At 70.4% G+C, this 57,671-nt stretch carries 53 protein-coding genes (1 of these 53 running past the window's edge); 28 read left to right on the forward strand and 25 right to left on the reverse strand.

The genetic code is table 11. The features are described from left to right. The 9 genes from J5X86_RS25890 to J5X86_RS25930 form a co-directional block, all read left to right on the forward strand. On the forward strand, positions 1–1,131 hold a 1,131-nt coding region (locus J5X86_RS25890), incomplete at its 5' end, for an OB-fold nucleic acid binding domain-containing protein (protein ID WP_243981452.1). A 79-nt stretch (positions 1,132–1,210) separates the two neighbouring features. After that, positions 1,211–2,209: a LacI family DNA-binding transcriptional regulator gene (locus tag J5X86_RS25895; RefSeq protein ID WP_208519123.1), complete on the forward strand. Its 999-nt coding sequence runs from the start codon at positions 1,211–1,213 to the stop codon at positions 2,207–2,209. 248 nt (positions 2,210–2,457) lie between these two features. Next, entirely contained in the window at positions 2,458–3,801 is a 1,344-nt protein-coding gene (locus tag J5X86_RS25900) for an ABC transporter substrate-binding protein (protein ID WP_208519124.1), read from the forward strand. 4 nt (positions 3,802–3,805) lie between these two features. After that, complete coding sequence (locus J5X86_RS25905; RefSeq protein ID WP_078638748.1) at positions 3,806–4,762, forward strand: carbohydrate ABC transporter permease; 957 nt, start codon at positions 3,806–3,808, stop codon at positions 4,760–4,762. After that, the gene (locus J5X86_RS25910) at positions 4,759–5,634 is read left to right on the forward strand and encodes a carbohydrate ABC transporter permease (protein WP_208519125.1); all 876 of its coding nucleotides are present in this window, start codon (positions 4,759–4,761) and stop codon (positions 5,632–5,634) included. Before J5X86_RS25905 ends, J5X86_RS25910 begins: the two co-directional genes overlap by 4 nt. A gap of 30 nt (positions 5,635–5,664) precedes the next feature. Next, positions 5,665–7,263, forward strand: coding sequence for a glycoside hydrolase family 13 protein (locus J5X86_RS25915; RefSeq protein WP_208519126.1), 1,599 nt, complete (start codon positions 5,665–5,667; stop codon positions 7,261–7,263). 53 nt (positions 7,264–7,316) lie between these two features. Continuing rightward, a complete protein-coding gene (locus tag J5X86_RS25920) occupies positions 7,317–9,503 on the forward strand; it encodes a discoidin domain-containing protein (protein WP_208519127.1) in 2,187 nt (728 codons plus the stop codon). 149 nt (positions 9,504–9,652) lie between these two features. Continuing rightward, positions 9,653–11,101, forward strand: a complete 1,449-nt coding sequence (gene argG / locus J5X86_RS25925; protein WP_208519128.1) for an argininosuccinate synthase — start codon at positions 9,653–9,655, stop codon at positions 11,099–11,101. Positions 11,102–11,459: 358 nt separating this feature from the next. Further along, on the forward strand, positions 11,460–12,494 hold the full coding sequence (locus J5X86_RS25930; RefSeq protein ID WP_208519129.1) for a non-reducing end alpha-L-arabinofuranosidase family hydrolase: 1,035 nt from the start codon (positions 11,460–11,462) through the stop codon (positions 12,492–12,494). A gap of 171 nt (positions 12,495–12,665) precedes the next feature. Here the strand turns inward: J5X86_RS25930 and J5X86_RS25935 are convergent, their stop codons facing one another. Then, complete coding sequence (locus J5X86_RS25935; protein WP_208519130.1) at positions 12,666–14,528, reverse strand: glycoside hydrolase family 9 protein; 1,863 nt, start codon at positions 14,526–14,528, stop codon at positions 12,666–12,668. Between the two features lie 237 nt (positions 14,529–14,765). Continuing rightward, entirely contained in the window at positions 14,766–16,040 is a 1,275-nt protein-coding gene (locus tag J5X86_RS25940) for a glucarate dehydratase family protein (protein WP_208519131.1), read from the reverse strand. Between the two features lie 214 nt (positions 16,041–16,254). Between J5X86_RS25940 and J5X86_RS25945 the strand changes: the two genes are divergently transcribed. Beyond that, positions 16,255–17,610 carry an MFS transporter gene (locus J5X86_RS25945; RefSeq protein WP_208519132.1) on the forward strand — a complete coding sequence of 452 codons (1,356 nt, stop codon included), beginning with the start codon at positions 16,255–16,257 and terminating at the stop codon, positions 17,608–17,610. Between the two features lie 110 nt (positions 17,611–17,720). Here J5X86_RS25945 and J5X86_RS25950 read toward each other — a convergent pair whose 3' ends face one another. Then, entirely contained in the window at positions 17,721–18,041 is a 321-nt protein-coding gene (locus J5X86_RS25950) for an NIPSNAP family protein (RefSeq protein WP_208519133.1), read from the reverse strand. A 73-nt stretch (positions 18,042–18,114) separates the two neighbouring features. Next, positions 18,115–19,068 carry an NADP-dependent oxidoreductase gene (locus tag J5X86_RS25955; RefSeq protein WP_208519296.1) on the reverse strand — a complete coding sequence of 318 codons (954 nt, stop codon included), beginning with the start codon at positions 19,066–19,068 and terminating at the stop codon, positions 18,115–18,117. A gap of 191 nt (positions 19,069–19,259) precedes the next feature. Between J5X86_RS25955 and J5X86_RS25960 the strand changes: the two genes are divergently transcribed. Continuing rightward, entirely contained in the window at positions 19,260–19,592 is a 333-nt protein-coding gene (locus J5X86_RS25960; RefSeq protein WP_228052623.1) for a helix-turn-helix domain-containing protein, read from the forward strand. A gap of 93 nt (positions 19,593–19,685) precedes the next feature. On the opposite strand, the gene J5X86_RS25965 is transcribed toward J5X86_RS25960, so the two are convergent. After that, complete coding sequence (locus J5X86_RS25965) at positions 19,686–20,342, reverse strand: YceI family protein (RefSeq protein WP_208519134.1); 657 nt, start codon at positions 20,340–20,342, stop codon at positions 19,686–19,688. A gap of 199 nt (positions 20,343–20,541) precedes the next feature. Between J5X86_RS25965 and J5X86_RS25970 the strand changes: the two genes are divergently transcribed. Further along, positions 20,542–21,360 carry a thioesterase family protein gene (locus tag J5X86_RS25970; protein ID WP_208519135.1) on the forward strand — a complete coding sequence of 273 codons (819 nt, stop codon included), beginning with the start codon at positions 20,542–20,544 and terminating at the stop codon, positions 21,358–21,360. Between the two features lie 239 nt (positions 21,361–21,599). Next, the gene (locus tag J5X86_RS25975) at positions 21,600–22,943 is read left to right on the forward strand and encodes an MFS transporter (protein WP_208519136.1); all 1,344 of its coding nucleotides are present in this window, start codon (positions 21,600–21,602) and stop codon (positions 22,941–22,943) included. A gap of 33 nt (positions 22,944–22,976) precedes the next feature. On the opposite strand, the gene J5X86_RS25980 is transcribed toward J5X86_RS25975, so the two are convergent. The 3 genes from J5X86_RS25980 to J5X86_RS25990 are packed head-to-tail and all read right to left on the reverse strand — an operon-like array spanning position 22,977 to position 25,714. Further along, positions 22,977–23,849: a hypothetical protein gene (locus J5X86_RS25980; protein WP_208519137.1), complete on the reverse strand. Its 873-nt coding sequence runs from the start codon at positions 23,847–23,849 to the stop codon at positions 22,977–22,979. Positions 23,850–23,884: 35 nt separating this feature from the next. Beyond that, complete coding sequence (locus J5X86_RS25985) at positions 23,885–24,709, reverse strand: alpha/beta fold hydrolase (protein ID WP_208519138.1); 825 nt, start codon at positions 24,707–24,709, stop codon at positions 23,885–23,887. 51 nt (positions 24,710–24,760) lie between these two features. Next, positions 24,761–25,714, reverse strand: coding sequence for a LysR family transcriptional regulator (locus tag J5X86_RS25990; protein ID WP_208519139.1), 954 nt, complete (start codon positions 25,712–25,714; stop codon positions 24,761–24,763). A 154-nt stretch (positions 25,715–25,868) separates the two neighbouring features. Between J5X86_RS25990 and J5X86_RS25995 the strand changes: the two genes are divergently transcribed. Next, positions 25,869–27,032, forward strand: a complete 1,164-nt coding sequence (locus J5X86_RS25995; protein WP_208519140.1) for an acyl-CoA dehydrogenase family protein — start codon at positions 25,869–25,871, stop codon at positions 27,030–27,032. Between the two features lie 51 nt (positions 27,033–27,083). Here J5X86_RS25995 and J5X86_RS26000 read toward each other — a convergent pair whose 3' ends face one another. Further along, positions 27,084–28,415: an FAD-binding oxidoreductase gene (locus J5X86_RS26000; RefSeq protein WP_243981467.1), complete on the reverse strand. Its 1,332-nt coding sequence runs from the start codon at positions 28,413–28,415 to the stop codon at positions 27,084–27,086. A gap of 251 nt (positions 28,416–28,666) precedes the next feature. Here J5X86_RS26000 and J5X86_RS26005 point away from each other — a divergent pair, with 251 nt between their 5' ends. The 5 genes from J5X86_RS26005 to J5X86_RS26025 all read left to right on the forward strand — a co-directional run bounded on the left by J5X86_RS26005 (position 28,667) and on the right by J5X86_RS26025 (position 32,873). Further along, positions 28,667–29,140, forward strand: coding sequence for a nuclear transport factor 2 family protein (locus tag J5X86_RS26005; RefSeq protein ID WP_208519142.1), 474 nt, complete (start codon positions 28,667–28,669; stop codon positions 29,138–29,140). A 26-nt stretch (positions 29,141–29,166) separates the two neighbouring features. After that, on the forward strand, positions 29,167–29,721 hold the full coding sequence (locus tag J5X86_RS26010) for a TetR/AcrR family transcriptional regulator (protein WP_208519143.1): 555 nt from the start codon (positions 29,167–29,169) through the stop codon (positions 29,719–29,721). A 114-nt stretch (positions 29,722–29,835) separates the two neighbouring features. Next, on the forward strand, positions 29,836–30,885 hold the full coding sequence (locus J5X86_RS26015; RefSeq protein ID WP_243981471.1) for a sensor histidine kinase: 1,050 nt from the start codon (positions 29,836–29,838) through the stop codon (positions 30,883–30,885). Continuing rightward, positions 30,882–31,592: a response regulator transcription factor gene (locus tag J5X86_RS26020; RefSeq protein WP_208519145.1), complete on the forward strand. Its 711-nt coding sequence runs from the start codon at positions 30,882–30,884 to the stop codon at positions 31,590–31,592. Before J5X86_RS26015 ends, J5X86_RS26020 begins: the two co-directional genes overlap by 4 nt. A gap of 117 nt (positions 31,593–31,709) precedes the next feature. Further along, positions 31,710–32,873: a serine hydrolase gene (locus tag J5X86_RS26025; RefSeq protein ID WP_208519146.1), complete on the forward strand. Its 1,164-nt coding sequence runs from the start codon at positions 31,710–31,712 to the stop codon at positions 32,871–32,873. 134 nt (positions 32,874–33,007) lie between these two features. Here J5X86_RS26025 and J5X86_RS26030 read toward each other — a convergent pair whose 3' ends face one another. From J5X86_RS26030 to J5X86_RS26055, 6 genes are all read right to left on the reverse strand, one after another. Further along, positions 33,008–35,539 carry an ABC transporter permease gene (locus tag J5X86_RS26030; RefSeq protein WP_208519147.1) on the reverse strand — a complete coding sequence of 844 codons (2,532 nt, stop codon included), beginning with the start codon at positions 35,537–35,539 and terminating at the stop codon, positions 33,008–33,010. A gap of 94 nt (positions 35,540–35,633) precedes the next feature. Then, positions 35,634–36,401 (reverse strand): ABC transporter ATP-binding protein, encoded by a 768-nt coding sequence (locus J5X86_RS26035; protein ID WP_208519148.1) that lies wholly within the window; start codon positions 36,399–36,401, stop codon positions 35,634–35,636. 241 nt (positions 36,402–36,642) lie between these two features. After that, on the reverse strand, positions 36,643–37,293 hold the full coding sequence (locus J5X86_RS26040) for a response regulator transcription factor (RefSeq protein ID WP_208519149.1): 651 nt from the start codon (positions 37,291–37,293) through the stop codon (positions 36,643–36,645). Then, entirely contained in the window at positions 37,290–38,585 is a 1,296-nt protein-coding gene (locus J5X86_RS26045) for a histidine kinase (RefSeq protein ID WP_208519150.1), read from the reverse strand. The genes J5X86_RS26040 and J5X86_RS26045 overlap by 4 nt, the downstream gene beginning before the upstream one ends. 18 nt (positions 38,586–38,603) lie before the next feature. Continuing rightward, on the reverse strand, positions 38,604–38,846 hold the full coding sequence (locus tag J5X86_RS26050) for a hypothetical protein (RefSeq protein WP_208519151.1): 243 nt from the start codon (positions 38,844–38,846) through the stop codon (positions 38,604–38,606). A gap of 69 nt (positions 38,847–38,915) precedes the next feature. Beyond that, a complete protein-coding gene (locus tag J5X86_RS26055; RefSeq protein WP_208519152.1) occupies positions 38,916–39,704 on the reverse strand; it encodes a serine protease in 789 nt (262 codons plus the stop codon). Between the two features lie 767 nt (positions 39,705–40,471). Between J5X86_RS26055 and J5X86_RS26060 the strand changes: the two genes are divergently transcribed. After that, positions 40,472–41,758: a cytochrome P450 gene (locus tag J5X86_RS26060; protein WP_208519153.1), complete on the forward strand. Its 1,287-nt coding sequence runs from the start codon at positions 40,472–40,474 to the stop codon at positions 41,756–41,758. Between the two features lie 54 nt (positions 41,759–41,812). On the opposite strand, the gene J5X86_RS26065 is transcribed toward J5X86_RS26060, so the two are convergent. Beyond that, positions 41,813–42,028 (reverse strand): tautomerase family protein, encoded by a 216-nt coding sequence (locus tag J5X86_RS26065; protein ID WP_208519154.1) that lies wholly within the window; start codon positions 42,026–42,028, stop codon positions 41,813–41,815. Between the two features lie 63 nt (positions 42,029–42,091). Continuing rightward, positions 42,092–42,859, reverse strand: a complete 768-nt coding sequence (locus J5X86_RS26070) for an SDR family oxidoreductase (RefSeq protein WP_208519155.1) — start codon at positions 42,857–42,859, stop codon at positions 42,092–42,094. A gap of 195 nt (positions 42,860–43,054) precedes the next feature. Between J5X86_RS26070 and J5X86_RS26075 the strand changes: the two genes are divergently transcribed. Beyond that, positions 43,055–43,918, forward strand: a complete 864-nt coding sequence (locus J5X86_RS26075) for a helix-turn-helix transcriptional regulator (protein WP_308124718.1) — start codon at positions 43,055–43,057, stop codon at positions 43,916–43,918. Between the two features lie 203 nt (positions 43,919–44,121). Further along, positions 44,122–45,003: an aldo/keto reductase gene (locus J5X86_RS26080; protein ID WP_208519157.1), complete on the forward strand. Its 882-nt coding sequence runs from the start codon at positions 44,122–44,124 to the stop codon at positions 45,001–45,003. A gap of 65 nt (positions 45,004–45,068) precedes the next feature. On the opposite strand, the gene J5X86_RS26085 is transcribed toward J5X86_RS26080, so the two are convergent. The 3 genes from J5X86_RS26085 to J5X86_RS26095 all read right to left on the reverse strand — a co-directional run bounded on the left by J5X86_RS26085 (position 45,069) and on the right by J5X86_RS26095 (position 46,926). Further along, positions 45,069–45,734 (reverse strand): SDR family NAD(P)-dependent oxidoreductase, encoded by a 666-nt coding sequence (locus tag J5X86_RS26085; protein ID WP_208519158.1) that lies wholly within the window; start codon positions 45,732–45,734, stop codon positions 45,069–45,071. 92 nt (positions 45,735–45,826) lie between these two features. After that, the gene (locus tag J5X86_RS26090; RefSeq protein WP_014058483.1) at positions 45,827–46,204 is read right to left on the reverse strand and encodes a DUF2255 family protein; all 378 of its coding nucleotides are present in this window, start codon (positions 46,202–46,204) and stop codon (positions 45,827–45,829) included. Between the two features lie 128 nt (positions 46,205–46,332). Further along, the gene (locus J5X86_RS26095) at positions 46,333–46,926 is read right to left on the reverse strand and encodes a TetR/AcrR family transcriptional regulator (RefSeq protein ID WP_308124720.1); all 594 of its coding nucleotides are present in this window, start codon (positions 46,924–46,926) and stop codon (positions 46,333–46,335) included. Positions 46,927–47,062: 136 nt separating this feature from the next. Between J5X86_RS26095 and J5X86_RS26100 the strand changes: the two genes are divergently transcribed. Next, positions 47,063–47,833: an SDR family NAD(P)-dependent oxidoreductase gene (locus J5X86_RS26100; protein ID WP_208519159.1), complete on the forward strand. Its 771-nt coding sequence runs from the start codon at positions 47,063–47,065 to the stop codon at positions 47,831–47,833. Between the two features lie 44 nt (positions 47,834–47,877). On the opposite strand, the gene J5X86_RS26105 is transcribed toward J5X86_RS26100, so the two are convergent. Then, positions 47,878–49,443, reverse strand: coding sequence for an alpha-L-arabinofuranosidase B (locus J5X86_RS26105; protein ID WP_208519160.1), 1,566 nt, complete (start codon positions 49,441–49,443; stop codon positions 47,878–47,880). 359 nt (positions 49,444–49,802) lie between these two features. On the opposite strand from J5X86_RS26105, the gene J5X86_RS26110 reads away from it, so the two are divergent. Further along, on the forward strand, positions 49,803–50,411 hold the full coding sequence (locus tag J5X86_RS26110) for a 3'-5' exonuclease (protein ID WP_208519161.1): 609 nt from the start codon (positions 49,803–49,805) through the stop codon (positions 50,409–50,411). Positions 50,412–50,537: 126 nt separating this feature from the next. After that, the gene (locus J5X86_RS26115; protein WP_208519162.1) at positions 50,538–51,293 is read left to right on the forward strand and encodes a dienelactone hydrolase family protein; all 756 of its coding nucleotides are present in this window, start codon (positions 50,538–50,540) and stop codon (positions 51,291–51,293) included. 74 nt (positions 51,294–51,367) lie between these two features. On the opposite strand, the gene J5X86_RS26120 is transcribed toward J5X86_RS26115, so the two are convergent. After that, positions 51,368–52,270 carry a serine hydrolase gene (locus J5X86_RS26120; RefSeq protein ID WP_208519163.1) on the reverse strand — a complete coding sequence of 301 codons (903 nt, stop codon included), beginning with the start codon at positions 52,268–52,270 and terminating at the stop codon, positions 51,368–51,370. Further along, positions 52,267–53,169, reverse strand: coding sequence for a LysR family transcriptional regulator (locus J5X86_RS26125; protein ID WP_208519164.1), 903 nt, complete (start codon positions 53,167–53,169; stop codon positions 52,267–52,269). Before J5X86_RS26125 ends, J5X86_RS26120 begins: the two co-directional genes overlap by 4 nt. 170 nt (positions 53,170–53,339) lie before the next feature. Between J5X86_RS26125 and bla the strand changes: the two genes are divergently transcribed. Beyond that, positions 53,340–54,299, forward strand: a complete 960-nt coding sequence (gene bla / locus J5X86_RS26130) for a class A beta-lactamase (RefSeq protein WP_208519165.1) — start codon at positions 53,340–53,342, stop codon at positions 54,297–54,299. Positions 54,300–54,346: 47 nt separating this feature from the next. On the opposite strand, the gene J5X86_RS26135 is transcribed toward bla, so the two are convergent. Continuing rightward, positions 54,347–55,099 (reverse strand): sulfite exporter TauE/SafE family protein, encoded by a 753-nt coding sequence (locus J5X86_RS26135; RefSeq protein WP_208519299.1) that lies wholly within the window; start codon positions 55,097–55,099, stop codon positions 54,347–54,349. A 93-nt stretch (positions 55,100–55,192) separates the two neighbouring features. Here J5X86_RS26135 and J5X86_RS26140 point away from each other — a divergent pair, with 93 nt between their 5' ends. Beyond that, positions 55,193–56,119, forward strand: a complete 927-nt coding sequence (locus J5X86_RS26140) for a LysR family transcriptional regulator (protein WP_208519166.1) — start codon at positions 55,193–55,195, stop codon at positions 56,117–56,119. 38 nt (positions 56,120–56,157) lie between these two features. Here J5X86_RS26140 and J5X86_RS26145 read toward each other — a convergent pair whose 3' ends face one another. Beyond that, on the reverse strand, positions 56,158–56,616 hold the full coding sequence (locus J5X86_RS26145) for an Rrf2 family transcriptional regulator (RefSeq protein WP_308124722.1): 459 nt from the start codon (positions 56,614–56,616) through the stop codon (positions 56,158–56,160). A 168-nt stretch (positions 56,617–56,784) separates the two neighbouring features. Here J5X86_RS26145 and J5X86_RS26150 point away from each other — a divergent pair, with 168 nt between their 5' ends. After that, positions 56,785–57,671, forward strand: the 5' portion of a protein-coding gene (locus J5X86_RS26150; RefSeq protein ID WP_208519167.1) for an NADH:flavin oxidoreductase. Its footprint extends 232 nt past the window's final position; the window shows 887 of its 1,119 coding nt (coding positions 1–887); the start codon lies at positions 56,785–56,787; its stop codon lies off the right edge, out of view.

Below are 57,671 nucleotides of genomic sequence, written 5' to 3' on the forward strand. Positions count from 1 at the left end.
GAGTACATGGCGGCGCTGCTCACCTCGGTGCGTGACGACAAGGACAAGTCGGCGGTCTATCTGAACGAGTGCCGTCGTATGGGCATCAAGGTGCTGCCGCCGAACGTCAATGAGTCCGAGGCCAACTTCACCGCTCAGGGTGATGATGTGATCCTCTTCGGTCTCACGGCGGTCCGCAACGTCGGTCAGAACGTGGTGGAAGCGATCATCCGTGGCCGTAAGGCCAAGGGGAAGTACGCCTCGTTCCCGGACTACCTGGACAAGGTCGAGGCGGTCGTGTGCAACAAGCGCACCACCGAATCGCTGATCAAGGCGGGCGCGTTCGACGAGATGGGCCACACCCGTAAGGGGCTCACGGCGCACTACGAGGCGCTGATCGACAATGTGGTCGCGGTCAAGCGCAAGGAGGCCGAGGGGCAGTTCGACCTCTTCGGCGGCATGGCCGGTGACGGCGGGGACGGCGAGGGGCCGGGCTTCGGCCTCGACGTCGAGTTCTCGGACATCGAATGGGAGAAGACCTATCTGCTGGCCCAGGAGCGGGAGATGCTCGGTCTCTACGTCTCCGACCACCCGCTCCTCGGTCTGGAGCAACTGCTGGCCGGCACGGCGGACGCCACCGTCGCGCAGCTCACCGGCGGTGACTTCGCGGACGGCGCGGTCGTCACGGTCGGCGGGATCATCTCCGGTCTGCAGCGCAAGATGACCAAACAGGGCAACGCCTGGGCCATCGCCACCGTGGAGGACCTGGCCGGCTCCATCGAGTGCATGTTCTTCCCGGCCACCTATCAACTGGTGTCGGCCCAACTCGTCGAGGACACGGTGGTGTTCGTCAAGGGCCGTCTCGACAGACGCGAGGACGTGCCCCGGCTGGTGGCGATGGAACTGGCGGTCCCCGACCTGAGCGCCCGCCATGCCCCGCTGTGCCTGGAGATGCTCGAAGCGCGGGTGACACCGCGCTCCGTCCAGCAGCTCAAGGAGATCCTCCAGGCCCACCCGGGACCGACCGAGGTACATCTGCGGGTGCGTGGCCGGACCAGGACCACCGTCTACCGGCTGGGCTACCGTATTGGCATCCGGCCCGAGTTCTGGGCGGATCTCAAAGCGGCGGTGGCCGTCACCCGGGCGACATGAGCCGGGCCACCACCGGGGTCACACGATCTACTCCCCCATTACGCAAGCGACTTGCAATTCTTGCGCTACGCTTGCGTGCATGACGCGACGACTTGCTGAAGTGGCGAAGAAGGTCGGTGTCAGCGAGGCCACGGTCAGCCGGGTGCTCAATGGCAAGCCCGGGGTCTCCGAAGCCACCCGGCAGGCGGTGCTGTCCGCGCTGGACGTCCTCGGCTACGAGCGGCCCACCCAGCTGCGGGGCGACCGGGCCCGGCTGGTCGGGCTGGTCCTGCCCGAGCTGCAGAACCCCATCTTCCCCGCGTTCGCCGAGGTCATCGGCGGGGCGCTGGCGCAACTGGGGCTGACTCCGGTGCTGTGCACGCAGACCAAGGGCGGGGTCTCCGAGGCCGATTACGTGGACCTGCTGCTGCAACAGCAGGTCTCCGGGGTGGTGTTCGCGGGCGGGCTGTTCGCGCAGGCCGACGCGCCGCATGACCACTACCGGCTGCTCGCCGAGCGCAACATCCCGGTGGTGCTGATCAACGCGGCCATCGAGCATCTCGGCTTCCCTGGCGTTTCCTGCGACGACGCCGTGGCCGTGGAGCAGGCGTGGCGGCATCTGGCCTCCCTCGGCCACGAGCGGATCGGGCTCGTGCTCGGCCCCGGTGACCATATGCCGTCGGCACGCAAGCTGGCCGCCGCGCGCGCGGTCGCCGGCCGGCTGCCGGAGGAGTTCGTGGCCCGGGCGATCTTCTCGATCGAGGGCGGCCACGCCGCGGCCTCCCGGCTGATCGACCGGGGGGTCACGGGCATCATCTGCGCCAGTGATCCGCTGGCCCTGGGGGCGATCCGGGCGGCGCGGCGCAAGGGGTTCGGCGTGCCGTCGCAGGTGTCCGTGGTCGGCTACGACGACTCCGCGTTCATGAACTGCACCGAGCCGCCGCTGACCACCGTCCGCCAGCCCATCGAGGCCATGGGCAGGGCGGCCGTGGAGCTGCTGAACGCACAGATCGGCGGCGCGGCCGTACCGTCCGAGGAGCTGTTGTTCGAGCCGGAGCTGGTGGTGCGCGGCTCCACCGCGCAGGCGCCACGGGAGTGAGCGCGGGGCCAGTCGAGATGCGGTCGGCAGGGCGCTCGGCAGGCGGTCGACAGGGGGTCGGCAAGTGGTCGGCAGGCGCGCGGCAGGCTCAATCCACCTGATCCACAGTCCAGTTGAATAATTACAGAATCTACGCGACATCTTGCGGCCCGTTGTCGACGGTGCTTGAGTGTGCGGCGCACTCACGGTTGTGTGCGCCCCGCTCGCGGCCGTGGGGCTTCCCTGCTCCTGTACAGAGGGGTCCACCCATGAGAAGCACCGGGTTCCGCCGTACGCTCATCGCGCTCAGCGCCTGCTCCCTCGCCCTCACCGCCTGCGGAGGGTCGAACGACGACTCGGCGGGCGGAAAGACGCGTATCACCGTCAACTGCATGCCGCCCAAGAGCGCCAAGGTCGACCGCAAGTTCTTCGAGGAGGACATCGCCTCCTTCGAGAAGCAGAACCCGGACATCGACGTCGTCGCGCATGACGCGTTCCCCTGCCAGGACCCGAAGACCTTCGACGCCAAGCTGGCCGGCGGCCAGATGGAGAACGTCTTCTACACGTACTTCACCGACGCCCGGCATGTCGTCGACATCAACCAGGCGGCCGATCTCACGCCTTACGTCAAGGAGTTGAAGAGCTACCCCACCCTCCAGAAGCAGCTACGCGACATCTACACGGTCGACGGCAAGGTCTACGGCATCCCGCGCACCGGCTACTCGATGGGCCTGATCTACAACCGCAAGCTCTTCGAGAAGGCCGGACTCGACCCCGACAAGCCGCCGATGACCTGGGAAGAGGTCCGCGCCGACGCCAAGAAGATCGCCGCGCTGGGCAATGGCACGGTCGGCTACGCGGACTACAGCGCACAGAACCAGGGCGGCTGGCACTTCACGGCGGAGCTGTACGCACAGGGCGGCGACGTCATCAGCGCCGACGGCGAGAAGGCCACCATCGACACCCCCGAGGCGCGCGCCGTCCTGCGGAATCTGCATGACATGCGCTGGGTGGACGACTCGATGGGCAGCAAGCAGCTCCTCGTCATCAACGACGCCCAGCAGATGATGGGCTCGGGCAAACTGGGCATGTACCTCGCCGCGCCCGACAACATCCCGATCCTGGTGAAGGAGAAGGGCGGCAACTACAAGGACCTCGCCATCGCCCCCATGCCCGGTGGCAAGGGCACACTCATCGGCGGCGACGGCTATATGTTCCAGAAGAAGGACACCCCCGCCCAGATCCGGGCCGGCCTCAAGTGGCTCGACCATATGTTCCTGACCCCGGGCAAGGGTTTCCTCGGCGACTACGTCCGCGCCAAGAAGAACGACGCCCCGGTGGGCCTGCCCGAGCCGCGGCTGTTCACCGGCGCCGCCGACGCCAAGGACCAGCAGGTCAAGAAGGCCAACGCCAATGTCCCCGTGGACAACTACCAGACCTTCCTGGACGGCAATCAGAAGCTGCGGATGAAGATCGAGCCGCCGCACGCCCAGCAGATCTACTCCGTGCTCGACGGAGCCGTCTCCGCCGTCCTGACCAAGAAGGACGCCGACATCGACCAGCTCATCGAGGACGCCTCCGGAAAGATCGACAGCATCCTGGCCCGGGGCTGACCCGATGACCAAGACCGCTGCGCGGCCGCCCGCCGAGGCGATCGCCGTCCACCCAGTGCAGGCGCCGCCCCCGGCGGGGGGTCGGGGGCGGCGCCGCCTCGCCGACCAGGCCCGCGCGTACGGCTTCCTCCTCGGCGGTCTCGTCTGCTTCGCGCTGTTCTCCTGGTATCCGGCGATCCGCGCGGTCGTGATCGCCTTCCAGAAGTACACGCCCGGCTCGTCCCCCGAATGGGTGGGCACCGCCAACTTCACCCGGGTCCTGCACGATCCGGAGTTCACGGCGGCGTGGCGGAACACCCTCACCTTCACGCTGCTGGCGCTGGTCATCGGCTTCGCGATCCCGTTCCTGCTCGCCCTCGTCCTCAATGAACTCCGGCACGCCAAGGCGTTCTTCCGGGTCGTGGTCTATCTGCCGGTGATGATCCCGCCGGTGGTCAGCGCCCTGCTGTGGAAGTGGTTCTACGATCCCGGCGCCGGGCTGGCCAACGAGGCGCTGCGCTTCGCGCATCTGCCCACCTCGAACTGGTCCAACGGCGCCGACACCGCCCTGGTCTCCCTCGTCATCGTCGCCACCTGGGCCAATATGGGCGGCACCGTCCTGATCTATCTGGCGGCGCTGCAGTCCATCCCCGGTGAGCTGTACGAGGCGGCCGAGCTGGACGGCGCGAGCCTGCTGCAACGCGTCCGCCATGTCACGATCCCCCAGACGCGGTTCGTCATCCTGATGCTGATGCTGCTGCAGATCATCGCGACGATGCAGGTCTTCACCGAACCCTTCGTGATCACCGGCGGCGGCCCGGAGAACGCCACGGTCACCGTCCTCTACCTCATCTACAAATACGCCTTCCTCTACAACGACTTCGGTGGCGCGTGTGCGCTGAGCGTCATGCTGCTCGTGCTGCTCGGCGCCTTCTCCGCCCTCTATCTGCGGCTGACCCGCTCCGGGGAGGACGAAGCGTGAGCACCCGGACCCTCGTCTCCCCCGCCGCCCTGGCCCGCCCCCGCGGCCGGGCCGTCTACTGGACGGTCTTCACGGCCGTGGTGGTGCTGTTCGCGATCGCCTTCCTCTTCCCCGTCTACTGGATGGTGACCGGTGCGATGAAGTCGCCGGACGAGGTGGCGCAGACCCCGCCCTCTCTCGTCCCGAAGCAGTGGCACTCCAGCGGATACACCGACGCCTGGGACCTGATGCAGCTTCCGCAGCATCTGTGGAACACGGTGGTCCAGGCGACCGGTGCCTGGCTGTTCCAGCTCGTCTTCTGTACGGCCGCCGCCTACGCCCTGTCCAAACTGAAGCCCGCCTTCGGCAAGGTGATCCTCGGTGGCATCCTCGCCACACTGATGGTCCCGGCCCAGGCGCTGGTCGTGCCGAAGTATCTGACCGTCGCCGATCTGCCGCTGATCCACACCAGCCTGCTCAACGACCCGCTCGCGATCTGGCTGCCGGCCGTGGCCAACGCCTTCAACCTCTATCTCCTCAAGCGGTTCTTCGACCAGATCCCGCGCGACGTCCTGGAGGCCGCCGAGATCGACGGCGCCGGAAAGCTGCGCACCCTGTGGTCGATCGTGCTGCCCATGTCGCGTCCGGTGCTCGGCGTCGTGTCGATCTTCGCGCTGGTCGCGGTGTGGCAGGACTTCCTGTGGCCGCTGATGGTCTTCTCCGACACCGGCAAGCAGCCGATCAGCGTCGCACTCGTCCAGCTGTCGCAGAACATCCAGCTGACCGTGCTCATCGCCGCGATGGTCATCGCCAGCATCCCGATGGTCGCGCTGTTCCTCGTCTTCCAGCGGCACATCATCGCCGGGATCAGCGCGGGCAGCACGAAGGGCTGATACCGCCCCCTCGACAGAAAGGCATCCACCGTGGCCCAGCCCACCCCTGCCCGGACGCCCCACGACTGGTGGCGCTCCGCCGTCATCTACCAGGTGTATGTGCGCAGCTTCGCCGACGGGGACGGCGACGGCACCGGCGACCTCGCGGGCGTCCGCGCCAGGCTGCCGTACCTCGCCGAACTCGGCGTCGACGCACTGTGGTTCAGCCCCTGGTACCAGTCGCCCATGAAGGACGGCGGCTATGACGTCGCCGACTACCGCGCCATCGACCCGGCCTTCGGCACCCTGGCCGAGGCGGAGAAGCTCATCGCCGAGGCCCGGGAGCAGGGCATTCGCACGATCGTCGACATCGTGCCGAACCACGTCTCCGACCAGCACCCCTGGTGGCGTGCCGCTCTCGCCGGCGGCCCCGAGCGCGAGCTGTTCCACTTCCGCCCGGGCCGCGGTGACCACGGTGAACTGCCGCCCAACGACTGGAAGTCGGAGTTCGGCGGCCCGGCGTGGACCCGGCTGCCCGACGGCCTCTGGTATCTGCATCTGTTCGCCCCCGAGCAGCCGGACCTCAACTGGGCGCACCCGGCCGTACGCCAGGAACACGAGGACATCCTGCGCTTCTGGTTCGAGCGGGGTGTCGCGGGCGTCCGCATCGACTCGGCCGCCCTCCTGGCCAAGGATCCCCGACTGCCCGACTTCGTCGAGGGCCGCGATCCGCATCCGTATGTCGACCGCGACGAACTCCATGACATCTACCGCTCCTGGCGCGGGGTGGCCGACGAGCACGGAGGTGTGTTCGTCGGCGAGGTGTGGCTGCCCGACAGCGAGCGCTTCGCCCGCTATCTGCGCCCGGACGAGCTGCACACCGCCTTCAACTTCTCCTTTCTGGCCTGCCCCTGGGAGCCCCGGCGGCTGCGGGCGTCGATCGACGAGACGCTCGCCGAACACGCTCCGGTGGGCGCGCCCGCCACGTGGGTGCTGTGCAACCACGATGTGACCCGCACAGTCACCCGCTACGGGCGCGAGGACACCGGTTTCGACTTCGCCACCAAGGTCTTCGGCACCCCCACCGACCTCGCCCTCGGCACCCGGCGGGCGCGGGCCGCCGCCCTGCTGTCGCTGGCCCTGCCCGGCGCCGTCTACGTCTACCAGGGGGAGGAACTGGGCCTGCCCGAGGCCGACATCCCCCGCGACCGCATCCAGGACCCGATGCACTTCCGCTCCGGCGGCACCGACCCGGGCCGCGACGGCTGCCGGGTGCCGCTGCCGTGGGGGGCCAAGGCGCCGTACGCCGGTTTCGGCTCGCACCAGGAGCCGTGGCTGCCGCAGCCCGCGCACTGGCCGGCGCACGCGGCCGATACGCAGGAGGCGGATCCGGGGTCGATGCTCGCCCTCTACCGCGAGGCGATCCGCATCCGCCGCGCCACCCCCGGTTTCGGCGACGGGCCGCTGACCTGGCTCCCCTCGGCCGACGGTGTCCTGGCCTTCGCCCGTGACAACGGCCTGGTCTGCATGGTCAACCTCGCGGACACCCCCGCCGAGCTGCACGGCACCTCCCGGCTGCTGCTCTCCAGCGGCCCGCTGGACGACCAGGGCCGCCTTCCGCAGGACACGGCGGCCTGGCTGCTCGCCTGAACCACCCCCACCGCACCGCGCTATCCCCACCCCCACCACGAAGGGATCAGCACATGCACAGCAGCAGCATCGCATCGGCATCCGCCAGGCGCTTGTCGGCGATCGGCGTGGCCGTCGCCCTGGCGGCCGGCATGCTCGTCACCCTGACCCCCACGGCCGCACACGCGGCGGCGGGCGCCTCTCTGCCCTTCACCTCGGTCGAGGCCGAGTCGGCCGCCACCACGGGTACGAAGATCGGCCCCGATTTCACCCAGGGCACGCTCGCCTCCGAGGCGTCCGGACGCCAGGCCGTCCGCCTCGCCACCGGCCAGCGCGTCGAGTTCACCGCACCGCGCGCCGCCAACGCGGTGAACGTCTCCTACAGCGTGCCCGACGGCCAGTCGGGCGCGCTCAACGTCTATGTCAACGGCACCAAGCTGGCCAAGACCCTCACGGTCACGTCCAAGTACTCGTATGTGGACACCGGCTGGATCATGGGGTCGAAGACCCACCACTTCTACGACAACGCCCGGCTGCTGCTCGGCCAGAACGTCCAGGCCGGTGACAAGATCGCCTTCGAGGCGGCGAACGCCCAGGTCACCGTCGATGTGGCCGACTTCGAGCAGGTCGCGGCGGCGGCGAGCCAGCCCGCCGGATCGGTCTCGGTCACCTCCAAGGGCGCCGACCCCAGCGGGCAGGGCGACTCCACCCAGGCGTTCCGGGACGCCATCGCCGCCGCCCAGGGCGGCGTGGTCTGGATCCCGCCGGGTGACTACAAGCTGACCTCCTCCCTGAGCGGTGTCCAGAACGTCACCCTGCAGGGCGCCGGCGGCTGGCACTCCGTCGTGCACAGCTCGCGGTTCATCGACCAGACCAGCTCCTCCGGCAACGTCCACATCAAGGACTTCGCGGTCATCGGCGAGGTCACCGAGCGCGTCGACTCCAACCCGGACAACTTCGTCAACGGCTCGCTCGGCCCGGGCTCCAGCGTGTCGGGCATGTGGCTCCAGCATCTGAAGGTCGGTCTCTGGCTGACCGGCAACAACGACAACCTCGTGATCGAGAACAACCGCATCCTCGACACCACCGCCGACGGCCTCAACCTCAACGGCAGCGCCAAGGAGGTGAGGGTCCGCAACAACTTCCTGCGCAACCAGGGCGACGACTCGCTCGCCATGTGGTCGCTGAACTCCCCGGACGTGAGCAGCAGCTTCGAGAACAACACCATCTCCCAGCCGAACCTCGCCAATGGCATCGCGATCTACGGCGGCAGGGACATCACGGTCAAGAACAACCTGATCTCCGACACCAATGCCCTGGGCAGCGGCATCGCCATCTCCAACCAGAAGTTCCTGGACCCCTTCCACCCGCTGGCCGGCACCATCACGGTCGACGGCAACACGCTCATCCGCGCGGGCGCCATGAACCCCAACTGGAACCATCCGATGGGCGCCCTGCGCGTCGACTCCTACGACAGCGCGATCGACGCCACCGTCAACGTCACCAACACGACCATCACGGACAGCCCGTACAGCGCCTTCGAGTTCGTCTCCGGCGGCGGCCGGGGCTACGCGGTCAAGAACGTCAATGTGACCGGCGCGACCGTGACCAACCCCGGAACGGTCGTCGTCCAGGCCGAGGCGCAGGGAGCGGCGAAGTTCAGCAATGTCACCGCCTCCAGCGTCGGCGTGGCGGGCGTCTACAACTGCCCGTTCCCGGCCGGTTCGGGCACCTTCGAGGTCGCCGACGGCGGCGGCAACTCCGGCTGGAGCAGCGACTGGTCGGACTGCTCCACCTGGCCCCAGCCCGGCCAGGGCAACCCGGACCCCGACCCGGGCCGCAACCTCGCCAAGGGCCGCCCGGCCACCGCGACCGGCTCCCAGGACGTCTACACCCCCGGCAAGGCGGTGGACGGCGACGCCGGCACCTACTGGGAGTCGGCCAACAACGCCTTTCCGCAGGCCCTGACCGTGGACCTGGGCTCCAGCCAGGCCGTCCGCCGGCTGGTGCTGAAGCTGCCGCCCTCCTCCGCGTGGGGTGCCCGTACCCAGACCCTGTCCGTGCTGGGCAGCGCGGATGGCTCCGCGTACTCGACGGTGGTGGGCTCGCAGGGCTACCGCTTCGACCCGGCGACCGGCAACAAGGTCACCGTCGACCTGCCCGGCACCACGCAGGTGCGCTACCTGAAGCTCAATGTCACCGGCAACACGGGCTGGCCGGCGGCCCAGCTCAGTGAGGTGGAGGCGTACCTGACCTCGTGACCCTCGCCCCCGCGCTTCGCCGCCCGGAGCCGCCCAGAACCACTCGGACGCCCCGGTTCCCGGCCCGGCGAAGCGCGGGACGAGGCGCTGGATCACGAGCATTACCAGGAGCGCTTGCATGATCATGCATAAGACTGCATACTCCTGCTGTGTCCAAAGTTCTCACCTCCCTCCCTGTCGGCGAACGCGTCGGGATCGCCTTCTCCGGCGGCCTCGACACCTCGGTAGCGGTCGCGTGGATGCGCGACAAGGGCGCGGTGCCCTGCACCTATACCGCCGACATCGGCCAGTACGACGAGCCCGACATCGCCTCGGTCCCCGGGCGCGCCACGACGTACGGCGCGGAGGTCGCCCGGCTGGTCGACTGCCGGGCGGCCCTGGTGGAGGAGGGGCTCGCGGCCCTTGCCTGCGGGGCGTTCCACATCCGCTCCGGCGGCCGCAGCTACTTCAACACCACCCCGCTCGGGCGGGCGGTCACCGGCACTCTGCTGGTGCGCGCCATGCTCGAGGACAATGTGCAGATCTGGGGCGACGGCTCCACCTTCAAGGGCAATGACATCGAGCGGTTCTACCGCTACGGCCTGCTGGCCAACCCCTCCCTGCGGATTTACAAGCCGTGGCTGGACGCCGACTTCGTCAGCGAGCTCGGCGGCCGCAAGGAGATGTCGGAGTGGCTGGTCGCCCACGACCTGCCCTACCGGGACAGCACCGAGAAGGCCTACTCGACCGACGCCAACATCTGGGGCGCGACCCACGAGGCCAAGTCGCTCGAGCACCTCGACACGGGCATCGAGCTCGTCGAGCCGATCATGGGCGTGCGGTTCTGGGACCCGGCGGTCGAGATAGCGGCCGAGGACGTCACGATCGGCTTCGAGCAGGGCCGCCCCGTGACGATCAACGGCAAGGAGTTCGCCTCCGCCGTCGATCTGGTGCTGGAGGCCAACGCCGTCGGCGGCCGGCACGGCATGGGCATGTCCGACCAGATCGAGAACCGCGTCATCGAGGCCAAGAGCCGGGGCATCTACGAGGCACCGGGTATGGCGCTGCTGCACGCGGCGTACGAGCGGCTGGTCAACGCGATCCACAACGAGGACACCGTCGCCACCTACCACAGCGAGGGACGGCGGCTCGGCCGGCTGATGTACGAGGGCCGCTGGCTGGACCCGCAGGCGCTGATGGTGCGCGAGTCGCTGCAGCGCTGGGTCGGTGCGGCGATCACCGGCGAGGTGACCCTGCGGCTGCGGCGCGGTGAGGACTACTCCATTCTCGACACCTCCGGACCGGCGTTCAGCTACCACCCGGACAAGCTCTCCATGGAGCGGACCGAGGACTCCGCCTTCGGGCCGGTGGACCGGATCGGCCAGCTGACCATGCGCAATCTCGACATCGCCGACTCGCGCGCCAAGCTGGAGCAGTACGCCGGTCTTGGCATGGTCGGCAACGCGCATCCGGCGCTGATCGGCGCCGCGCAGGCGGCCTCGACCGGGCTGATCGGCGCGATGCCCCAGGGCGCCTCCGAGGCGATCGCCTCGGACGGACATGTGTCCGGGCAGGACACGCTGCTCGACCGCGCCGCGATGGAGTTCGGCGCCGACTAGGTCTTCGCTCCACCGCGCGCGACAACGGCCAGGGCACCCCTCGACGGGCGTCCTGGCCGTGCGCTTTCCCTGGTGGCACGAGAGGTATTGACGCCCCGGGTGAGTCCTCTATCATCCAGGGCGTCCGAATGACCGGCCGGCATTCGATATATCGAACGCACGTCAACGCGCCCAGCACGACAGCACCCGCACCCCGCACCCCCGCACCATCCGTTCCGGTAAGGCCCTCCCCACGCGCCACCGTGCCGGATCCACGAAGGCGCCCGCGGTGCTCGTGCGGCGGGCCTCCGACCGCCCCTTGGAGCCCCGCATGCTTCCACCCGGACGACGTCCTCATCCCCGCCCCTGCCACGCGGCGGTGGTGTTCCTGTTAGGTCTGGCGATGTCGCTGTTCGCCCTCCCCCTGGGGCCGGCCGCCGCCCAGGGCGCGAGCGCACCGGCCACCGAGAGAGCCACCGCCCAGCTGCCCGGCAGCTTCCAGTGGTCCTCCAGCGGCGAGCTGATCGCCCCCAAACCCGATGCGAGCCATCCCGTGGTTTCCGTCAAGGACCCGACCGTGATCCAGGCGGGCGGCAAGTGGCATGTCTTCATGACGACCGCGAACACCGCGGGCGCCTGGAGCATGGCCTACACCAGCTTCACCGACTGGTCGCAGGCGAGCTCGGCCCCGCTGACCTATCTGGACACCAACCCCAACATCGGCACCCGGTACGCCGCCGCTCCCCAGGTGTTCTACTTCGCGCCCAAACGCCTGTGGTACCTCGTGTACCAGACCGGCCCGCCGTCCTACTCCACCAGCACCGACCCCGGTAACCCCCAGAGCTGGTCGGCGCCCAAAACCTTCGACAACGCGGCGGGCGCCAATACGCTCGACTACTGGGTCATCTGCGACGACACCAAGTGCTATCTGTTCTCCTCGGACGACAACGGCCACCTCTTCCGCTCGGAGACCACCGTCGGCGAGTTCCCGGGCGGCTTCCGCAACACCCAACTCGTCCTGCAAGACTCCAAGTTCGCCCTGTTCGAGGGCGAGGCCGTCTACCGCGTACAGGGGACCAACACCTATCTGCTCATGATGGAGGCCATCGGCAGCGACGGCAGGCGCTACTACCGCTCCTTCACCGCCCAGGGGCTCACCGGTCAGTGGCAGCCCCTGGCGGCCACCGAGTCCAACCCCTTCGCGCGCAGCAACAACGTGTCCTTCCCGGCCGGGGCCTGGACCCGCGACATCAGCCACGGTGAGCTCATCCGGACCGGAAACGACCAGACCATGACCATCAACCCGTGTCGTCTCCAATTCCTCTACCAGGGCATGAACCCCTCGGCCGGCGGGGACTACTCACAACTCCCCTGGCGGCTGGGACTGCTCACCCAGACGAACGCCACCTGCTGACCACTCCCGCATACGCCACAGCGGCGGGGGCCCCCCCCCACCGGGGGGGGGGGCGCCGGCGGGGGGGGGGGGGGGGCGGGGCCCGCGCCCCCCCCCCCCCCCCCCCCCCCGGGCGCCCCCCCCCCGCGGGGGGGGCCCCCGCGCCGCCGGAGGGGCCGGGCGCGGGCCGGGTCAGCTCACGGGCTTGTCCGCCGCACCGCCGCCCAGGCCATCGACGTACGAGGCGATCCAGGCCAGCGGGGCGTTCCAGTTGATGGTGATCTCGTTGGTGGAGTACGCCATCAGGCTGTCGGTGTAGCACATCGCCGGGGCGCAACCCTTCAGCTTCTTCTTGGCGACCACGTCCTGCAGCCCGGAGTTCGGGCCACCGGCCAGCGAACCGGGTGCCGGATGCGGCAGCTTGTGGTCACGCTGGTGCGCCCAGAAGCGGTGGTGCTGGTTGTGCGAGTTCCGTTCGCCGTAGCCGGTGACATAGGACTGGTTGAGCGGATTTCCGCCCAGCACGTAGTCCATGCCGCGGAGCACCGCGTCGAGGTAGCGGGGCTTGCCCGTCAGGTCGTGTGCGGTGGCGAGCACGATCATGTTGTTCAGCACCTGGCTGTTGGAGCCCCACTCGTACTTGCCGTCCTTCGGCGCGTACGGAACGCCGTAGGCCGACTTCGCGGAGTCCGCGGCGTAGCGGTCGGCGGCCTTCGTCACCATCGTGCGCACCTCGGCGCGCTGCTTCGCGGTGAGCTTGTTGGGGACGGTGGCCAGGTCGAGCGCGCCGAGGCCCGCGGTCGAGGCCCACGACATGCCGCCGCCGCGCGGGAAGAGCGCGTCGACGTCGCGGTGCAGCGGCGAGCCGAGCACCGCCTTGGCGTAGGTGTGATCACCGGTGCTGAGGAACAGCTCGGCCGCGGCCCAGTAGAACTCGTCGCCCACGTACCGGTCGCCGTAGGCACCGCCGCCCGTGGAGTCCTTGTCGCTGGCGAAGATCTTCGGATGTGCCTTGGCCGCGTCCCACGCGGTCCGGGCCGCGTGCAGGCAGCGGGCGGCGAACTCCGGGTCGTAGGACTTGAAGACGCGGGCGCTCTGCGCGGCGGAGGCCGCCAGGTTGAGCGTGGCCGCGGTGGACGGCTTGTGCAGCTCACGCTGCTGCTTGTCCTGGTCGGGCCGGGTCGGGAACCCGGTCCACTGCTTGTCGTGCACCTTGTGGAACGCCATACCGGCGAGCGGCTTGCCCTGGGGCACCTGCATGCGCAGAAGGAATTCCATCTCCCAGCGGGCCTCGTCCAGGATGTCCGGGACACCGTTGCCACGCTCGGGCACCCGGAGCCGGCCGTCGCCGAGCGGCGCGGGGTCGACGCCCTTGGTGGTGTGGGTGCGCTCGTACGCGGACATCAGCTGGGCCACCGAGATGCCGCCGTTGACGACGTACTTGCCCTGGTCACCGGCGTCGTACCAGCCACCGGAGACATTCCGGCGGTAGTCGCACTCGCCCTTCTGGCACGGGACGTCGGTGTCGCCCCGGTGCGGGGCGGCCTTGTCATGGCCCGCGGGGCGGGCGTACTTCGGGCCCACGAGGTCCGCGTCGATCTTGATGCCGCTGCGGTTGTGGTAGAAGTACGCCAGCGCGTCGCTCCGCAGCGAGCGGTAGAGGTGGTCACCGATGGTGAACGGCTCGCTCTTCTTCCCGTCGATGGTGACGGTGTACCCCTCGCCCGCGTCGGTGACCTTGCCGAAGTCGAAGGTCTGGACGTTCTGCCGGGAGCTCGGGTCGACGCCCGCGGGGTGGGTGGTCCCGCTCGCCCGTTTGGTGCCGTCGGCAGCCCGGAGCGTCCAGGTCAGCGGCTTGGTGGCAGTCGTGACCACGGTGCCCTTCTTGGGGCCGTGGGTCAGATAGCCGACCTGGTTCACCCGCACCGGCGAGCCGGTGTCGGCCTTGGGGGCGGCCGTCCCGGAGCCGTGCCGTGCGTGGTGGCCCACGGCGCCTGCCGCGGGTGCGGTCAGCGCGCCGACGGCGAGGCCGGCCGCGATCGCCGCGCCCAGCATGCGGCGGCGGCGATCGGTCCGATCAGGGGCGGTACGTACGCGAGGAGCAGAAGACAAGTCTCAGCACTTCCGAGGGTTTCGGCGTCTTTTCCGTCCCTCAGAGGCTAAGGAAACGTCCTGGCCTGCAGCTTCGTACGCTTAGCCGAAATCCGGGTACACCAGGTGACCGAGGCCCGCCTCCTTCAATCGAGGTATTCCGGCAGGTGAGCAGGGGTGGCGGCGGGCTACCAGCGGGGCCTACCAGCGGGCGAGGTCGGCCTGGAAGGACGGGTCGAAGCGCCGCATGTACCCGGTGTCATCGCGGTTGCGCTGTCCGCAGTGGACGTACTGCTCGTGCAGCCGCGCCAGGGCGTCGGGGTCCAGTTCCACACCGAGGCCGGGGGCGGTCGGCACGGGCACCGAGCCATCGGCGAACGTCAGCGCGCCGTCCACGATCACGTCCTCGGTCTTCCAGGGCCAGTGGGTGTCGCAGGCGTAGGTGAGGTTCGGGGTGGCCGCGGCCAGGTGGGTCATCGCGGCCAGGCTGATCCCCAGATGCGAGTTCGAGTGCATGGACAGGCCCATGCCGAAGGTGTCGCAGATACCGGAGAGCAGCTTGGAACGGCGCAGTCCGCCCCAGTAGTGGTGGTCGGAGAGGACGACCTGGACGGCGTCGGCGGCCACCGCGGGGGCCAGCTCATCGAAGGCGACCACGCACATGTTGGTGGCCAGTGGCATGGGGACCTCGCGGGCGACCGCGGCCATGCCGTCGATCCCGGGGGTGGGGTCCTCCAGGTACTCCAGCACGCCGTCGAGCGCGCGCCCGACCTTCACCGACGTCTGTGTCGTCCAGACGGCATTGGGATCCAGGCGCAGCGGATGGTCGGGGAAGGCGCGGCGCAGCGCCCGTATCGCCTCGATCTCCTCCTCCGGGGGCCTGACGCCGCCCTTCAGCTTGATCGCGGTGAAGCCGTAGTCGTCCACCATCCGCCGGGCCTGCGCCACGATGGCGTCGGGGTCGAGGGCCTCGCCCCAGGAGTCCGGCTCCTGGCCGGGGTGGGCGGCCCACTTGTAGAAGAGGTAGGCGCTGAAGGGGACCGCGGACCGCACGGCGCCGCCGAGCAGGTCGCACACCGGGCGCCCGACGGCCTTGCCCTGGATGTCCAGGAGTGCCACCTCGAACGGGGAGGCGACCCGGTCGACGGTGCTGCTGGTGGTGATCATGCCGGTGAGCCCGGAGCCACCGGCGCCGCCCACGCGTTCGATGACCCGCTGGACGCGCTGGTGCAGCTCCTCGGTGGCGAAGGCGTCGAGCCCGACGATCTCGTTTCCGACGGCCGCGAGGCGCTCCAGGTGGAGCTCGTCCGCGTAGGTCTCGCCGAGCCCGGTCAGACCCTCGTCGGTGTGGATCTGCACGATCGAGCGGAGCGCGAAGGGCTCGTGGACGCCGACGGAGTTGAGCAGGGCCGGGTCGCGGAAGGCGACGGGGGTGATGGTGACATCCGTGATGCGCAGGGGTGCTCCGTCAAACATCGACGTCCATTCATATGGTTGAACAAATGGTAGATGTGTGAACCCTACCAAGGGGCATGCCCGGGCCAGGAGAAGGCAAACCACCAGCCATAACTCATGCGTAATCCCACGGAATTGTTGCTTCCGGAGTCATTGACCCGCAGGAACGGTGATCGTAAAGTCTGCACACACTTCATGAGTGTTCAAGTGTATGAACGACGCGAGGAGAGCCGGCATGGTGAATCCACCCGCCCCCGACCCTGATCCGGCCGCCTCCTCGGAGCTCGTCGAACGGGCCGTGACCAAGTTTCTGCGGCGTGTGATGCCCATCTTGGTCCTCATGCTGGTGGTCAACCAGATGGACCGCACCAACGTCGGCTTCGTCCAGGACGACCTCAAGGCCGACATCGGCATCGGAAGCGCGGCCTACGGACTCGGCGCCGGTCTGTTCTTCATCGGCTACGCCCTGCTCGAAGTCCCCAGCAACATGCTGATGGAGCGCTTCGGCGCCCGCGTCTGGCTCACCCGGATCATGATCAGCTGGGGCGCGGTGACCCTCGCCATGTGCTTCATGTCCGGGGCCACCTCCTTCTACGTGCTGCGGTTCCTGCTGGGCATCGCGGAGGCGGGGTTCTTCCCCGGCGTCATGTACTACCTCACCACCTGGCTGCCGGACTCCGCCCGCGGCCGGGCCAGCGCCCTCTTCCTCGGCGGCTCCGCGACCGCCTACATCGTCACCGGCCCCATCAGCGGCGCACTGCTGGAAATGCACGGCCTGGGCGGATTCGCCGGCTGGCGCTGGATGTTCGCGCTGGAAGGCGCCATCTCGATCATCGTGGGCATCGTCGCCGCCTTCTTCCTCGTCTCACGGATCCAGGACGCCCGCTGGCTGACCGGCGAGGAGAAGGCCGCCCTCGGCGCGGCGGTCGGCCGGGACCGCGAGGCGCGCAGCCGCGAACCGCAGGTGTCCAGGCTGCGCCTGGTGGTCCATCCCCAGGTGGCGCTGCTGACCGGCGTGTTCTTCGCCATGGCGCTGACCGGATACGCGATCACGTTCTGGCTGCCGAGTCTGGTCGACGACATCGGCGGGCTCTCGTCCTTCCAGATCGGGCTGCTCACGGCCATCCCGTGGATCTGCGCGGTCATCGCGATGTACACGATGAGCCGCTACACCGACCGCATGCCCGACCGGCGGCCCTACCTCGCCATCGTCCTGGTGCTGTCCGCCATCGGCACCTTCCTCGCCACCCTCGGCTCCCCGTGGTTCGGCCTCGCTGCCGTCACCCTGGCCGCCATCGGCAGCAAATGCGCCGCCAACCTCTTCTGGCCGCTGGCCCAGTCCACGCTCGACCTCAGGGTCACGGCCGCGGGGCTCGCCGTCGTCAACTCCCTCGGCAACCTCGGGGGGTTCGTCTCCCCGACCCTCTTCGGCTACCTGGAGGAGACGACGGGCAGCACCAACGGCGGCCTCTACGCGCTCTCCGCGGCCTCGCTGCTCGCCACCGTCGGCGTGTACTTCCTGCGCCGCGGCAGCGGCCAGGGCGACGCCGAAGCCGCCGCCCCCGTCCCTGCCCGGACCGTCTCCGGGTAACCCGACGTGCCCGCCCGGAACCGTGTGGTTCCGGGCGGGACGGGACCGTCGAGCGTCAGCGGCGGACGGCCGTGGCCGTCATGATGCGCTCATCGGTGGAGCCGACGCGGTCAGCGAAGCCCGGAAGCCGGCGTGGGCACGGCACGCGTGACCTGGATCTTCTCCCGGAACATCAGTTCCTCGACCCGGGGGCCGATCTCCTGCTGCCACCGCTCGCTTTGGTAGACCGCCGCGTACAGCCGCTCCCGCTCCGCCTCGTCGGCGAAGCGCCGCATCCACACGTAGCGGTCGGGATCCTCCTCGTCGATGAACGAAGCGATGACGTTCATCCCCTTCGACTCCTGGAAGGGGATGATCACCTCTTCGAAGAAGCTGACCCACTCCTCCCGGCGGCCGGGCCTGATCTGGTAACGGCGGATCTCGTAGAACATGCGCGTCTCCTTCGGGCTGATGTGATGGGTGGTGCGAGAGGGCCTCGGGCGTCCGCCGTCGGCGCGCAGCGGATCAGGCGCCGACGCGGAGGACCAGCTTGCCTCGGGTGTGGCCGTCCTCCCCCTGGCGGTGGGCGCGGGCGGCCTCCTCCAGCGGGAAGACCTCCTCGACCTCGACCGCGACCTCACCCTTGTCGATCAGTCCGGCGATCGTGGTCAGGGCGGCACCATCCGGCTCGACGAGGAAGGCGCTGGTGCGCATCCCACGGGCGTCCGCGGCCTGCTGCACCTCGGGGGCGACGCCACTGGGGACGGCCACCAGCAGTCCGCCCTTCCTGAGCACCTTCAGGGAACGGGTGCTGGTGGCATCGTGGTCCTCGCCCAGAAGGTCGATCACCACATCGACGTCCTCGACCGTGTCCTCGAAGCGCTGCGCGGTGTAGTCGACCAGCTCCGCCGCCCCGAGCCGGCCGAGCCATGCGTGCCGGCTCTCCCGGGCGGTCCCCACCACCCGCGCCCCCAGGTGCCGTGCGAACTGGACGGCCAAGTGCCCGACGCCACCGGCGGCGGCGTGCACCAGAACCCGCTGCCCGGCCGTCACATGCGCGGTGTCCACCACGATCTGCCAGGCCGTCAGCGCCGCCAGCGGCACGGCGGCCGCCTCCTCATGGCTCAACGTGGCCGGCTTTCGGGCGAACTGGCGGGCCGGAGCCGTGACGAACTCGGCGTAGCCACCGGCCTGACGGGGGAACCACGGCATCCCGTACACCTCGTCGCCCGGGGCCAGCGTGGTCACCCCGAATCCGACTTCCTCGACCACACCGGAGACATCCCAGCCCAGGGTGAACGGCGGCTCGCCGAGCACACCCGCCATACCGCCGCCCTGACGGGTCTTCCAGTCGACCGGGTTGATACCGGCGGCCCGCACCCGCACCAGCACCTCGGTGGGCAGCGGCTCCGGCCGCGGGACCTCCGCGACGCGCAGCACCTCCGGGCCGCCGAGCGCGTCCTGCACCACCGCACGCATCATGGACCTGGCCACGTGTGCCTCCTGAGCTCATCGTTCTCGTCACGCCCGCTCTTCCGGGCGCGCTCGCACGCTAACCGCAGGGGCCTGGTTACCCACAAGGGACACTGCTACCTTTTGGGTAGTACCAGCGCCCGGAAGGTCCCTCCATGAGCACGCGATGCCACACAGGCCAGCACGACCATCATGATGTGTACGAGGCCCAATGCCCGTGCCGCGCCATGCTCGATCTGCTCGCGAACAAGTGGTCGGCGCTTGCCATCGGGGCTCTGGAGGACGGCCCGCTCCGGTTCGGCGCACTGCAGCGCCGCCTTCAGGGGATCAGCCCCAAGGTGCTCACCCAGACGCTGCGCCGCCTCGAAGACGCCGGTCTCATCGAGCGGACGGTCTACCCCGCCGTCCCGCTCCACGTGGAGTACGAACTCTCTCCCCTGGGCCACAGCGCGTCCGTCCCGCTCAGGAACCTGCGCCTGTGGGTCGAGGACAACCTGGACCTCACCACCGCGCCCGCGAAGCCGATGTGACGGCGCCGGTCCCCTTCCGACGCCGCCCGCCCCCCCTCAGCACCCTCCTCCGCAGACGGCAGACGGAGAGCGCCCTTCCGGGTCCGGGGCTCCTCAGGCGGCGGGGACGGTGCGGATGGCGGCGATGTCGAACTGGAGGCGGACCTTCTCACTCACCAGCGCGCCGCCCTCGGCCAGTCGGGCGTTGTAGGTCAGGCCCCATTCGGAGCGGTTGATGGTGGTGGTGCCGTCGAAGCCCGCCCGCTGGTAGCCGAAGGGGTCCGTGACGTACCCGATATAGGTGAGTTCCAGGACGACGGGGCGGGTGATGTCTCTGATCGTGAGGTCCCCGATCATGCGGTAGACGTCCGGGCCCGCGACATCCACGGCGGTACTCGCGAACCGGATGTGGGGGTAGGTTCTGGCGTCCAGGAAGTCGCGGCCCATCAAGTGGTCGTCGCGCTGCTCGACACCGGTCTGGACACTGGCGGTGGACAGCAGGACCTCGGCCCGGGAACGGCGCGGGTCGCGGCCGTCGAAGTAGAGGCGGCTTTCGAATTCCGTGAAGGCGCCACGTACCGTGCTCACCATGGCGTGCCGGACGGAGAAACCGATCCGGCTATGGGCCGGATCGACGATCCATTCTCCGGTGAGAGCCGCGAGGCCGGTATCCGGCACGGCGACGGCGCCGGACGTCGCCCGGGCAGGGGGGACCGCCGGTGCGGCGTTGGCGACCGCGCGACGGGAGGTACTGCGGCTGAACAGGTTCATGCCACCTGTTGTTACTTTCAACTTAGGGGGTTACGCAACCCTTGATCAAGAGCAGTTACTCAAGGATCTTGAGTAACTGCCTCCGGGTGCCCTCCGATCGCGCTCGTCAGTGGCCCGCGCCAGGGCGCCCGCGCTCGACGCGGGGCGGCGTCCACCCGGCTGTATACGTCATCCTGGTCAACGCCCTCTGATCACCACGATGTTCCCGCCCGAGGAGAAGTCCCCGTTGACGACCGACAGCTACTACGAGCCGATCGATGAGCACCGCTACAAGCCCACCGCACACGTCAGTGGCGCCTGGAGCACCGACGAACAGCACTTCAGCCCGCTCGGCGGTCTCATCGTCCACGCCATCGACCGCCACCTCGCCACCCGCCCGCACACCGGGCTGCTGCTCAGCCGGATCAGCTTCGACATCCTCGGGCGCCTCGCCCTCGACGAGTGCGAGATCCGGGTGGAGACCGTCCGGCCCGGCCGCACCATTGAACTCATCGAGGCCGTCGTGCTCATCGCCGACCGCCCCGTGGTCCGGGCCCGTGCGTGGCTCCTCGCCACCGTGGACACCGCGGCCGTCGCCGGTGGCGCCGGGGACCGGCTCACCCCTCCCGAGAAGCTCGCCCCCTGGTCGATGGGCTCCCTGTGGCCCGGCGGGTATATCGCCTCCCTGGACTCCCGTCCGCTCGCGCCACCCCAGCCGGGCCGGGCGACCGTCTGGGTCTCCACCCCGCTCACCCTCGTGGCCGGGCAGACCAGCACCCCGCTGGCCTCGTACATCGCGCTCGTCGACACCGCCAACGGGATCGCCGTACGGCAGCCGCCCACCGCCTGGATGTTCCCCAACGTCGACCTGACCCTCCACCTCCACCGCCAGCCCGAGGGCGGCTGGGCCGGGCTGGACACCACGGTCACCTTCGGTCCCACCGGCCAGGGCATCACCAGCACCGTGCTGCACGACCTGCGCGGTCCGATCGGACACGCCCAGCAGATCCTCACCGTCCGCCCCCTGCCCGGCGCCTGACCTCGTACGACACCTGCCGCCACCGGCGAGGTGGCGGCCTCCCTGTACGATGACGCCGCAAGCAACGAACCACTCTGCCTGACGCAGAGCTGGCGCGACCGCTCGGCGGCCGCGGTCCTTTCTGCCTCCTCATCGGCGCGGACCCGGTATCTACCCCGGTCCAGCGCGAGAGGACAGCTCTCGGCGCACTCCGCCATGCCGGCCCGGGTGCGCTACCAGGCGGCGGAAAGGCGTCGGCCGTGGCATCCGCGGTCTCCAGCACCACCCCTCCTCCCGCACAGCGCGCCGGCTACCGGCACCTGCTGCGCACACCGGGCGCATGGACCTTCCTGCTGCCCGGCTTCGCCGCCCGGCAGCCGTTCGCGATGCTGACGATCAGCATCGTGCTGCTGCTGCGCCACACCACCGGGTCGTACGGGCTCGCCGGTGCGGTCGCGGCCGTCACCGGCGTGTCCATGGCGCTGTTCGCTCCCCAGAGCGGCAAGCTGGCCGACCGCCACGGGCAGAGCGCGGTCCTGGTGCCGGGTGTGCTGCTCCACGCGGCGGCCGCCGCCCTGCTGACGGCGCTCGCCCTGGCCCACGCGCCACTGTGGGCGCTGATCGCCGCCGCGGTGCCGACGGGCGCTTCCGTCCCGCAGGTCGGGCCCATGGTGCGGGCCCGCTGGGCGGCCGCCCTCGGGGACGGCGCCCCGGACGGATCCGGGCCGCGTTCGGGACGCCATCCGCTGCTGGCGACCGCGACCGCGTTCGAGTCCGTGACGGACGAGCTGACGTTCGTCATCGGCCCCGTTCTCGCGACCGGTTTGAGCACCGGTGTGCACCCGGCGTCCGGCCTGATCGCGGAGGCGGCGCTGACGCTGGTGGGCGGACTGCTCTTCGCGGCCCAGCGCCGTACCGCGCCGCCGCTGAGCGCGGTGCGGGCGGACACCCGGGAGCGGCCCGCCTCGGCGCTGTCCGTACCGGGCGTGCGGGTCCTGGCCGTGGCCTTCCTGGGCGTCGGCTCGGTCTTCGGCGGGATGCAGGTCGCCCTGACCGCCTTCGCCCAGGAACACGGCCAACCGGCCCTCAACGGTGTGCTGTACGGCGTCTTCGCGGCGGGCAACATGCTCGCGGGCGTGGCCTGTGGCGCCATCGCCTGGCGCACCTCCCCCCGGCGGCGACTGCTGACCTCCTACGCCGCACTGACGCTGATCTGCTCAACGCTGTGGGTGGTGCCCGCGCCACTGCCGCTGGGCGGGCTGGGGCTGCTGGCGGGCCTGTGCATCGCACCGGCGCTGATCACCGGATACACCCTGGTGGAGGCCCTGGTCCCGGCCACGTCCCGGACCGAGGCGTTCACCTGGCTGACCGGTTCGGTCGCGCTGGGGCAGGCCGCGGCGGTGACGGCGGCCGGACAGCTGGCGGACGGTTTCGGCGCGAGCGCCGCCTTCGCGGTGCCGCTCGTCGGCACGGCGGCGGCCCTGCTGACGGTGGTGTTCCTGCGCGCCCGGATCACACCGCGCGGCGTCTACACGGCGATACGCCATGAGCAGCGCACCGCCGACACGCACAACGGGTCGCTCCAGACGGCGGACGCCCCCTGAGCGACGTCCCGGCCGTACGGTCCCGGCACGCCCTCACGCGAATGTCACCTCCGCCGTGGCGTGCCGGGCCTCCCGGTGGGTGGCGGTGCGCAGGTCGGCGCCGCTGCCGGAGGGTGTGCCGGACGCCAGGAGGTGTTCCCCGGCGAACAGGGGCCGCCGCAGTCGGTAGGACAGCGATGCCACCCGCCGCGCCGGGGCGTGGCGGCGGACGAGTTCGAGCATGAGCAGGGCCAGCAGCGGGCCGTGGACGACGGGACCCGGGTAGCCCTCCTCCCCTTGCGCGTACGGCGTGTCGTAGTGGATGCGGTGGGCGTTGGCGGTGAGCGCGCTGAACCGGAACAGCAGTGTCGGATCCGGGTGCAGCGGGAGCTGCCACGTCCCGTCGGGGTCGGGGGCGGCGGACTCGTCGAGGGCGGCCGGGTGGTGGCGCACGGAGCCGCGCCCCGACCGGTAGACGATGTCCTGCTCCTCGACGAGGCAGGTCCGGCCACGCTGGCTAAGTTCCCGGCGCTCGGTGACGAACAGCAGCTCCCCCGTGCTCCCGTGTTTGGCCGTCACCGTGCCCAGGCTGCTGACGCGCTCGGCCGGCTCACCGAGGCGCAGCGGCTCGGTGATCTCGCACCGTCCTCCGGCGATCATCCGCTGCCGGTGCGGGATGGGCGGCAGGAAGTGTCCGTCCCTGGGGTGTCCGTCGGCTCCGAGCTCCCGCTGGGCCGGCCAGTGCAGGAAGTAGAGCCAGTGCCACAGCGGTGGCAGGGGCTCACCGTCCTTCGCCACGGCCTCGGGCAGGTCGAGGACCGCCGACAGGGCCGCGACGGGGCCGACGGGCAGGGCGTCCTCGGCCGTGACCGGTCCCGGGGTCCAGGACGCGACATACGAGCTGAGCGGGGGCGGGGTGGGTCGCATGGTTCTTCTGTCCCTCCTCATTCGTGACTAGGTGGTCAGACCAGGAAGGGCTCCTCCGCCAGGAACGACGACACGATCGTCGCCGCCGCCGGGCGGCACTCCTGGAAATAGCCGTGCCGCGCGCCCTCGAAGATGTGCGTACGCGCCTGGGGGATGCGCGAGGCGAGCAGCGGCGCGTTGGCCGCCGGGGTGAGCCGGTCGTCCGCGCCGTGCAGGATCAGGGTGGGCGCGGTGATCAGCGGGAGGGCGTCCCAGGCGTCGTGTTGATTGCTGGCCACCAGGTGGCCTCGCCGGGCGTGCGGGGGCATGCCGGGGGCGCCGAGGGTCGTATAGGGCCCGGGGTGTGCGGACCGCCAGGCCGGGGTGTACATCAGGTCGATCAGCGCCTCGTTCGCCGCCCGCGCGTCGGCCTGGGCCAGGGAGCGCCGCACCGCCATGTCGCGCTCCGTCGCATGGGGCCCGCCGGGCGAGGTGCAGCCGAGGACGAGCCGCCGGATCCGGTGCGGATGGCGGGCGGCGACCCACTGGGCGACCCGCCCTCCCATGGAGGTCCCGTACAGATCGGCGCGCTCGATGCCCAGTTGGTCGAGGACGGCGATCACATCGTCGGCGAAGCCCGGCGTCGAGTACGGGTGGTCGGGCTTTTCGCTCTCCCCCGTGCCACGCCAGTCCATGGTGAGGGTGGTGTGGGTGGCGTGGAAGTCCGCCCGTATGCCGTCCCACCAGTGGTGGTTGTTGGCCTGGCCCGCCAGGAGCACCAGCGGGGGCCGTCCGGCGCCGTGGTGCTGATAGGCGAGAAGGGTGCCGTCCAGCGCGCGGGCGTGGCCGCTGACCTGCTGATGGACGTCGGTGCTTGCCATGGGTGTCTCTGGCCTTTCGGGCTTCACGTGTCGTTTTTCGGGCTTCGGGCTTCAGGTGTCTTCGGTGGGTGCGGCCCGCGTGTGCAGCTGGGCGGAGGGCCACCGCTCCTGGTCCACGGCCGAGGTGATCTGGTGGAGCAGTTCCCGGGCGACGGCCTCCACCGCTGGTGGTGTCCGCCCGGCTCTCGACGTCCCGAGGACGATCGAGCGCCATACGTCGGGTGCGCACAGCGGTGCCGCGCTGAGTGTGCCATCGGCCACGTCCTCGGCGATGCCCAGCCCCGGCAGGATCGTCCAGCCGTGCCCGGCCCGGACGAGTTGCTTCTGCACCCGCATGGAGTTGGTCTGCACGACGACATCCATCTCGACCGCGGCCCGTCCGGCGGCCCCGTCGATCAGGCTGCGCAGGGCGTGCCCGGCCGCGGGCATGACCAGCGGATGCCCGGCGGCCCGCACGAAGGGGACGGGCTGATCGCCACGCAGCCCCTCGGACGGCGGCGCGACCGCCCACAGCCGCTCGCGCACCAGGGGGCGGAGGTTCAGCGAGGGTGTGCCCGCCAGGTTGTAGAGCAGCGTGAGGTCCAGGTCGCCGTCGTCCAGCCATTGCTGGAGGTGCCCGGAGTACGCCGTCATCAGGCGCAGCTCGATTCCGGGGTGGTCCCGGGCGAGCGCGGACACCAGCGGCTCCGCCAGCAGATCGGTGGTGCTCTCCAGCAGGCCCACGGTGACGATGCCGGTCACCACGCCCGGGGTCGGCTGGACCTCGGCACGGGCGCGCTCCAGCTCGTTCAGGGCGCGGCGAGCGCGGTCGGCCATGATCGCGCCGGCCTCGGTGGGCCGCATGCCCTGCCGGGTCCGCTCGAAGAGGGGGACGCCCAACTCCTGCTCCAGGGTGCGGATCTGCCGGGTGACCGCGGGCTGGACCAGATGGAGCAACTCCGCGGCCCGGGTGACGCTGCCGACCTCGGCGACCGTGACGAGTGCCTTGAGTTGTCTGACGTCCAACGCTCGCTCTCCAGCCATCCGCGCCCGGCATGGACGTATCACGTATTGCTATTTCACTGGCCCGTCCATGAGTGTCCATGATGACACTCAGCTCGGAAGCCAACCCCGCCTCCCCCGCCTCCCCCGTCTTCCCGTCTCGCAGGAGCGTCAGAGCATGAGCACCCTCGACATCGTGTCCGAGGACGAGCGGTTCATCGTCAGGACGGTGCGCGACTTCGTGGACAACGACGTCAAACCGGTCGTCCAGGAGCTGGAGCACACCAACACCTACCCCGAGGCCCTGATCGAGCAGATGAAACGGCTCGGTGTCTTCGGGCTCGCCATCCCGGAGGAGTACGGCGGCACCCCCGTCTCCACCCCGTGCTATGTCCTGATCACCGAGGAACTGGCCCGTGGCTGGATGAGCCTGGCCGGTGCGATGGGCGGCCACACCGTGGTCGCCACCCTCCTGCTGCGCTTCGGCACCGAGGAACAGAAGCGCCGCTATCTGCCGAAGATGGCCACCGGCGAGATCCGGGCCACCATGGCGCTGACCGAACCGGGCGGCGGCTCCGACCTCCAGGCGATGCGCACGGTCGCCCGTAAGGACACGGACGACTATGTGGTGGACGGCTCCAAGACCTGGATCACCAACTCCCGCCGCTCCCGGCTGATCGCCCTGCTCTGCAAGACCGACCCCGACGCCACCCCCGCGCACCAGGGCATCTCCATCCTGCTGGTCGAGCACGGGCCCGGTCTGACGGTCTCCCGCGATCTGCCCAAGCTCGGCTACAAAGGCGTCGAGAGCTGCGAGTTGTCGTTCGACGGCTACCGTGCCCCGGCCGACGCCGTCCTGGGCGGTGTGGAGGGCAAGGGGTTCGCCCAGATGATGAAGGGGCTGGAGACCGGCCGGCTGCAGGTCGCCTCCCGTGCGCTCGGCGTCGGGCGGGCGGCGCTGGAGGACGCGCTGGCCTACGCCCAGGAACGCGAGTCGTTCGGCAAGCCGATCTGGCAACACCAGTCGATCGGCAACTACCTCGCCGACATGGCCACCTCGCTGACCGCGGCCCGCCAGCTCACCCTGTACGCCGCGCGGGAGGCCGACGCGGGGCGGCGCGTGGACATGGAGGCGGGCATGGCGAAGCTCTTCGCCTCCGAGACCGCCATGGAGATCGCGCTCAACGCCGTCCGCATCCACGGTGGTTACGGCTATTCCACCGAGTTCGACGTGGAGCGCTACTTCCGCGACGCGCCCCTGATGATCGTCGGTGAGGGCACCAATGAGATCCAGCGCAATGTGATCGCGGCTCAGCTCGTGAAGCGTGGCGGACTGGAGTGAGGCGGAGTGGAGTGAGGCGGGCTGGAGTGACGTCGCCCGCCCGCCGCGCGCTCAGCCGGCTGCGATGACCTTGCCCGGGTTGAGAATCCCGTGCGGGTCGAGCGCCGCCTTGACGGCACGGTGCATCTCCAGAACGGCCGGTGTGAGCTCCCGCTCCAGACCGTCCCGCTTCAGCAGACCCACCCCGTGTTCACCGGTGACCGTGCCGCCGAGGTCGATGGCATCCGCGATGATGTCGTGGAAGGCGGCCTGGGCCCGCTCCCGGGCCGCCGTGTCGCCGGGCTGGGTGATCAGCAGCGGGTGGAGGTTGCCGTCACCGGCGTGGGCGATGTTGGCGATGAGCGTGTCATGGCGGGTGGCGGCGCGCTCGATCCGCGCCAGCATCTCCGGTACGGCGGCCTTGGGCACGCAGACGTCCTCGGTGAGCACCGGGCCCAGCCGCTCCAGCGCCGGATAGGCGAGCCGCCTGGCCGAGAACAGCGCGTCGGCCTCTTCCTGGTCCGTGGACTGCGCCGCCCAGGTCGCGCCCGCCTCCTCGAAACAGGCGAGCATGCGCTCGGCCTCCTGCGCACCGGCCGGGCCCGGGGCGTCCGTACGGCCGAGGAGCACCACGTCCGCGTCGACGGACAGGCCCATGTTCTTCCACTTGTCGACCGCCGCCAGGCAGTGCCGGTCGATCAGCTCCAGCGCGGACGGGGTGAGGCCCGCGGCCCCGATCGCGGCGACCGCGCGTCCCGCCGCCACGACCGAGGAGAAGTATCCGGCGACCGTGCGCTCGGCCTCACGCCGCGGTCGCAGCCGCACCGTGATCTCGGTGATCACTCCCAGGGTGCCTTCGGAGCCGACCATGAGCCCCGCCAGGTCGTACCCGGCAACCCCCTTGGCGGTCCTGCGGCCGAGCCGCACGAGCTCACCGGTGCCGGTCACCATCTCCAGGCCGAGCACATAGTCGCGGGTGACGCCGTACTTCACACAGCACAGCCCGCCCGCGTTGGTCGCCACATTGCCGCCGATGGTGGACCAGGGCGCGCTCGCCGGGTCCGGCGGGTACCAGAGGCCCTGCTCGGCGCAGGCGGCCCGCAGATCGTCGTTGACCACACCGGGTCCGACGACCGCGAGGCGCTCCACGGGGTCAATCTCGTGGATGGTGTCCATGGCCTCGGTGGAGAGCACCACACAGCCCTCGACGGCGTTGGCGCCACCGGAGAGACCGGTGCCCGCACCCCGGGTGACCAGCGGAACGCCGTGCCGTACACAGGCCCGCACCACGGAACGCACTTCCAGCGCCGTACGTGGCCGCACCACCACGAGGGGCGTGCCGTACGGCGCCCACTCCGCCTCGTCGTGGACGAAACCGGCGGCGACGCCGGGGTCCTCGACCATCCGGCCGTCCGGCAGCTCCTGCCGCAGATCATCGATCAACACGCCCGGTCCCCTGCCTTGTCGTCGAGCACGGTCATTCCGCTCGCACGGTACCCACCGCCCCGATAGGCCGTGCTCACCACCCCCGCCACCAGGACGGCCGCGGGCCGGTCCTTGCGCGAGAACCATCGTTCTCCTACGCTCGTACCCGAAAGGGGAGAATGCTCGTTCTCCCCTCCCCCACCCCGCTCCACCGCCCATAAGGAGACGCTGTGACCGACGCTCCACGCCCTCCGTTCCCCCCGTTCACCCGGGAGACCGCCATCCAGAAGGTCCGTCTGGCGGAAGACGGCTGGAACTCCCGCGACCCGGAGAAGGTCGCCCTGGCCTACACCGTCGACTCCCGCTGGCGGAACCGCGCGGAGTTCGTCACCGGGCGCGACGAGATCATCGCCTTCCTCACCCGCAAATGGGCGCGCGAGCTGGACTACCGGCTCATCAAGGAGCTGTGGGCCTTCGACGGCAACCGCATCGCCGTGCGCTTCGCCTACGAATGCCACGACGACTCCGGCAACTGGTTCCGCTCCTACGGCAACGAGAACTGGGAATTCGACGACGCCGGTCTGATGCGCCTGCGCTACGCGTGCATCAACGACCTCCCCATCAAGGAGTCGGAGCGTCGCTACCACTGGCCGCTCGGACGCCGCCCCGACGACCACCCCGGGCTGAGCGACCTCGGCCTCTGACCGACCGGCACCAGGAGAACGGCGAAATGATCAGTCCTGAGACCGCGGAGCTCCGGATCCTCGACGCGGCCGAGACCCTGTTCTACGGACGGGGGCTCCAGGCGGTGGGCATGGACGAGATCCGCTCCGCCTCCGGCGTCTCCCTCAAACGGCTCTACCAGCTCTTCCCGTCCAAAGGAGAGCTCATACAGGCGTATCTGCGGCGGCGCGACATCCGCTGGCGCCAGAGGCTGGCCGCGTACGCCGATGCCCAGGACACCCCCGAGGAAAGCGTCCTCGCGGTCTTCGACTGGCTCCACGAGTGGTTCGGCGAGCCGGACTTCCGGGGGTGCGCCTTCAGCAACTCCTTCGGGGAACTCGGCGCCACCTCCTCGCCCGTGGCCGAGACGGCACGCGCCCATAAGGAGGCGTTCTTCGGGTACCTCGCCGAGCTGACGGCGGCCGCGGGCAAACCGGCTTGGCTGGCCGAGCACTTGGGCCTCCTCGCCGAAGGCGCCATCACCACCGCGGCCATCTCCGGCAGCGCCGAACCCGCACACCGGGCGAAAGAGGCCGCGCGCCTCCTGCTGGAGGCGGCATAACGGATACCATCTTGTCTTGTGCGGGGGTGGTGGGAGCGGGGCCGGGCGCTGGGAGCAGCCCATCCCCAGGCCGTTGACCTGGGGATCGCGCTCCTGGTCCAGGCGGCCATGACGATGCCGTTCGTGGTGCCGCGGTCACCCGATCTGGAGCCGGCGACCTGGCCCGCCTACGGGCTGACCACGCTCACCGTCGTCCCCCTGATCTGGCGTCGGCGCGCTCCCCTCGCCGTGCTGATCGCCATCATCGCGACGAGCGCGCTGTACAAGCTGGCCGTGGAGGGCCCCGGGCAGCCGCTGCCGTACACCGGGCTCGTCATCGTCTATACGGTCGCCGTCCTCTCACCGCCGTGGAAGCGGCTGGTCACCGGGGGTCTGATGGCGGTTGCCGTGCCGGTTTCGGTGTGGCTGAACACCCGGACGGCGCGCGAGCTCACCTTCTCCCTCTTCGTGTTCGCGGCGGCCTATGTCTTCGGTCGGCTGACCGATGCCCGGCAGCGGGCGAACCGGATCGAGGCGGAGCGGGCCGCCGCCCGCGAACGGGCCAGGATCGCACGGGAGATGCACGACATCCTCTCCCATGCGGTGAGCCTGATGATCGTGCAGGCGGAGGCCGGTCCGGTTGCGGTGCGGACGGCTCCGGAGCGGGCCGAGGCCGCCTTCGACGCCATCTCCACGACGGGCCGGGAGGCGATGGTCCAGCTACGCCGGATGCTGGGAGTGCTGCGCACGGGCGACGAGCCGGGCCCCGCCCCGCGGGAGCCGCAGCCGGGTCTGGCCGGTCTGTCCGGTCTTCTCGACCGGGTACGGGCGAGTGGCCTCGATGTGGCGTACGAGTCGGCGGGGGCCGTGCGGCCGCTGCCGGACGCCACCGGGGCGACCGTGTTCCGGATCGTCCAGGAGGCACTGACCAACGTGGTCAAGCACGCGGGAGCCCGTACCGTCTCCGTTCAACTCACGTATGGTGAGGGCGCCTTGGACATCCGGGTGCTGGACGACGGGCGCGGACCGCAGTCCGGTTCCGGCGGCGGCCACGGTCTGATCGGGGTCCGCGAGCGGGCCGCGGCGCACGGCGGTACGGCGGTCACCGGGCCGGGCCCGGACGGCCGGGGCTTCGAGGTACGGGTCCGCCTCCCCGTACCCTCCACGGCGGAGGTGGCGCGTTGACGATCCGGGTGGTGGTGGCCGACGACCAGGAGCTGGTGCGCAGCGGCTTCTCCATGATCCTTGACGCCCAGCCGGACATCGAGGTGGTCGCGGAGGCGGGTGACGGGGCCGAAGCAGTCGAGTCGGTGCGGCGGCACGCGCCCGATGTGGCGCTGCTCGACATCCGGATGCCGCGTATGGACGGTATCGAGGCATGCCGCGAGATCGGCGCGGGCGGCGCCTGCCGGACGGTGATGCTGACGACCTTCGACTCCGACGAGTATGTGTACGAAGCGCTGCACGCGGGCGCGAGCGGCTTCCTGCTGAAGGATGTGCGCAGGGACGATCTGGTGCACGCGGTACGGGTGGTGGCGCGGGGCGACTCGCTGCTCGCGCCGTCGGTGGCCCGGCGTCTGGTGGAGCAGTACACCCGGGCGACCGTCCGGCCACGGCGGCCCGATCCCCGTCTGGACATGCTGACCGCACGGGAGCGGGAGACACTGCTGCTGCTCGCGCGCGGCCTGTCGAACGCCGAGATCGCGGCGGAGCTGGTGGTCAGCGATCACACGGTCAAGACGCATGTCGGCAATGTGCTCGCCAAGCTGGGGCTGCGGGACCGGATCCAGGCGGTGATCTGCGCGTACGAGACGGGCCTGATCACGGCCGGGGATCCCCCGCCCGGGGGAGCGTCCCGGCCCGGTTCCTCCCCCGCGTCGGCGAGGAACTGACACCCGGAACAGGCTCGCGCGGGCGATCCGCGACAGACCGCCGGTCACCAGGATGGAGCCATCGGGAGCAACGGCTCATACGGCGCTCATATCGCGCCCCTATCACTGGAGTTGACCATGCAGAGCACCAGACGCACACTGCTGGCCGCGGCGCTCGTCCTGGGCGTCGTGGCGGGCCCGGCGGTGCCGCCGGCCCTCGCGGCCACCTCGTCCGCGGCGGTCCCCACGCGGTCCGGGATTCCGGCGCTGGAAGCCGCCATCGCGGGCCTGCCGACGAGCGACGCGACGGCCGCGCTGGTACGGGTCGGTGGCTCCGAGGGCGTCTGGAGAGGCAGTTCGGGCGTGCACGATCTGAAGACCAACCGCCCGGCCGATCCGGCGGCCCGCTTCCGCGCCGGTTCCGTGACCAAGGTCTTCACGGCCGCGGTCGCCCTGCAACTGGCCGCCGAGGGCACGCTCGACCTGGACCGCAGCGCTCGTTCGTATCTGCCGGAGCTGATCCCGGCGTCGTACGGGAAGGTCACCGTCCGGCAGTTGCTCAATCACACGCACGGCGTCCCGGCCCCTGACTTCCCCGCGGACACGGTCGAGGAGTCGTACGCCGACCGCTTCCGGATCCATGACCCCGAGGACATGGTCCGCTCGGCGACAGCGAAGAACCGCGAGTTCCGACCGGGCGAGAAGCAGCACTATCTGAACATCGGCTACACCATCGCCGCTCTGATCATCGAGCGGATCTCGGGCGACTCGTACGAACACCAGGTGACCCGCCGGATCCTGATGCCGCTGGGGCTGCGCGACACCTATCTCCCGGGGGCCGATCCGCGCATCCTCGGCCCGCACAACCACGGCTACCAGACGATGCGGCTGGACGACGGCACGACCGGTCTGCGCGATGTGTCGGTGTGGGGGCCGACGGACGGCTGGGCCGCCGGTGACATCATCTCGACCACGGCGGACCTGGAGCGGTTCACCAAGGCCCTGTTCCGGGGGCGGGTGGTGGGCGGCCCGCTGCTGCGGGAGATGTTCACCCTGCCGAAGGTGGCGGATTTCAAGACCGGCGACCCGGCCTCGTACTCGGCCGGCCTCTCGATGAAGAAGCTGGGCGGCCGTGAGGTGTGGGGAAAGTCGGGCGGCCGCTGGGGCTACAACACCGCCATCGCCTCCACCCGCGACGGCTCGCGCACCCTGGTCTACAGCGTCAACTCCACGGACGCCAAGGGCCAGGAGATGAACGAGGTGGCGCGGAACATCATGGTGGCCGCCTACGGCAACCCCTGAGCGCTCGGGCGGGCGCCCCCGGAGCGCTCGGGCGGGCAACACCGGAGCGCTCGGGGGAATGCGCCGGGTGGCACGCGTGGCGGCGGTGGAACGAGTCCGACCGCCGCCCGGGTCCAAGCCGTCCCGCGCGCGCCTCAGTCCGCCTTGAGGGCCGTGAGGACGTTCAGCCGGGCCGCCCGGCGGGCGGGCCAGAGTCCCGCCACCACGCCGACGAGTGCGGCGCCCGCGAGGGCCACGGCGATGCGGCCCCAGGGGATGACCATCTCGTACCCCTGGATGCTGTCGGAGGCGAGCCTGCCCGCGGCCCAGCCGAGGAAGATGCCCGCGCCGATGCCCAGCAGGGCCCCGAACAGCGAGATGAGGACGGACTCCAGGTGGATCATCCGCTTGGTCTGCTCGGGCTGGAGCCCCACCGCGCGCAGCATCCCGATCTCACGGGTGCGCTCGAACACGGACATCGCGAGGGTGTTGACGACTCCCAGGACGGCGATCACCACGGCCATGGCCAGCAGCCCGTACAGGATGTTGAGGAGCAGGGTGATGGCGTCGCCGCCGGCGGACTCGGCCAGGTCGTCGGTGTTCCGCAGCTGGATGAGGGGGTTCTGGTCGAGGGCGCGCTGCAGGGACCGACGTACCGTCTCGCCGTCACCGTCCTTGGTGTGCACCAGGACCGAGGTGTCCTCGATCTCCTTCAGATGGGGCTGGAGGGTGGCCAGCGGCATCATGGTGGCCGGCAGGAATTCGTCGTCGCGGTAGATGCCGCCGATCCGCAGGGTGCCCCGGCTGCCGTCGCCGTAGACCACCGGCACCCGCTGTCCCATGGTCCATCCGTAGATGTCGGCCGTGGAGGTGTCGACCAGCAGGTTCTTGCCACCGTCCGCGCCCAGTGCCGCGAGCGACCCCGATACGAAGCTCGGATCGAGGAGGTCGCCGATGCTCCGGGCGTCCACACCGGTCAGGTTCACCTCGTCGCCGCCGATCCGGACGGCGCTCTGGCGCTGCGGGCTCGAGGAGGTCACGGCCGTGGACTTCGCCAGGGTGTCATGGACCGACGCGGGCAGGTGACCGCTGCTCCTCGACGAGATCTCGAAGTCGGCCGTGACGGTGTTCTCCGCCCGCTGGCGCAGCGATGTCGTGGCGGACACCGCGACCACCGTGAGGCCGGTGACCATGGACAGCCCGATCATCAGGGCCGAGGCCGTCGAGGCGGTGCGCCGGGGGTTGCGCCGGGCGTTGCGCGGGGCCAGCGTGCCCGGGACACCGAAGCGGCGCAGGAGGGGGCCGGCCAGGGCGATGGCCGGGCCGGAGAGCGCCGGGGTCACCACGATGATGCCGATGAGCAGCAGGACGGCCGGGAAGAGGACGGTGGTCCGGCCCTGCTCGCCGCTGGACGCCGTGTACACCACGCCGAGCACACCGAGCACGATCAGGGCGACACCGATGGCGTTGCGCCTGCGGAGGCTGCGGACCGGCGGGGGTGCGTGGAGCGCGGACATGGCGGCCACGGGAGGCACGGCGGCGGCGCGGCGGGCGGGCAGATAGGCGGCGAGCATGGTGACGACGACGCCCACCAGGAACGAGACCAGTACGGTGCCCGGGGCGACGACCAACGGCCCGTCGGGGAAGCCGGATCCGGTGGACGCGAACAGCTGCCGGATGCCCATGGCCACGCCGATACCGAGGAGGAACCCCGCGGCGCCTGCGCACAGCCCCAGCAGGGCGGCCTCGATGAGGACGGAGCGGGTCACCTGGCGGCGCTCGGCGCCGACGGCCCGCATCAGGGCCATCTCCTGCGAACGCTGGGTGACCAGCATGGTGAAGGTGTTGCCGATGACGAAGATGCCGACGAACAGGGCGATGGCCGCGAAGACGAGCAGCACCTGGTTGAGCCCATCCGCCCCCTGGGCGGCCTCGGCCCGCTGCTGCTCGCGCAACTGCGCCCCCGTGCTGATCTCGGAGTCATCGGGCAGCAGGTCGCGCGCCGCGGCCGCGAGCCGCTGCTCGGAGGTACCACGGTCGGCCTCGAGGGAGACGCCGTCGTACTGGCCGGGCTTCAGCAACAGCTTCTGCGCGGTCGCGTCGTCGAAGAGCACCGAGGTGCCGCCGGAGCCGGAGGTGTCGTCGGTGCGGACGATGCCGACGAGTTTCTTGTGCAGCACCGGTCCGTCGACGGCCAGCCGGACGGTGTCGCCGACCTGGTAGCCGCCCTGGTCGGCGGTGCTGGTGTCCACCAGCACCTCGTCGGGCCCGGTGGGAGCGCGTCCGGCGGTCAGCGGGTGGCGGTTGTCCTTGCCGTCGGCCTGAGGGAAGTAGTTGCCCGCCATGGTCACGTCGTCCTCGCCGAGCGGGTGGCCGTCCTTCGCGGCCACGGCGGCGAACCCTTCGACGGAACCGGTCACGGACCCCACGCCGGGCAGCCGTTGCAGACGCCGCAGTGTGTCCTCCCCCACGGTTCCGGGCTCGCCGGTCTTCTCATCGAACGGCGGGGTGGCCTGGACCGAGACATTGCGCAGGGTGGTGAGGGAGCGCTCCTTGTAGGCGTTGCCGACGGTGTCGGTGAAGACGAGGGTGCCCACGACGAAGGCGACGCCGAGCAGAACGGCGAGCATGGTCATCAGCAGGCGGGCTTTGTGCTCGAGGACGTTGCGCAAGGCGGTGCGGAACACGGGCGGCCTTCCGGGAGGGTGCCGGGTGAGGGGTGCTCGGGAGCAGGGCGTACGTCAGACGTGGCGAGCGGCCGCCAGACGCGAGGCATGGACGTCAGACCTGGTGCGCGGGCGTCAGGCGTCCCATGCGCTCCAGGACGGCCTCGGCGGTGGGCGCGCGGAGTTCGTCGACGATGCGCCCGTCGGCGAGGAAGACGACACGGTCCGCGTAGGAGGCGGCGACGGGGTCGTGGGTGACCATGACGACGGTCTGGCCCAGCGCGCTCGTGGAGCCGCGCAGGAACTCGAGGATCTCGGCCCCGCTGCGGGAGTCCAGGTTGCCGGTGGGCTCGTCGGCGAAGACGATGTCGGGCCGCCCGGCCAGCGCGCGGGCGACGGCGACGCGCTGCTGCTGACCGCCGGAGAGCTGGCCGGGCCGGTGGTCGAGCCGGTCGGCCAGGCCGACGGTCTGGATGATGCTCTCCAGCCAGGCCCGCTCCGGCTTGCGGCCGGCGATGTCCATGGGGAGGGTGATGTTCTCCACGGCGCTCAGGGTGGGCAGCAGGTTGAACGCCTGGAAGACGAAACCGATGCGATCGCGGCGCAGCCGGGTGAGCTGACGGTCATTCAGGGAGCCGATCTCCGTGTCGCCGAGGCGGACCGATCCGAAGGACAGCGAGTCGAGACCGGCCATGCAGTGCATCAGGGTGGACTTCCCCGACCCGGACGGACCCATGATCGCGGTGAACTGGCTCCGGACGAAACCGACCGTGACCGTGTCGAGGGCCACCACACGGGTGTCCCCCGTGCCGTACACCTTCGTCAGGTCGGTGGCGTGGGCCGCGTAGCTCTCCGGGGCGGAAGGGGGCAGGTTTGCGTGCATGCCGATCCTCGGTGGACGCTCGGTGGATGCCCCTCGTGGCAGAGGGTGTCGCCGCTGATGGCGACGTCCATGAGCCTCCCGCTCGACCACCCACCGGCGGATCCCCCGAACATCCGGCACCGCCTCCCCCGATCGGGGGAGATCGCCGCGGGACCGCCGTTCCGGCCCGACCGCCGTTCCGGCCCGACCGCAAGGACGGCCGGACCGCTATTCCGGCGGGATCGCTCTTCCGGCCGGACCGCTATTCGGCACGCCCCGAGCGGAAGGCCCAGGCCGCGACCTCGACCCTGTTGCGCAGGCCCAGCTTCGCCTGGACCGACCCCAGATGCGTCTTGACGGTGCTGGGCGCGATGTACAGCTCGGCGGCGATCTCCGGGTTGGTCAGTCCACGGGCGATGCCCTGGATGACCTCCTCCTCGCGGTCGGTCAGCGGCTCGGCCGGCTCGGATGCGCCGCGTCGCCGCGCCTTGGTGAAGTGCTGCAGCAGACGGAGGGTGATCTGCGGGGCGACCATGGCGTCCCCGCGGACGGCCGCCCGGACGGCCTCGGTCAGCAGCGCCGGACCGGCGTCCTTGAGGAGGAAGCCCGAGGCTCCGTTCGACAGCGCCGTATAGACATATTCGTCGAGGTCGAAGGTGGTGACCACGACCACTTTCGGCGCTCCGGGATGACCGCCGCCGGCCAGTCGGCGGGTGACCTCCAGACCGTCGGGCGGAGGCATCCGGATATCCACGAGGCAGACGTCCGGCCTCCTTTCGCGGGCCAGCGACAGGGCCGACGCCCCGTCGGCGGCCTCGGCCACCACCTCCATGTCGGACTCGGCCGACAGCACCATGCGGAACCCGGCCCGCACCAGGTGCTGATCGTCCGCGACCAGGATGCGTATGGTCATGCCGTCCTGCCCTCCCGTAGCCGCAATCCGGATCGTACGGCGTGCCGCCCGCGTGCCCGGGCGTTCCGTGATGCCTCGTCGGGGTGCAGCGGTACGGAGGCGTGGACACGCCACCCGCCTTCGGGGCGGTGCCCCGCTTCGAAGGCGCCGCCGAGCAGCTCGATCCGCTCCCGCATGCCCATGATGCCGAAGCCGCCGCCGAGCCGGCCGAGGCTGCCGCGGTGTCCGGACGGGGAGCCTTGTCCGTCGTCCTCGACGACCAGTTCGGCGTGGCGCGCCGCGACCCGGGCGGACACGTCCACCGACCGCGCTCCGCGCGCATAGCGCTGGGCGTTGGTCAGGGCCTCCTGCAAGACGCGGCTCAGCCCGCCGGTGACCTCCGTGGGGACGTCCTCCGGCAGGTCCCGTCCGAGGTCCAGCCGGATCGGCAGCCCCGTCGCCCGTGCCTCGTCCACGATGCGGGTCAGCACCTCGCCGAGGTTCTCGGGATGCCTCGGGGTCTCGTCACCGCGCATCGAACCGACCAGACGCCGCATCGACGTCAGCGCCTCGCCGCCCGCGTACTCGACGGCCTCGAGCATCTCGTTCAGCATCCCCGGATCGGGGGTACCCCGGCCGGTGACATGGCGTACGGCCTGCAGCTGCACCACGATCGCGGTCACCTGATGGGCCACGGTGTCGTGCAGGTCGCGGGCGAGCGCGAGCCGTTCCTCCTGCCGGACCAGTTGTCCGGTGCGTTCCTGTTGGACGTCGTAGAGGCGCAGCACCAGGCCGCAGACGAAGGCCAGGGCCAGCACCAGCAGGGTGTTGTCGGAGAAGTCGCCGGGATCCGAGTCCCGCAGCACCGGGACGGAGAACACGCTGACGCCCACCGCCGCCACGACCACCGGGGCCCACCGGGGCGTGCAGCGGCGCACCGCCACGGCGAGGAGGACCAGCAGGCCCATGAGTTCGCTGCCGCTGCTCTCGCTGGTCACCATGTTCACCGGCAGCAGGTGGTAGGCCACCGTGGCCACGAAGGTGCCGGCGCAGGCCACCAGCGCGGCCCGCGGGACCCATCGGGAATCGCGCACCGCGGCCAGCACGGCCATCGCCCCTGCCAGGGCTCCGGAGCAGACCGGCACCCAGTCCCCGACGAAGGACTCCGTGTCGAAGGTCGGGTCGAAGACGATCCGCTCCGTCATGTCCTGATAGACGGAGAAGAGGAACAACAGCGCCAGCGCCGAGATCAGGATCCGCCCCGGCCAACTTCGGTAACCGGCACGCCGACCGGAGGACACAGCTATTCGCACCCGCGCCACACTACGCACCTACGGCGGCGATTGCCGCCCGCCGCCCGCGCGCGGGTCGGTGGGCATGGGCGCGGGCCGGACGTCGCGCACCCGCTCCGGTGTCCAGTACGAGGGGTCCGGCGGATCCGCCCGTTGGCTCCGTGCGGTGTCCGGGGCGGGGGGATCGCCGGTGTCCTGGCCCCGGGCGGCGACGGCGAGGGCCGCGACGATGCCGGTTGCCGCGATCGCCGCGGTGAGGAGGGCTGCAGTGAGCGGGCGCATGGCGTTCTCTCCCGATGCCGGAGGCCGGGACCCCTGGATGCGGGGCCCCGGCCGAGTGCGGTGTGATGCTCAGCCGTTGGCGGTGTTGTTGTAGATCGTTTGGATCTTGTTGTCGAAGTAGGGGCTGTCGATGTAGGCGGGCGGATCGGTCCGGGTGCTGGTGACCCCGATCTCGGTCCCCAGGCCCGTGGTCTCGTTGTAGTCCCGCAGCCAGGGGCCGCCGCTGGCGCCCTCGACCATGGTGCACCCGTTCTGCACCCGGGAGCCGTCCTGCCATGTGCCGATGTTCTGGCACACGTAGGGCACCTCGCCGTCATAGCCGAAGGCGGCCGGATAGCCCCAGACGGTCACGGTGTTGACGTACCCGTAGTTGTAGCCGAGCCCCATGCCGCCGACGGTGTTGACCAGCTTGCTGGAGCCGTTGTCCCAGACGTTGGCCACGCCGATGTCGTAGTTCAGGTCACTGTTGTTGATCCAGCCGTTGAACGAGGTGAGCGTCTTGGCGGACCAGGTTCCGTACGGCCGTGAGCCGTTGTAGTAGGCGGGGACGAACACCCAGTTGGTCGCCCAGGTGCCGCCGGCGCCACCGTGGACGCAGTGCCCGGCGGTGAACACCATGTTCTTCGTCGGATTGTTGACCGCCGCGGCGGAGCAGGCGTAGTCGCCGCCGTTGGTCGGGTTGTGGAAGAAGACCTTCCCCTGCACGATCGAGGTCGCGATCCGGACCCCGCGGGCCTTCTTCGAAGTGGTCGCCTTCTGCGGTTTCGCGAGCTGAGAGGGTTTGGCCGCCGCGTCGATGGCCGCCTTCCGGGACGCCTTGGCGTCGGCGGGCGTGTCGGCCTCGACGGCTCTGCGCATGCGCTGCGGAGTCCAGTAATTCTCGGCGGACTCAGCGGATGAGCGGGACGCCGCACTCTTGTGTGTGGATACCGCGGTGTCCGCGGTACCTGTGACGGTGCTGTGCGAGTCGGCGGACGCGGCCGCCGGAATCGTCAGGGCGAACGCGAAAACCACTCCGCTCGCCGCTAAAACGACCTTGCGTATCTGCACCAGTCCCCCCAAATTTTGATCGGGACAGGGAGCGAATGCCCCCGGCGAAATCCCGGCCGCACCGTATCGCGCGGTGAAGTGCGCGCGGCAAGGGACTGCGGGCGGCGAGAACGGTATCCGGCCAGGCATTACAGCCCGGGCGGTACGGAAAATCGCTTCCCGGCTCCTGGGCTGCCCTACCCGGCAAAAGCGGAATGGGTCTTGTGCCGCATTGAACGAGGAATTCCGACGCGTCGACGCGCGTCAACGCACGACACGTCCCACCACCGCCTCTTTGGCGACGTCCACCCCACTCCCACAGTGTCCGGAATCCGCATTCGCATTTATCCGGCTGAATTCATGGAGGGGCCATTCATGTATGCACAGCAGCCCCGCGCAGTGCGATATGCACCGCCCACCGCAGCGGATACGGGAGCACGACGGACCGCCCGCCGCCCCATCTCGTCCACGACTCGCCCGGCGCACCACGGGGCTCCGCCGAGGAATCGTCACCGCAGGGAAGTTGGCCTGACGCGATCACTTCGTTAGCCTCCCGGCAGCCCCGCAGATCCGCCGCTCCCGAGGAAGACAATGCAGTGACGAACCCCCAGGACGACCAGGACACGCAGGCCCCGCACCCCACACCGGAGGCACCACCCCCGGGCTGCCCCGCCCACGCCGCACGGCTCTACGGGCCGGATTTCCGGCGCCGGCCCGCCGAGACCTACCAGCGGATACGGCACGACAGCGGACAGGTCGCCCCCGTCCTGCTCGAGGGCGACATCGACGCATGGTTCGTCCTCGGCTACCGCGAGACGCGCCAGGTGCTGTCCGACGTCGAGACCTTCGGCCGGGACCCACGCCGCTGGAACGGCTGGGACAGCGTGCCGCCGGACTGGCCGCTCATGCCATGGGTGGCGTACAGCCCGATGATGCCCTTCACGGAGGGGGAGGAGCACCGGCAGCGTGCGACGGCCGCCAGCGAGGCCCTCGCCACGGTCGACCCCTTCGTGCTGCGCGGGCACTGCGAGCGCTTCGCCGACCAGCTGATCGACAAGTTCGCCGTGAGCGGCAAGGCGGATCTGGTGTACGACTACATCTACTCGGTGCCCACTCTCGCCGCGGCCGAGCTGTTCGGCCTGGCCGACGACGAGGGCGGGCTGGAGGCCCTGGCGGGAGGGCTGACCGTCTCGTTCATCTCCAACGAGGAAGCCATCGCCGGCAAGCAGCAGGTCGCCGCGTACGTGGCGGAGCTGGTGAAGGCCAAGCGCGAGGCGCCGGGCCCCGACCTCACCTCGCAGTTCATCCTGAACACCCCGGACCTGACCGAGGAGCAGCAGACCGCCGACCTGATGGTGCTGATGGCCGCCGCGCTGCCGCTCACCTCGTACTGGATCGGCAACACCCTGCGGCTGATGCTCACCGACGAGCGCTTCGCCATGACCCTCTCGGGCAACCGCCGCAGCATCGGCGAGGCCATGAACGAGGTGCTGTGGGCGGACTCCCCGCTGCAGAACCTCATCGGGCGGTACGCCACCCGCGACACCACCCTCGGGGGCCGACGCATCCGCACCGGCGACCTCGTCGTCCTCGGCCTGGCCGCCGCCAACGCCGATCCGCTGCTGTGGCCCGACACCCCCGTCGGCCACGGCGGGAACCACTCGCATGTCAGCTTCAGCGGCGGTGACTACGGCTGCCCGGTGGGCGGCCCCGAGACGGCCAGGATCATCGCGGAGACGGCGATCGAGGTGCTGCTGGACCGCGTTCCGGACCTGACGCTGGCGGTCGCGGCCGAGGAGCTGAAGTGGGTGGACTCCTTCTGGTACCGCTGCCTGGAATCGCTGCCCGTCACCTTCAGCCCCACGGCGGTCACCGCGGGCTAGCACCCACGGCCCCCGGCGCCGAGCGGCGCCGGGGGCCGTGGGTGTGTGGTGGCGTCAGTGGCCGGGCGGCTGCTGGAGCATGGCGAGGGTCAGGACGTTGCCGCCGATGCCCCAACCGCCGTCGGTGACCTCCTCGACCACGACGAGGGTGTTGGGGCGGGCGCGCTCACCGTAGATGTCGACGTACAGCTCGGTGGTGCGGGTGACGATCTCCTGCTTCTGCTTCTCGTCGAGGGATCCGGCGGGGACCTTGAAGTTCGCGAAGGGCATGGTCGTTCTCTCTCCTGGCGGGGAAACGGGGTGGAAAGCAGTCGTGCGGGGGCGCCGTGGCGGTCAGACGATGCCGCCGTTGGCGCGGATGACCTGGCCGTTGACCCAGTGGCCGGCCGGGGAGGCGAGGAAGGCGACGACCTCGGCGATGTCGGTGGGGGTGCCGAGGCGCTCCAGCGGGGGCTGGGCCGCCATCCGGGCGATGGTCTCCTCGTCCTTGCCCTCGAGGAACAGATCGGTGGCGGTGGGGCCGGGGGCGACGGTGTTGACGGTGACGTCCCGGCCGCGCAGCTCGCGCGCAAGGATCATCGTGAGCGCCTCGGTCGCTCCCTTGCTGGCGCTGTAGGCGCCGTAGGCGGGGAGGGCCAGGCCCACGATGGACGTGGAGAAGGTGATGAGCGCCCCGCCGCCGCGGATCCTGCGGGCGGCCTGCTGGGCGACGACGAAGGTTCCGCGGATGTTGGTGCGGTGCAGCGCGTCCAGCTCCGCCAGGTCCAGCTCGGCGATGGGGGCCAGGTACAGCCGGCCGGCCGCGTGGACGACGACGTCGACCCCGCCGTACTCGGACTCCGCGGTGTCGAAGAGCGCGGCCACCTGCTGCTCGTCGGCCACGTCGGCCCGGACGGCGACGGCCCGGCCACCGGCGGCGGCGATGTCATGGGCGGCGGCTTCGGCCGGCTCCCGGTGGCCCGCGTATCCGACCACGACGGCGTATCCGTCGGCGGCCAGCCGCTTCACCGCCTCGTGGCCGATACCTCGGGAGCCGCCGGTGACGATGGCGACGCGGGGCCGGTCGGTGGGGTGCGGGGGCGCGGTTGCCTGGGGTGACATGGAGACTCCTGGAACAGGTGCTGGCTGGCGGATGCCACATGGTGTGGCCGTGGCCCGGGGCGTCGGCGGTGTCGCCGCCGACGCCCCGTCGGTGTCTCCACTCTGGGCCGGAACCTCCGGGCCAGCCAGGGCTGTCCCCACCCAGGGGTTGCCAGCCCCTGGCTCGGCCCACCGGCACAGGCGACCATGGAGGGCGTGAACCACTCCGAATTCGCCGCGTTCCTGAAGTCCCGGCGCGACCGCATCCGCCCGGCCGACGTCGGCCTGCCCACCGGTCCGCGGCGCCGGGTGCCCGGGTTGCGGCGCGAGGAGGTCGCCCAGCTGGCCGGGCTGTCCGCGGACTACTACACCGAGCTGGAGCGCGGACGCGGCGCTCAGCCCTCGGCCCAGGTGCTGACCGCCCTCGCCCGGGCGCTGCGGCTGAACGGCGACGAGCGCGACCATCTGTTCCACCTCGCCGACCGCCCCGTTCCCCCGGTGACACACGGCCCGGCCGCGCAGGTCCAGCCGGCCCTGCTCGGCCTGCTGGACCGGCTGGCCACCACCCCCGCCCAGGTCATCACCGACCTGCACCAGACCCTGGTGCAGAACGAGCTGGCCGCCGCGCTGGTCGGCCGTCCCCCTGCGGTCCGCGGGCCCGCGGCGAGCCTCGTCCACCGCTGGTTCACCGATCCGGACGCCCGTGCGCTCTACCCGCCCGAGGATCACCCCCACCACTCCCGGGTCTTCGTCGCCGACCTGCAGGCCGTCGCCGCCCGGCGTGGCGGCGACACCGAGGTACGGCGGATGGTGGCCGCGCTCCGACGCCACAGCGAGGAGTTCGCCACCCTCTGGGACACCCACGACGTCGCCCTCCGGCGGACCGACCACAAGCGCATCGTCCACCCCGCGCTGGGCGTCATCGAGCTGGACTGCCACTCCCTGTTCAGCGAGGACGGCCGCCAGCGCCTGTTGTGGTTCAGCGCCCCGCCCGGCACCGAAGGCGCCGCCCAGCTGGAACTTCTCTCGGTCATCGGCACGCAGGACATGACGGCCGACGAGAACAGCCCCTCACCGTGATCCCTTGTCATTCGGCGCCGGGGCGGCGGCCTCCGGGGCCGGGCACAGCGCCCTGATCGCGCCAACGTGGTGACGTTCGGGGTACGGAGCGAGCACACGGCCCGTCATCGGGAACCCCTGTCGCAGTACGAGCGGGCTTTAACCCATGCCGGGGCACGGCACCGGGCGGGCCCGCCGGTCTCCGACACACACAAGGATCCCGTATGAATGGACCAGCCCCCCTTCTGACCCTGAACAACGGCGTGCGGATGCCCACTCTGGGCCTCGGCGTCTACCAGAGCCCGCCCGACGAGACCATCCCCGCGGTGACGACCGCGATCGAGAACGGCTACCGCCTCATCGACACCGCGGCCGCCTACGGCAACGAGAAGGAGGTCGGTGAGGGCATCGCCCGCTCGGGCATCGGCCGCGAGGACATCTTCGTCATCACCAAGGTGTGGATGACCGACTACGGCTACGACGCCACCCTCCGCGCCTTCGACACCAGCCTCACCAAACTGGGCCTGGACCAGCTCGACCTGTATCTGCTGCACTGGCCGGCCCCGTCCGCGTTCGACACCACGGTGGCCTCGTACAAGGCGGCCGAGAAGCTGCTCGCCGACGGCCGAGTGCGGGCCATCGGCGTGTGCAACCACACTCCCGCACACCTGACCGATCTCATGGCGCGCACCGACGTCGTGCCCGCGGTGAACCAGGTCGAACTGCATCCGTTCTTCAGCCAGCCCGAGCTGCGCGCCTTCGACGTCCGCCAGGGCATCCTCACCCAGTCCTGGTCGCCCATCGGCGGCGTGAACCGCTACGGGGGCGAGAGCCCGGACAAGGTCAGGGACCCGCTCAAGGAACCCACCATCACCGGCCTCGCCGAGAAATACGGCAAATCCCCGGCCCAGATCATCCTCCGCTGGCAGGTCGAGCACGACCTGTGCGCGATCCCGAAGTCCGTCAAACCACACCGCATCGCGGAGAACATCGCGATCTTCGACTTCTCCCTCACCCCCCACGAGGTGGCCGCCATCGACGCGCTCGACACCGGAGCACGCGGCGGTCCCGACCCCGACCACGTCGGGCCCGGCACCTTCTCCTGAGACACCGCGCGGGGCGGCCACCGGGCCGCCCCGCACAGCTCACGGGACACCTCCCCCGGACCGGGTCAGGACTCCAGATCGTCGGCGAAGTGCCGGAAGCCGTGCCGATCCTGGTGCAGGGTCCACAGGGTGTCCGCCAGCACGGCCGGATCCTTCTTCTCGTGTCCGGGAACGATCGCGCCCGGGATGATCAGTTGCGCCACGTGGACGCCCTCGGCGGCGAGGGTGTCGTGCAGCAGCCGGCCGTACGCGCTCTCGGCGGCGAAGGCGATGGAGGTGCCCGCGCGCTCGGGGTGCGGCACCACGGCGGTGCCTCCGTTGACGAAGAGCACCGTGCCCCGGCCCAGGGCGCGCATACCGGGGAGCACCTGCCGTACGGCGGTGACGGGGCCGTACACGGAGAACTCCATCGGGCCCACGAGGTCGTCGGCGGTGGTGTCCAGGACCGGCAGCATGAATTCCCTCTGCGGCACCGGGCTGTACTGCAGAACCTCGATCGGCCCCAGGGCCGCGGCCGCGGCGTCCAGGGCGGCGGTGAGGGCCTTCGGATCGCGTACGTCGGCGGCGAAGCCTCGCGCCGTCACGCCCTCGCCGGTGAGGCCGGCGGCCAGGGCGTCGAGCCGGTCCTGGTCGCGGGAGATGAGGGCGGTGTCGTAGCCCTCACGGCCGAAGCGCCGCGCGACGGCGGCGCCGAGACCGGGGCCGGCTCCGATGATGGCAAGGGTGGTCATGGGTTCTCCGGGTGCTCGGGCGCCTCAGGGGCCGGGGTGTCGCGATGGCGGGGTGTGGTGAAGTCGGTCGTCGGTGACCCGCTCGCTCGCCGTCACCGGGGCACGAGCCTCAGCGTCGTGGCGCGCGCCGTGTCCGCGACCATGGGCTCGACATAGGTTCCGCTGTAGCGGCCGTACTTGGAGCGGTACGCGTTGTCGACCCGGTCGTTGACACCGGGGTCGCCCTCCTCGATCAAGGTGACGTCCCGGTCCACGCCGCCGGAGCGGATGTGGCCCTCGTGGCTCCCGTGGGCGGTGCGCCACCAGGAGCCGCCGGTGCCCCGGTAGGAGCGGACGTAGAGGTCGTCGCCGTCACGGACGACCCAGATCGGCACCGCCGTACGCGGTGTGCCGTCGCCTTGCAGCGGCGCCATTTCCAGCTCGTCCGTCGTCGCGATCCGGTTGAGTTCGTCGCTGGTCCATGTCGTCATCGTCTGCCTCCTTCACGAGTACCCGAAAGGGGAGAATTCCATCTCGGGAGGAAAGCAATCAGGGAGAAAACCTTCCCCCTGGGCGGCCGGCGAACGATGCCCCACCGACCAGTATGCCGAGCGGGAGGTCACCCGGCGAGGGCGGCGAACGCCTCGTCCAGGAGGGCGGTGAGGTCGGGGCGGCCGTCGGAGGCCGTCCAGTGGTCGAGGGCGATGTTCAGGCAGCCCAGTGCGGCGGCGGCCTTCACCGACAGGGCCAGGGGCGTGGGACGCGGATCGTCGCCGGGCCGCTCGGCGAGGGCCTGGGCCAGCACGGGCCGCCAGCCGTTCTGCTTCTCCAGCAGCCGGGCACACAGGGCGGGGGTGTTCCGGACCAGACGGGTCGTCGCGAGGGCGCTGACCGGGTCCCGGCGGTGGTAGGCGATGACGACGTCCAGTGCGCGCCGCAGAGCCGTCCAGTCGTCCTCGTCGGCGGGCCTGGCCCGCAGGGCGTCGGCGGCCCGCTCGCCGTAGGCGTCGAAGGCGCTGAGGACGGCCTCTTCCTTGCTGCCGACGTAGCGCAGGAAGGTGCTGCGCGAGACACCGGCGGCCGCGGCCAGGTCGTTGATGGTGACCTTCTCGAAGCCCTTGCTCCGGAACAGGCCGGACGCCACCTCGGCCAGCTCGGCCCGGATGGCCGCTCGCGCGATGTCTCTCGTGCTCGTACGCGCCGTTCCGTTCACCCTGCGATTCTACCGCTGGGCTGAACCACGATCGCAGTTATGAGATCCGAGCCCTGTTGTGACACCGGGTTCCATGCTAGGAATGCTGATTCACGGTGATTCTTCGGTTCCAGACCTCTGTGAGCGGGAGAGCGGCATGCGAGGACTTCAGGGCAAGAGGATCGTCGTCGCGGGCGGCGCCACCGGGATCGGCGCCGCCACGGCCGAGCGGCTCGCCGAGGAGGGCGCCTCGGTCGTCGTCGGCGACATCAACCTCGTGGGTGCGAAGGCCACCTCCCAGCGCATCGCCGAGGCCGGCGGCACCGCGGTCGCCGTCGAGTTCGACCTCGCCGACGAGGAGTCGATCGGTGCGCTGGTCGACCGGGCCGCCGCCGAGTTCGGCGGGGTCGACGGGCTCTACAACGTCGGCGCCGACCTCTCGGACGACCACCTGGGCCGGGACACCGATCTGCTGGAGATGGACCCGGCCCTGTGGCGGCGCACCCACGAGGTGAACCTCCTCGGCTACGCCCTCACCTGCCGGGCGGTCATCCCACGGCTGCTGGCCCAGGGCGGCGGCGTCATCGTCAACACCTCCTCCGGCGCGGCCTGGGGAGGGGAGCCCCGGCGTCCCGCGTATGCCGCCTCCAAGGCCGGGATCAACGCGCTGACCCGCCATATCGCCTCCCGGTGGGGCAAGGAGGGCATCCGCTGCAACGCCGTGGCGCCCGGGCTGGTCATGGGCGACACCCAGAAGCAGCGGGGCGACCAGCGGCTGCAGGCCATGGCGCTGAAGATCGCCCGTAGTCCGCGGCTGGGCGAGCCCGCGGACGTGGCCGGCACCGTGGCCTTTCTCCTCTCGGACGACGCCGAGTGGGTCAACGGCCAGGTGTGGTCGGTCTGTGGCGGCATGAGCCTGCGCGACTGAGACTCCCCCGAGAGCTGGTACCGGCCAGGGCGCTCTACGGCGACCTACGGCGTCCAGGGTGCGGACACCCGCCAGCTCACGTCATCGGCCCACGACGTGGCGCTGTCGAAGGCGTTGGATCCTCCGTTGGACGCGATGTATGCCTTGTTCTCGTAGTGGCGGATGAACCGGTCGGGGTAGTTGTACGAAGCGAACGAGGTGCCCTGGCCGCTCTTGCCGGTCTGGGGGCAGAACGTCGCGTCGGCCCGGAAGACCGCGGTGCCGTCCATCGGCTGCCGGAGCAACTGGTAGTTGTAGTGCCGCAGGAAGTCACCGGGGTAGTTGCGCGACTCGAACGACACACACGAGGCGTTGGCGAGGCCGCGCCGCACGATCCAGGACGCGTCGCCCTTGTCGAGTGCGGAGCTTCCGGAGGACACCACGGAGGTGACGGCGCTGTTGGCCTGGTGGCGGATGTAGCGGTCGGTGTAGCCGGGGGTGGTGGCTCGCAGGGACATCGTCGAGCCCGCGTTGAGGGTGCCGCCCGCGACCGGGCTGGGCGCGCCGTAGCCCACGGAGACGATGTTGGCCTGCACCGCGTCGTCGGCCGCGTCGGTCGGGACGCCGCTGGTCATCACGCCTTCGAAGAAGGACCCGATGGACCCGTTGCTGTTGTCACCGCCGGTCCCGAGGACGATGGAGCCCTCCTGGTGCATCGGCGAGTAGCCCGGCCTGGACGGCTCCGGCCCCGCGTACTGGGTGGTGAGCTTGCCGGACTGGGCGTTGCCGTCCCTGAGGGCGAAGTGGTTCTGCCCGTTGTTCTTCAGCAGGGCGGTGACGAAGGGCGCCGAGTTGCCGGTGTTCGAGGGGTTCTTGCTGTAGCCGCTGTCCGACTGGAACAGGCCGTTCTCCAGGTCCGCCTGCACCCAGGGTCCGGATCCGCTGCACGGCGGGAACCAGCACTCCGTACCGAAGTTGATGGCGTCCATGTGGCCGTTGCCGGTGTCGGCGATCTGCACTTCGGCGTTGCCGTAGTCGAAGCAGCACAGTCCATTGACGTGGGTGCCGGACGTGACCATGTACATACCCTCGGGCCGGCCGTTGACGGCGACACCGGAGGCCGCGGTGTGCCGGTAGCCCATGCGGCCGGAGAAGGACGCGCCGTAAACCTGGTGGCCGCCCGCGGTCACCGGTAACGCGTCGGCGGGCACACCGGAGTTGGCGGGACCCGCGGTCCCGGCCGGTTCGATGGGCATGTGGTTGTGGCGCGGTGACTGGTCATAGATGACGTTGATGACGCAGGTCGTTCCGGCGCAGAAGGAGTCCTGCCGGGCGGCGTCGGCGTATCCGCCCGCCGTCAGCGTTCCCACGTCGGCCACGCCACCGTCGGAGGCGCGTTTGAGCTGATAGAGCGGGCCGTTGAAGGATGCGTAGAGGGCGCGTGTGGTGCTGTGCGCGGCCACGCAGGGCGTACCGGCCGAGGCGTAGATGTCGCACGGCAGGGACGCCGCGGCCCGGGACGTGCCCGCGCCGCCGGCCAGGAGCCCGAAGACGAGGGCCGCTGTCGTACCCGCCGACAGCAGCGCTTTTCTCACCCTCGCGAGACGCGTGAGACCTGAAGGAACCTTCATGGGGGTGTCCCTCCCCGTGCATGCCGAGTGTTGGATGTCAGGTGCATGTCATTGCTCTGGTTCGATATTTCGTACGTTGACCGTGAAATCGAACCTGACGGTAGGACCGGCGACCGTCTGCGTCAATGGCCATGGACGACCTGGCCGCTCCCGACACGGAACGGCGGGGCAGTTTCCGCACCGCCATGTCATCCGGCGTTCGGACGCCGTTGGGCGCCAAGCCCACCGCCGTCTTCGGCCCCGTCATCGCTCGGCGGCCCACCGGGATCCCGGCCCGGGAAGGTATTCGGAGAGGAGTAGTCTCCTGCGCAGCGGCTCATACGGTTCGTCCGCCCCACGCCGAAACGAGGAGAGACCGGTTGTCGACGTTTGTCGTGTTCGACCTTGAGTTCACCTCATGGTCGGGATCGCTCGAGCAGGATTGGTCGGAGCCGGGGCAGCTTCGCGAAATCGTCCAAATCGGCGCCTTGCGCATCCGCACCGGTCATTCCGCTGACGACCACTCCGTTGTCGAGGAATACGAGGCGCTGGTCAGGCCGGTCGTCAACCCGCGGCTGTCCCCTTTCTTCACCGGCCTCACGGGCATCGACCAGGAAACCGTGGACCGCGAGGGAGTCGCCCCCGCCGAGGCGCTCAGCGACTTCCTGGCGTTCTGCCAGGGCCAGTCCGTGCTCTCCTACGGCAACGACATGGTCGTCCTCGGGGAGAACGTGGGATGGGCCCGGGCGCGCGGGGAGGAGATCAAGAACGGCTTTCTCAGCGCCGGCTTCCTGAATATCCGACCATGGCTGAATAGCGTCGCACCGATAACGGCATCGGCCAACTCCGGTCGGCTATGGGAAGCACTCAATCTGCCCAAACCCGTGGCCGGCAGGGAGCATTCAGCGCTCTTCGACTGTTATTCGATCGCCGCGGCGATCAGACACCTATGCGCCGGTGGGGCCGCCCTGCCCGAGGGCTGCCTCTAGCGGTGGGGCGAATCGGCCATCGCGAGCGTGTCGTCCGACGCGCTGCCGGCGAGTGGCACGATGGCCCGGAGATCTTGGTCGGCGGCGCTCATGCGCGTCGTCCGGTATGTCAGAAAGGAACCCCTTATGACCGCAGTGCGCGGAACAGCCGTCGACATCCCCACCCGGGACGGCATCGCCGATGCCTATCTGGTCCATCCCGACGACACCGACCGCCACCCGGCCGTTCTGCTGTACATGGACGCCTTCGGCCTCCGCCCCCACCTGCGGGGGATGGCCGACCGCCTGGCCGCGGCCGGTTACACCGTGCTGGCGCCCAACGTCTTCTACCGCCACGGGCGTGCTCCCGTGGTGGAGTTGCCCGACTTCCTCGACTTCGCGGCGCGTCCGGAGATCTTCCAGGACATCCTCCCGATCGCACAGGAGCTCACCCCCGAGCGCGCGATGAACGACGCCGGCACCTATCTGGACTGGCTGGCCTCCTGCCCGCAGGCCACCGACGGGCCCGTGGGCATCACCGGCTACTGCCTGGGCGCCGGGCTGGCCCTGCGTACCGCCGGAAGCTACCCCGACCGCGTTGCCGCGGCGGCCGGTTTCCACGGCGGCAACCTGGCCACCGAGGCACCGGACAGCCCGCACACGGTGGCCGGACAGGTCACCGCCGAGCTGTACTTCGGACACGCGGACCAGGACCACTCCCTTCCGCCCGAGCAGATCGAGCGCCTGGACAAGGCCCTCACCGAGGCCGGTGTCCGCCACCGCGCCGAGGTCTACACGGGCGCGCAGCACGGCTACACCCAGGCCGACACCGTCTCCTACAACGCCGAGGCCGCCGAACGCCACTGGGAGGCCCTGCTCGACCTCTTCGGCCGCACCCTCTGACCATGGCTGGTGACCAGCCGCCTCGGGCTGGTCACCACCCTCCGGCGCTGGTCACCACCCTCCTGCGACAGGGCCTAGAGCTGCCGGAGGTGGTCACGCAGGGTGCGGGCCACCTGCGCCATGAGGGCGTCGGCGCCGGGCTGGGTGCTCGCGGGCACGAGTGACTCGGTGAGCACGGCGATGGCGAACGCCTGACCGTCGGAGTGCTCGACGATGCCGATCTCATGGCGGAGGTTGAGGAGGGTGCCGGTCTTGGAGGACCAGGTGGTGGCGTCGGAGCTGAAGTCCGGGGCGAGCCGGTGCCGCAGCACGTTGTGGGCCATGAGGTCGCGCACGTGCAGCGCCACGTCGGGATGGATTTTCGACGGTGTCCACAGGGCCCCGAGCAGGTCCACCCAGGCGCGTGCGCTGCCGGTATTGGCGCGGGTGGTGTCGAGTTGCGGCACCCGGTGGCCACGGCCGCTGGTGCCCGCGTCGATGGCGAGGGCGTGGGCGAGATGCACCTGCTCGGCGTCGAAACGCTCCACGGGGGTTTCGGTCAGTTCGCGCATACCGTGCCGGACGGTGATGCCACGCAGCCCGAGTTCCTGGAGGATCTCGGCGACCTGGGCGGGCGGGGTGAGGTCGAACAGCGCGTCGGCCGCCGTTCCGTCACTCACAGACGTGCTCAGGTAGAGCAGATCCTCGATCGCGATCCGGGCGGGGTGGCGGAACCGGCTCAGCCCGGTGGGACCGGGCGTGGTGATCCGCCCCGGGGGTACGTCGAGCATCGTCGCTCCGTCGAGTTCGCCGCGCCGCATGCGCTCCGCCGTCGCCAGCGCCAGCGGGACCTTGACCAGGGAGGCCGACGGCAGCTGGGCGTCCGGGTCGATCCCCAGCTCGTCCCCCGTGTGGAGATCCCGTACGAGCAGGCAGCCGTGCAGTCCTCCGTCGCGCAACTGCTCGCGCAGATCCCGCAGCAGTGTCTCGGTGCTCACGCTTCCGTTCCTTCCTCGGTGTCCGCCCGGGTGTCCGCGCCGAGGCAGCGGGCGATGGCGCCGCCCAGGCGCCCTTCGATGGGCTGCGGATTGCCGTCCGCGGCGGCGGCGAGAGCGAACCCCCGGCCGAGCGTGATCTCGCCGATGGGCCGCCACTTCAAGGCGAGTTCCGCCGCCTGCGCGGGAGAGCACAGCAACAGGTCCCGGGTGCACAGGACTTCGGCGGCGGCGGTTGTCAGGTCGGTGGCGGCCATGAGCTGGGCGGGCCGCAGACCGACCGCGTCGCGCAGCCGGGTCAGCGGATCGCGGATATGCGGCACATCGTCCTCCGGCTGGATCCAGATACGGCGGGCCGGGCCCGGAGCGGCCCGGCCGACCCGCAGCGTTTCGAGATAGACCCGCCGCACACCGGGATCCCGGACTCCGGCGAGCCCGAGCGGCACGGACCACGTGGCCTCGCCCGCGGGCACCGCGAGCAGGGCGGCCCGCACCTGCTGCGCGTGGATGAGCTCCAGGCGCTGCGCCGGCGCCGCCACGCGGAGATCGAGCGTGATCCCGTGCCCGCGTGCCTCGGCGACGAGGCGGGCCAGACCGGCCGTGGAACAGATGCCGGGCACTGCGAGCCGCCACGGCTTGCGCTTGGCGGCCTCGGCCTCGTGCAGCAACACATCGGCCGCCTGTACGAGCTGTCTGGCCACCGGCAGCATCTCCCGCCCGAAAGGGGTGAGTACGGCCCGCCGTGAGGTGCGCTCGAAGAGCTGCTCACCGAAGCGCTCCTCCAGAGCGGCCACGCGACGGCTGGCCACCGACTGGGACATCCGGGCAGCGGCCGCCCCGACGGTGAAGCTTCCACGCTCGCTCACGCTGACGAACGCCCGGCACGCTCCCACCAGATCCACATCCGCACTCTATGCCAGATCAGCATGAAGAAGCGCATGAGCGTATTGGACCGCATAGCCGCCCGACGGCGAAGGTGATCCCGATGCCCACGGCCGCGCCCCGGCGAGGGGCCCGGTCGTTCCATCCCCTGTGCCCCTGCGTGACGGGGGCCCAACCGGAGGTCAGGATCATGCGATTCCCCCGTGCCCGGCACACCGCCCTCGGCGCGCTCACCGCGCTCACGCTTCTCGTCCCGCTGACGGCCTGCGGCCAGGACGGATCCTCGGACTCATCGAGGTCGTCGAGCACGTCGAGCGCGTCGTCCACGTCCACGGATCTGGCGGCGAAGGCGGGCACGGACCCGGCGTCGTTCACCGGCGAGTTCAAGAAGCTGGAGCGCTCCTACGACGCGCGGCTGGGTGTCTACGCCATCGACACCGGCACCGGACACGAGGTGGCCTATCGCGACGGTGAGCGGTTCGGCTACGCCTCCACGTTCAAGGCGCTGGAGGCCGGTGCGGTGCTGCGGAAGGTCAAACTGGGCGGGCTGGACCGGGTGATCAAGTACTCCAAGGACGATCTCGTCGACAACTCCCCCGTGACCGAGAAGCACGTCGACACCGGGATGAGCCTGGGCGCGCTGTGTGACGCCGCCGTCCGCTACAGCGACAACGCGGCGGCCAACCTGCTCTTCGACGAGCTCGGCGGGCCCAAGGGCCTCGACGCCACGCTCGAGAAGATGGGCGACGACGTCATCCAGATGGACCGCCGTGAGCCGGAGTTGAGTCGCTGGGTCCCCGGTTCCACCCAGGACACGAGCACCCCGCGGGCGATGGCAAAGGATCTGCGCGCGTTCGTGCTCGGCGATGTCCTCGGCGACGGAGAGCGCGCACAGCTCACGAAGTGGCTGCGGACCAACACCACCGGGGACGCGCTCATCAGGGCCGGGGTGCCCAAGGACTGGCAGGTCGGCGACAAGACCGGAAGCGGCAGCTACTACGGTGGCCGCAATGACATCGCGGTGGTGTGGCCGCCCGACTCCGCTCCCATCGTCGTGGCGATCATGTCGAACCGCGGTGACAAGGACGCCAAGTCCGACGACAAGCTGATCGCGGACGCGGCGCATGTCGTGGCCGACACGCTGTCGTAGCACCCCTCCCCCGCTCATCCGCTCCCCTGCGGGGCTGAGTCACCTGCTCAGCCCCGGAGGAAGTACAGGACGGTCATGGTGACGGCGGTGGTCAGAACGGCGCCGCGCAGCAGCCACGCGGGGAGACGACGGGCGATGTGCGCTCCCGCCACCCCGCCGGCCACCGCGCCGACCAGCATGGTGATGAGCACAGACGGTGCGCTCAGCGCGTCCGAGGCGATGAGGAACAGCCCGGTCGCGCTGAGATAGATGGCCGCGAGCTGGGCGACTCGCATCGGGTTGCCGGCCGAGGTGTCGAGGCCGAGGCCGATGCTCCACACGGCCAGCATCATGATGCCGACGGCACCGCCGAAGTAGCCGCCGTACACGGCGAGGAGGAACTGGCCGATCAGGACGGTCCGGGGGCTCATGCCGACCGCATGGCCCTTCGCGTCGCTCACCACACGGGAGACATGGCGCCCGAAGGCGAGGATCACCGTGGCGAAGGCGAGCAGCCAGGGCACCGCGGCGTCGAACGACACCGCGGGCAGCGTCAGCAGCAGACCGGCACCGAGCCCGCCGCCGATCACACTGACCACGGTCAGCGCCCGCGTGGACGTGCCCCCGACGGGGGTGAGGTCGCGCCGGTAGACCCACGCGCTCGCCACGGTCCCGGGTACGAGGGCCACGGTCGAGGAGGCGTTCGCCGTCACGGGGGACAGACCGGCCGCGACCAGGGCGGGAAGCGCCACGAACGTGCCCCCGCCGCCGACGGCGTTCAACGCCCCGGCGGCCACACCCGCCAGCAGAACAATCACCATCTCGGACACCCGCCGAGCATCGCCCCACGGCCCGTGGGCGCACAATGCGTGATCCACGTAGCCTGCGCAAGGCTGTGCCATAGGCTCGTCAGGGTGCGTTATGACCTGGACGACCTGCGGCTCTTCCTTCACATCGTGGCGGAGGGCTCGATCACGGCGGGCGCCCGCCGGATGCATCTGAGCCTCCCGTCGGCCAGCGCCAGGGTGCGCTCGCTCGAACACCACGCGGGCGTGGCCCTGCTGATCCGTGGCCGGCGGGGGGTGCGCCCCACCCCGGCGGGGACCGCACTGGCCCGCCACGCACGCGATGTGCTCGCCCAGACGGCGCGCCTCGAAAGCGCCGTGGCGAGCTACGCCCGGCCCCCGACCGCGCCACTGACCCTGCTGGGCGGCGGCTCGGCGATGCATCACCTCGTACCGAGGGCCCTGGTCTCGTTCCTCCGCGCGCACCCGGACGTCGACGTCACGGCGTCCGAGAGCCGCACCCCACGGACCGTGCGGTTGCTCGCGGACGGCGAGGCGGACCTGGGTGTCGTTCTCGACACCGAGGCCCGCGACTGCGGTCTCACCATGGAACCCCTCTGCGATGACTCCCTGGTGGTGATCGGCCAGTCCGGCGGGATCCTCGCGGGGCGCACCACGGTGGCCTACCGCGAGGTCGCCGAGCACCCGCTCGTGGGGCTCGACGCGGGCTCCTCGCTGCGGCGCTCGATCGAGAAGCACCTGGGTCCGCACGCTCCAGCGGTGCGGTACCGCACCACCGTCGCCCACCTCCCCACCCTTGTCTCCCTCGCGGCCGCCGGTGTGGGACTCGCGGTCGTGCCACGCCGCGCCATCGCCCCCGGCCGGCCACTCGATGTGTGCGAGCTCCAGGATCCCTGGGCACGCCGCACCCATCTGCTGGCCTGGGGCGAGAAGGCGTCGCGGACCTCGTCAACCGCCACCGCGGCACTCGCCGAACACCTGCGCCAGGCGGCCGGGTCCGAGCCGGACGGGGGCACTGGCGTTCCGGCGATGTGAACGCGAGGCTCGGGGAGGCGAGGCTCGGGGGAGGCGAATCAGCGCTGTCGCGCGCGTCCCGTATCGAGGCGGCGCAGTTCACGCACACTGTCCGCGAGCGTGCGGTCGCCCAGCGAGTCGAGCACCGCTTCCTCGGCCTCCGCGGTGAGCGCGGCGAAGTATTCACCGGCGTGTGCGGTCACCTGGCACACGGGCTCCACTCCGGGCGAGCAGGCCCACAGTGGCTTGTCACCGACGGCGCAGCGGTAGACCTCCGCCAGGGTGATCCGGTCGGTCGGCCGCCCCAGCCTGGCCCCACCGGTGCGGCCCTTGACGCAGACGACCAGCCCCTCCTCCGTCAGCGGGACGAGGAGCTTGCGGACCAGGCTCGGGTTGGTGTTCAGCACGCGGGCCAGCTCGGCGGAGCTCAGCGGTGCGCCGTCGTCCTCGGCGGCGACCGCGAGGAAGAGCATCAGCTGCAGCGCACGGGAGAACCGGATGTCCAACAAGGTCTCCACCTCCGCGCACAGATCGTGGCACAGCCTACTCGACGGTGCCGTTCCGCCGTTTCCCTAAAATGTAATTGATACGGTTGCAGTTTACGCCATGAAAACTGTACCTTTCAGATTCACACTTTCGAACTCCGGGGAAACCACCCCGGAACGACACGGCAGGAGAGCGACACGGTGAACACCCGCGTGGCCACGCCACTGTCCCGCCCGTTCGCACTGGGCTCGGCCAAGTTGCCGAACAGGATCGTCATGGCACCCATGACCCGCAGACAATCCCCCGATGGCATTCCCGGTGAGGACGTCGCCGCCTACTACGCGCGCCGGGCAGAGGCGGGGACCGGCCTGATCATCACCGAGGGCACCACCGTCGACCACCGGTCCGCCGGTTTCCTCGATGGCGTACCCCGGTTCCACGGCGAGGAGCAACTCGCCGGGTGGCAAAAGGTCGTCGACGCCGTGCACACACACGGTGGCGCGATCATGCCCCAGCTCTGGCACGTGGGAATACAGCGGCCCGCGGGAGCCCCGCCGTTCCCCGACGCCCCGTCCGTGGGACCGTCCGGGATCGCGCTGGACGGCACGCCCGGAGCGGGCGGGACGATGACCCTCGCCGACATCGACGACGTCATCGGCGCCTTCGCCAAGGCCGCACGGGAGGCCGAGCGGATCGGTTTCGACGGTGTGGAACTGCATGGCGCGCACGGCTATCTCATCGACCAGTTCCTCTGGGAGCGCACCAACCGGCGCGCCGACGGCTACGGCGGCGATCTGGCCTCGCGTACCACGTTCGCCGCCGACCTGGTGGCCGCCATCCGCGAACAGGTCGCGCCCGACTTCCCCGTCGTGCTCCGGTTCTCCCAGTGGAAGTCCGAACACTACGACGTCCGGCTCGCCGAGAACCCCAAGGAACTGGAAGCCGTGCTCACCCCGCTGGCGGAGGCGGGGGTCGACGCGTTCCACGCCTCCGGACGCCGCCACTGGCAGGCCGAGTTCCCCGACACGGGATCGGACCTGAACATCGCCGGATGGGCAAAGAAGGTCACCGGCAAGCCCGTCATCAC

Origin of the sequence: Streptomyces sp. NEAU-YJ-81 (genome assembly GCF_017592595.1) — a bacterium.
In the GTDB taxonomy this organism is placed as follows: domain Bacteria; phylum Actinomycetota; class Actinomycetes; order Streptomycetales; family Streptomycetaceae; genus Streptomyces; species Streptomyces hygroscopicus_B.

Coding starts and splice junctions, on each gene's coding strand:
- J5X86_RS25895 (WP_208519123.1), top strand. CDS start 1,211: ATGACGCGACGACTTGCTGAAGTGGCGAAGAAGGTCGGTGTCAGCGAG.
- J5X86_RS25900 (WP_208519124.1), top strand. CDS start 2,458: ATGAGAAGCACCGGGTTCCGCCGTACGCTCATCGCGCTCAGCGCCTGC.
- J5X86_RS25905 (WP_078638748.1), top strand. CDS start 3,806: ATGACCAAGACCGCTGCGCGGCCGCCCGCCGAGGCGATCGCCGTCCAC.
- J5X86_RS25920 (WP_208519127.1), top strand. CDS start 7,317: ATGCACAGCAGCAGCATCGCATCGGCATCCGCCAGGCGCTTGTCGGCG.
- J5X86_RS25935 (WP_208519130.1), bottom strand. CDS start 14,528: ATGCTGGGCGCGGCGATCGCGGCCGGCCTCGCCGTCGGCGCGCTGACC.
- J5X86_RS25940 (WP_208519131.1), bottom strand. CDS start 16,040: ATGTTTGACGGAGCACCCCTGCGCATCACGGATGTCACCATCACCCCC.
- J5X86_RS25945 (WP_208519132.1), top strand. CDS start 16,255: ATGGTGAATCCACCCGCCCCCGACCCTGATCCGGCCGCCTCCTCGGAG.
- J5X86_RS25950 (WP_208519133.1), bottom strand. CDS start 18,041: ATGTTCTACGAGATCCGCCGTTACCAGATCAGGCCCGGCCGCCGGGAG.
- J5X86_RS25955 (WP_208519296.1), bottom strand. CDS start 19,068: ATGCGTGCGGTGGTGCAGGACGCGCTCGGCGGCCCGGAGGTGCTGCGC.
- J5X86_RS25965 (WP_208519134.1), bottom strand. CDS start 20,342: ATGAACCTGTTCAGCCGCAGTACCTCCCGTCGCGCGGTCGCCAACGCC.
- J5X86_RS25970 (WP_208519135.1), top strand. CDS start 20,542: ATGTTCCCGCCCGAGGAGAAGTCCCCGTTGACGACCGACAGCTACTAC.
- J5X86_RS25980 (WP_208519137.1), bottom strand. CDS start 23,849: ATGCGACCCACCCCGCCCCCGCTCAGCTCGTATGTCGCGTCCTGGACC.
- J5X86_RS25985 (WP_208519138.1), bottom strand. CDS start 24,709: ATGGCAAGCACCGACGTCCATCAGCAGGTCAGCGGCCACGCCCGCGCG.
- J5X86_RS25995 (WP_208519140.1), top strand. CDS start 25,869: ATGAGCACCCTCGACATCGTGTCCGAGGACGAGCGGTTCATCGTCAGG.
- J5X86_RS26000 (WP_243981467.1), bottom strand. CDS start 28,415: ATGGTCGAGGACCCCGGCGTCGCCGCCGGTTTCGTCCACGACGAGGCG.
- J5X86_RS26010 (WP_208519143.1), top strand. CDS start 29,167: ATGATCAGTCCTGAGACCGCGGAGCTCCGGATCCTCGACGCGGCCGAG.
- J5X86_RS26015 (WP_243981471.1), top strand. CDS start 29,836: ATGCCGTTCGTGGTGCCGCGGTCACCCGATCTGGAGCCGGCGACCTGG.
- J5X86_RS26025 (WP_208519146.1), top strand. CDS start 31,710: ATGCAGAGCACCAGACGCACACTGCTGGCCGCGGCGCTCGTCCTGGGC.
- J5X86_RS26035 (WP_208519148.1), bottom strand. CDS start 36,401: ATGCACGCAAACCTGCCCCCTTCCGCCCCGGAGAGCTACGCGGCCCAC.
- J5X86_RS26040 (WP_208519149.1), bottom strand. CDS start 37,293: ATGACCATACGCATCCTGGTCGCGGACGATCAGCACCTGGTGCGGGCC.
- J5X86_RS26050 (WP_208519151.1), bottom strand. CDS start 38,846: ATGCGCCCGCTCACTGCAGCCCTCCTCACCGCGGCGATCGCGGCAACC.
- J5X86_RS26055 (WP_208519152.1), bottom strand. CDS start 39,704: ATGCGCAGAGCCGTCGAGGCCGACACGCCCGCCGACGCCAAGGCGTCC.
- J5X86_RS26065 (WP_208519154.1), bottom strand. CDS start 42,028: ATGCCCTTCGCGAACTTCAAGGTCCCCGCCGGATCCCTCGACGAGAAG.
- J5X86_RS26070 (WP_208519155.1), bottom strand. CDS start 42,859: ATGTCACCCCAGGCAACCGCGCCCCCGCACCCCACCGACCGGCCCCGC.
- J5X86_RS26080 (WP_208519157.1), top strand. CDS start 44,122: ATGAATGGACCAGCCCCCCTTCTGACCCTGAACAACGGCGTGCGGATG.
- J5X86_RS26085 (WP_208519158.1), bottom strand. CDS start 45,734: ATGACCACCCTTGCCATCATCGGAGCCGGCCCCGGTCTCGGCGCCGCC.
- J5X86_RS26090 (WP_014058483.1), bottom strand. CDS start 46,204: ATGACGACATGGACCAGCGACGAACTCAACCGGATCGCGACGACGGAC.
- J5X86_RS26100 (WP_208519159.1), top strand. CDS start 47,063: ATGCGAGGACTTCAGGGCAAGAGGATCGTCGTCGCGGGCGGCGCCACC.
- J5X86_RS26105 (WP_208519160.1), bottom strand. CDS start 49,443: ATGAAGGTTCCTTCAGGTCTCACGCGTCTCGCGAGGGTGAGAAAAGCG.
- J5X86_RS26115 (WP_208519162.1), top strand. CDS start 50,538: ATGACCGCAGTGCGCGGAACAGCCGTCGACATCCCCACCCGGGACGGC.
- bla (WP_208519165.1), top strand. CDS start 53,340: ATGCGATTCCCCCGTGCCCGGCACACCGCCCTCGGCGCGCTCACCGCG.
- J5X86_RS26135 (WP_208519299.1), bottom strand. CDS start 55,099: ATGGTGATTGTTCTGCTGGCGGGTGTGGCCGCCGGGGCGTTGAACGCC.